The sequence below is a fragment of the Bacillus sp. FSL L8-0193 genome (assembly GCF_037976065.1).
In the GTDB taxonomy this organism is placed as follows: Bacteria; Bacillota; Bacilli; order Bacillales; family Bacillaceae; genus Bacillus; species Bacillus paralicheniformis.
Map to the genome: position 1 here is coordinate 1,105,344 of NZ_CP150261.1, position 56,634 is coordinate 1,161,977.

Below are 56,634 nucleotides of genomic sequence, written 5' to 3' on the forward strand. Positions count from 1 at the left end.
ACATCGAGTTCGATAAAATCAGCCCCGAGCTCCACCGCTTTTTCAAAAGCGGCAAACGTATTTTCAGGGGCGTAAGCCGAGGCTCCGCGATGTGCGATAATATGCAAGCATGTCAGCTCCTCTTGATAAAATCTTTCCATCACAAGGATACCCGATTTTGGCGATGCAAGTAAATCATTTGACTGAAGCGGACAAAAGGCAGGGAGAAGAGACAAGCGACAAATTTCGGCAAAATGGTACAAAAGAATCATTTACTAAAGATTCTGATATTTTATAATGGACAAAAGGAGGCGAGATGATGGGTAAAGGGAGAATTAAAGTGGAAGAACGGATTAAGATCGAAACCGATGCTGAAATGTTTAAAGCGACTCTCCTTGATCAAACACAGTCTCAGAAGAAGAAATAGCGGTGTTGGCCCGAATCACGTTGTCTCTGGAACAATAAAATATGATGATCATCAGGCTGCCGAAGTGTTCGGCAGCCTTTTATGCGTGTCGACGGGTATTTTTGGTGCACAATAAAGTGAGAAATTTTTTTCTCATTTTAGTATAATTAAAGCTTGATGAGTGAAATAAGGGAGAGAAAGCAATGTTCGAAAAGTATATGACAATGGATTTCGCTGTCGATATCGGAATCAGCATCGGTATCCTTCTTTTATTTTTCGCGTTTCGAAAAATATTTACGAAGTACTTGTTCAACTTAATACTGAAATTGACGAATAAGACGAAAACAGACTTTTTCAATCAGGTGGCGCTGGCGTTTGAAAAGCCGGCCCGGTGGTTTTTTGCGATACTCGGTATTTATCTGGCCATCATTTATTCCCCGTTTTTTGATGGGCATATGGCGATCGTTCATAAACTGTACAGAGTGTCCGTGATTTTGGTCATTGTAAGCGGCCTATACAACTTAACGGCGGCTTCGTCGGTTTTATTCGATAAAATCAATAAGCGGCTTGAGCTTGATATGGATGATATTCTTGCGCCGTTTTTGTCCAAGATTCTCCGCTTTATCATTGTAGCGCTCGGAATCAGCGTCATCGCCGGAGAGTTCAATTATGATGTCAACGGATTTGTTGCCGGACTCGGGCTCGGCGGCTTCGCTTTTGCTCTTGCGGCAAAAGACACTGTCGGCAACTTTTTCGGCGGAATTGTCATTATTATGGAGAAGCCCTTTACAATCGGCGATTGGATTGAAACAAATATCGTCACCGGATCTGTTGAAGATATATCGTTCAGAAGCACGAAAGTCCGCACAGCCGGAGAAGCTCTCGTGACCGTCCCCAACTCGGTGCTGGCTAACGAAGCGATCATGAACTGGACGAAAATGCGAAAGCGTCAGGTCACTTTTACGCTCGAAATCGATCCATCCACACCGCGCGAGAAAGTCGAACGATGTGTGGAGCGTTTCAAAGAAATGCTCAAGTCGCACGAAGGGGTCAACCCGGATGTCATTATGGTCAATTTCGACGTCCTGAAGGATACGCATTTAAGCATCTTCTTCAACTACTATACCAATACGACGGTCTGGGCCGAAAACTTGGACGTCAGACAGGATGTCAACTACCGCATTCTTGATATTATGAAAGAGGAGCAGGTTGATTTTGTTTCTCCGGGTCACAGCCTCTTTGAGTTGAAGAAAATGAAAGATCAGCAAGGAGATGCTTAGGTAACGCTTTTGGAAGGGAGACAAGCCAAATGGAGGAAAAAGCCCTGAGATTTGTGGAGATGATCGAAAATGCCGAGCGCATTACCGTTTTGACAGGCGCCGGTATGAGCACGGAATCAGGTATTCCCGATTTTCGTTCAGCCGGCGGCATATGGACGGAAGATCTGTCGAGAATGGAAGCGATGAGTCGTGATTATTACGAACGATATCCAAAATTGTTTTGGCCGAAGTTTAAAGAGCTTTTTCAAATGAAAATGACCGGAACTTATCAGCCGAATGACGGGCACCTTTATTTAGCCGATCTCGAGAAAAGCGGTAAGGATGTCAAGGTATTCACGCAAAATATCGACGGACTGCATCTCAAGGCGGGAAGCCGGCATGTATATGAACTGCACGGTTCGATCCAAACTGCCGCATGCCCAAAATGCGGGGTGCGCTATGGTCTTGACCACATTCTTCAAGAAGAAGTGCCAAGATGCCATCGCGTCAATGGCAAGGGGAGAGAATGCGGATTCATATTAAAAACGGATGTCGTGCTGTTCGGCGATGCCGTTCAGCATTTTGACACGCTTTTTGAAGTCCTCAACGAATCCGACCTGCTTTTGGTGATCGGCACTTCACTCGAAGTGGCGCCTGTCAGGTTTGTTCCTGAAGAAGCGCACTTGATCCCAGGCTTGAAGAAAGCGATGATCAATCTCGATAAGACACCTTACGATCATTTATTTGATATTGTCATCCATCAAAAAATCGCCGAGTTTGTTCGGAAGCTTAACTGTTAAAAAGGCGCTCCAGACCGGAGCGCCTTTTTCTGAGCTTCATCACAATTTTTTATAATAAAAAACGGATGTATCGAAGCTGCCGTCTGCAGATTCTGCGTATGCGGGAATGCGGCCGGCTTCGGCAAAGCCGAGCGAAGCGTAAAGAAGGTTGGACGGGTCTTTTTCCCTTGTATCCAGCACGAGAAGAGATCTGCCTTCCTGTTTCGCCCTGTCGATCGCTTTTTCCATTAATGATCTGGCGACGCCCTGCCGCCTGAAGGCGGGATCTGTCATTAACTTGCAGATTTCCGCTCTGTGGCGGCCGTTTTGTTTTGTGCATAAGTGCAATTGAACACTTCCTGCGATCCGGCCGTTTTGTTTGGCAATCCATAACACCGAATCCGGTGTGACGGCTGTTTTCCAATAAGCCTCCGCCAGCTGCTCATCAAGCGGGGGCAGAAAGCCGATCGATGCCCCGTCATCGACGACTCGGATGAGAAGCTCGGCCAATTGATTGGTATATTCGGCAGTCGAATGCAGCTCTTCAATTTTCATTTATTCACCCCATGATATAAAGATAACTGCATCATAATCAGAAAACGGTTTGTTTGGCAACAAGTGTGTCAGATAATCACACTTGCGGGAGGAAATAAAAAAATCCCCTTCAGCAGGGGATCAGGCATGGGGGGTTATTCATGAACGGGTGTCATCGATTCATCAAGCGTTGCAAATGAATACCCCATGTTTTTTAAATTTGTCAGCAATAACGGCAACGATTGAACCGTTGAAGGAATATCGTGCATCAGGATCACGATCGGCTGTTTTGTCTGCCGCTTTTCCAGCGTATTCAGCTGGTTCATGACTTCCGGAACGAATTTTTGGCTTCTGTATTTCCAGTCCATGCTGTCAATATTCCAGTCCCAATAAACAAATCCGTTCTTTTTCAGCACTTTTTTCTGCGCTTCGGTCAGCGAAGGTTTGCTCCCGTAAGGTGTTCTGATTAAATGGGTTTCAACCCCGGTGATAGACTTCAGCGTTTTTTGAGCCTGCTTCATTTCCAGCTGAGGAGAATTGGCGCCTTTATAAAATTGCTTTTGGTCATGGGTCACTCCGTGAAGTCCAAGTGCATGGCCCTGCTGCTTCATATTGAGAACGGCTTTTTTGTGAAGCTTCATGTTCGGTTCGAGCATGAAGAACGTCGCTTTAGCGTCATGTTCGGATAAAATTTGCAGCAGCCTTTGGCTTACGGCTGAAGGCCCATCGTCAAACGTCAAATAAACCGTTTTTTCCTTCAATTTTTCTTGCTTTTTTTCCGCGGCAGCTTTTTGCTTCTCTTTTTCCTGCTTGCGCTTTTCGATCTGCTGTTTTGTGCTCAAGTGATCGAGAAGTTCGCCTTGCGTTGCTTTTTTGAGCGGAACGCTGTCTCCTTCATGCCTCATTTGGCTGTTTTCCGACACCGTAAGCTCTTTTTTCTCAGCGGCGGCAGAGGACTGTGAAAGGTCCCACACGTACAGGAGAATCAGACACAAAACAAAAAAGCACGCTGCTTTCGTCAACAGATAAGCTACAGATGGGGCAGTTTTTTTTGATACTTGGCGCATGTCACTCTCTCCGTATCATTTTTCTCGTTCCAATGCCATTATAGAATGCTAGTCTCATAAAATAATGGATCACAATGTTTAAGTATACAGGATTGGAAAGAAGATGAATACAGGATGAAGGGAAAAAGATATCAAATTTTAATAGAAAATGCTGAACGATGGGGAATGCTGTTTTTTTGATCATGAAGGCGGAGAAAAGTTTTTGGAAATATTGCACTATTTTGAAGGGCAGGGTCGTGTTAGAATGGAATGGAGAAAATTCAGAAGTCAACAAAAAACAAGGGGATGGAGAAATGAAAGTTCTTTTTAACGGCCGGCTGATGGAACGGAGCGAGTGTGCGGTTGATATTGAAGACAGAGGCTACCAATTTGGAGACGGCGTCTATGAAGTCATCCGCATTTACAATGGAATCTTGTTCACGCTTGATGAACACATTGCCCGCTTATATAAAAGCGCAGCCGAAATCGGAATCGACTTGTCTTTTTCAGAAGCCGAGCTGAAAAGCCAGCTAAAAGAGCTCGTCGACATCAATCAAATGCGGGACGGCGGGCTGTATCTTCAAGTGACAAGGGGAAAAGCCCCGAGAAAGCACCAATACGGAGCAGGGCTTACGCCTCAGGTGACGGCTTATACATTTCCTATTCAAAAGCCTGAAAAAGAACAGCAAAACGGCGTTTCAGCTATTACTGCGGACGACATGCGCTGGCTGAGATGCGACATTAAGAGTTTAAATCTGTTGTACAATGTAATGATCAAGCAAAAAGCGCATGAAGCTTCTTCATTCGAAGCGATCTTAATTCGCGACGGGTTGGTGACGGAAGGGACGTCCTCAAATGTTTACGTCGTCAAGAAAAACGTTATCTACACCCATCCTGTGACAACGCTCATCTTAAACGGCATCACGCGGAAGAAAGTGCTTCAGCTGTGTGAGAAACACGGCTTGAACTATGAAGAAAAAGCGGTGACAAAGGATGAATTGCTGAATGCAGATGAGGTGTTCATCACGTCAACGACAGCCGAAGTCATTCCGGTCACATCGATTGATGGGCAAACTATCGGCTCCGGAGCGCCCGGACCGCTCACCAAAAATGTGCAGACCGCATTGCAAAACAGCATTTTGTCAGAGACAGCCAAACCGGTTTAACAAAAGAAAAACGCCGCTTCCAAGGGGAAACGGCGTTTTTTTTACTTGCGGAAACCGAACAAAATTGAAAAGAGCGGCGATAAATATAGGAAAAACACAAACGGCAAATATTCAATAACGGGAACGCCGAGCGCGCTGGACATGAACGCGCCGCTGACTCCCCAAGGAATCATCGGATTGATTAATGTCCCTCCGTCTTCAAGCGATCTCGACAAATGTTTTCGGTCGATTCCGAGCTTGTCATACAGCTTTTTAAAGGACTGTCCGGGAATCAAGATCGATAAATACTGTTCGCCTGTCGCCAGGTTCATGCCGATGCTTGATGAAACGGTTGAGAACACAAGCCGGCCTTTCGTATGAATGCCCTTGATCACACCTTCAAGCAGGCTTGTAATCAGGCCGATCTTTTCCATGAGACCGCCGAGCGCGAATGCGATGATAATCAGGGAAACAGAGCCCATCATCGATTGAAGGCCGCCGCGGTTTAAAATTTTCTCAACGGCTTCAGTGTCGGCTGAGAAAACAGGACCATTCTGCATCGCTGACAAAAACGATGAAATGCTGGCGTCAGGCTGTATCAACGCGGCAAGAATTCCGGCGGAAACGATCCCCGCTGCAAGCGATGGAATGACGGGCGTTCGTCTGACAGCAAGTACAATCACAAGAAGAGGCGACAGAAGCGCCCAGACGCTGATGTTGACTGTACTTTCTATTCCGTTTATGATCGCTTGAATGTTTTCGGTAGAAGCCGGTGCCGCCGTTAAAGAACGGCCCATGAAAAAGAAAAGCAAAATCGTGATCAAAAGAGCGGGGATCGTCGTTCCCGCCATATGTCTAATATGCTTGAAAATGGGAAGCTCTCCGACTCCTGCGGCAAAATTAGTCGTGTCAGACATCGGAGACATTTTGTCGCCGAAACAGGCGCCGCAAATCACAGCTCCCGCCGCCCATGTCAGTGGAACGCCGGCCGCTGCGGCCACGCCGATGAGGGCGACGCCGATCGTGCTGACCGTCGTAAAGCTGGAGCCGACCAATGAACTGATCACAAGACAGCTGAAAAGTGCGGTGAGCAGCAGGTGCTGCGGTTCAATCAGATTCAACGCGTAAACCGTTACCGTCGGAATCGCGCCGCTGTACTCCCAGACTCCGATTAAGATGCCGATTAAACAAAGGACGATAATCGGCTGAACGCCATTCCGGATGCCTGAGACAATGCCGCTTTCAAGGTCTTTCCAGGAATGGCCTTTCACCGCGCCGACCGCAGCTAAAAAACCAACGCAAATCAACAGCGGTATGTGCGCTTCTGCTTTAAATATGAATAAGCAGGTGAAAATAATGAACAATATGGCTAAAAACAATAGAGCCGATATGGAAAACGATAGACGTTTTTCGTTTGACAAGTCACACACCTCATTAGAAGAAATATCTCTCTTTAATACTTTGATGCTTTTGTGCATAAACGTATTATAACAGAAAAATAGATTATATACTTAAATTAAAATATTTCAAACATTTTTCAAAGGTTCGCCCATTCTCTTTTGAAAGCGCTGACTTTTTTAAGATATAATAGATTGGAGATAGGCATGTACTGATACACGTTTCACTGATCCTTTAGCCAAAATAGGGGGAAATGCGAATGTCTTACACTGTTCAGAAAAGCCGGTTTTTAGATGAGGAAGCGATCTGGTTGGAAAATGATGATTTAGAGGCTGTACTTGTGCCCGGGTGGGGAAGCAATTTAATTTCACTGAAGTGGAAGCCGAGCGGTTTGAAATTGTTGAAAACGCCTGAAACAAAGGAAGAATATAACGCGAATCCGTTTTTATTCGGAATTCCTGTTCTTTTTCCTCCCAACCGGATCGATCACGGAAGATTTACATATGCGGGAAGAACGTACGAGCTGCCGATCAATGAAAAGCCGCTCGAAAACCACCTGCACGGATTTCTTTACGATAAAAAATGGACGGTCGAAAAAGTGGAGGCAACAGAAGAGAGGATCATCGTGCAGACGAAGCTGGACTCTGATGATCATCCCGATATTAAAGCGATCTTTCCGCACTCGTTTTCCATCACCATCACTTACACGTTAGAAGGACAGCATCTGAAAATCGATGCATCGGCTGTCAATCGCGGTCAAGACCCGATGCCGATCGGATTGGGGTACCACACATCTTTCCGCTATCCTTTAAACGAAGCAGGAGATAAAGAAAGGTGTCTGTTTACTCTTCCTGCCTCAAAGCGATGGACGCTGACAGACCGCATGCTGCCGACAGGCGAGTATCGGGTGACAGAGGAGTTCAAAGCGGGAAAAATGGCAGCGGGAGAAAGGCTTGACGATATATTGGCAGCTGAACAAGACCAGGAAGGAAACAGCGCGGCCGTCATTGCGGACAGCCTCGCCGGCATTCGCGTCCGCTACCAATGCGACGGGCATTTTAAGCACTGGGTTGTGTTTAACGGTACATCTGATCAGGATGACCTGCTTTGTATAGAGCCATATACTTGGATGACGAATGCACCGAACCTCAACCTTCCGAAGGATGTGACCGGATTTCGGGATTTGGGGCCGCAGGAAGAGCTGACGATGCGAAGCAAAATTGAGGTGGGCGGAATATAATCGATATTCCGCCTTTTACCATGAGCTTTTATCAAGCGTAAATGCTGTATGGGACGCTTGTTTGCCCTCTCTCCAATCCAATTGAACCGTGATCTTGCGGCCGGCGAATTCGGCTTCTTCAAGCTCTTCCAAAAAAGAAACGGATTGTTCTTTTGACCCTCCGCCGGGGAATTCGCCTCCCGCGTAATCTTTCATCGGCGTCTCGACTTGGGAGTTCAAAACGATTTCATCACCAAACTTTACGACCAACTTTTCCAAATATATATCGTCCAGCTCCCCGCGGTCGCCTGTCCAATAGAGGTCTCCGCCAAATAGCGTGCGGCCTTCTATCTTTTTGATCACGGCCTCCCAATTTCCATCGGCGCTTTGTCCGTTCCATTTCGGGTATTCCGTCATATAGAAACCGATCAGTCTGCCGCCGAAATAAACGGTGCAAAAGGCCGTGAAAAGGGAAGCAATGAAAAGAAGCGGCCGCTTGTATTCCTGTTTCATATTATCCACCGCCTAAAAAGTTCTGCTTTATGATCATAAAGCAGAACAATCGGAAAAAAAAGCCGCTCTCTTAAATTTTAAGGGAACGGGTGCGGGTGCAGGTTCAGCTGTTCTGGTGTTAACGGCTCTTCTGCATAGCCGAGCTCCTTCGGCACCGTGAAAATTCTCTCAAGTCCTTCTAGGCGGATGAAGCGCTGTCCGAATGTCATCGGAATCAGGCCCGGGATAAGCACTTTCACACAGTAAAGTCCGTTCCGTTTGATAACAGGGGAAGTCTGGTCAACGACGATCACTTCAAGATTGAGACTCCGGAAAGCTTCAAGCAGGTCGCAGAGATCTTCGGTTAAATCAAGGTGTTTCTTTCTTTTTTTAAAGGCATCGTCGAATGTTTGCAGAGGCCGGCTTTGATTCAGCAAAAACCGGAGTCGCTCTTCAGCTTCAGGCAGTCCGTACATGAAGCTGTGATCCTCCATTTCCTGCACTAAAGCAGGATTGCGGAGCATCTGGTGATATTTGCTCCTTTCAGATTCAAATTTGCGGTCGTGCTTCAACATCATGCCTGCCAGCTCATGAAGGGCGCTTTTCACCGCTTTTACGGGATCGGGGTGGGCCCCTGCGGAACAAATCAGATTCAATCCTTCCCGTTTTCTGTTTTTGGCGATCGCCCAAACGCTTGGAATGCCGTATTCCATCGTTGAATTAAAGACATGCAGATCATATCCCGCCACACTTCGCACCCTCTCTGTCATGAGGCGTAATTCCGGATCTTCTGAAGAGCCGAGATCCAGCTGCCGAAGTGGGAGCCTGGCGTACCAGGCAAGCAAAAATGAATCGCGCTCAGCGGCTTCTAGTATGGCATGGAAAATCGCTTCCTCCAAACTCCCTCCAAGTGCACAGCCGTTCGATGTTTCATAGACGAAGCTGTCTTCGCGCCCCAGGCTGTAATAGGCGAGCGATTCAGGAATGAGAATCGGCCGTTTCTGCAAAAATGAATAGCCCCATACCCAGTGAAGAGGACGGGCCGGGTGAAATGGCTGAAAAGGAAAATCGGGATGCATGTATTGTTCCGCTTGATGGAGCCCGACTTTTGCCGGGTTGAGCGCACGATCCTTTACATTTTCGTAGGTGTCATGTACGACCGTCCGTTTGCCGCGCGGTTCAATTCCGGAATAACGTTCCAAACCCTCTAAAATGGCGGTCAATTCGCTGTCTTCATACGAATGGCTCCGCCCTCCGACACCTTCATTTCCCGTCCATAAAGGCATATTGACGATCATATCGGCGAACGGCAGAATCGCGTCATAAATTTTGGCGTTGAATATCCCTGTTCTATGATCCAGATAGTCTTTGGCGAGCGTTTGTTTTAAATCGTCCGTGTTTCGCACGCGAAAGCTGTCCGGGTTCGTTTTCAGACTGGGCCGAAGCGATATCCGTGCGGATTCCGCTCCGTCTTCAGGCAGACTGCCGCATATAGGGCATGTCGGTTCCGGGATGAAAGCGTGGAGCGAACTTTCTAACGTTTTCAAATTGACGATGTAAAGGTTTTTTTTCAACCGGCCGCACCCGCCGTTCATGATGTTGTCGACTTCTGTGCAGATCAGGCTGACCATTTGGCGGCAGCCGGTCTTTGAAATCCACGGATCGCGGCTTATGCCATTGCTTTTTTGTTCCAGTTCAAGGGTCTCTCTGCTGTCGGGGCCGGAGATATACCGCCTCATATCGGCGCATTGGGAACATCCTGACGCTGACGGAATAACGAGCGGTCCGATGACCCCTTCGCCAAAAGATGCAAACCCGCGAAGCCACGGAATCTCTGCTGCCCTTAGCACCTTTTCCGCCTCGCGGTATAATAAAGGCCGCCAAGCATCGTGCAGCACAAGAGCGAACGCAGTCTCCTCCGGTATGCTGTTCTCAAAATCAGACCTTCGGATAATGTTATATTCAGCAGATAATTGTTGTGATGCGTCTTCTGCCATCAATCCTTCGCCAATGACCAAAATGCAGCGGTTCATCAAGATTCCTCCTTTCGCAACTGCACGCAGTAAATGCCTGCCAGTTTTTCTTTGAAAAATGGTTCAGCAGGCAGCTCATAGACATAAAGCTGCAAGTCGCAGTTGTTTTTCAAGGCGGAAAGCAGTGTTTGCTGCAAATCAGCGGAAACGGGGGTAGCAAGCTTCAGGTCACTAGACTCCAGCAAAACATCCGCGCCTTTCACAGGGTCTTTGTCTGTCAGCGCCCGTTCGAGCGCTTTTCTGAGAGCGAATGTGATGTTGAGTCCAGAACTTCCGTACCAGCGGCCGCGAATTCCCGCCCATGCGACAGGGAAGCCTTGTATGTTTTTTCCTAAACCGATTTCCGGTTTGCCGTACAAGACTGTCAGCGTTTTTAAATAAAATGCGGTATGCCGGTCTTCCATTCCGCCTAGCTGAACGAGGGAAATCGTTTCTTTTCCGCTTTTGATCCGTTCTCGCAACCGGTGTTCCAAGCATTTCTCCAATCCCCTTAATACGCCTTCAGCCAGCGTTTCCCCGGCGGCGATCGCGAACAACTCCCCGTTATTCGGATAAGAACGGTTCAACCTTGATGCATACATTTCAATACCCGTCAGCCCGGCTTCCCGCCGCGCCTCTTGATGGGTCAAACCGACCGACACCGTCTTGGGCAAAAGCTCCGCAGGTCCGGAAGAGAGCGGGTCTGCTGTCTGAACAAAGCATTGTGCTAAAGGAAGCTGCCGTAAATGTTTCTCTTCCCACAGATGAAAAATGCCCGTTACAGGTGAGGTCAGTTCACTGAAACATTGAAATAACCTGCTTTCTGCTTCTCTTTCGGGGCGCTCCGAAAGTTTCGCTTCAAGGTCGCAGATGAGTTCAGGCGAATCCTTGCCGCAAGCGAAGTCCGGATGCGGAAGAAACATATGCCAGCCGCCTTCGAGCGTTGCCAAATCAATCAGATACACTTGATTCTTCTTAGATAATGGTGCAATCTCAGCAGTTGCTTTCATCAATTCGAACACAATAACGTTTGCCAGCATGTCTTTCCCTGCCGAAGGAAAAGTTCGAAGAGCCCGTTCTTCATGGAGCGCAGACCGATGGAGGCGCCTCCAGGCATCCTTCAGGCAGCCGTCTCCTTGTTGATGAAAGACAGGGCCTGCCAGTCCGACTTGTTTCAGGCAGATCCCGGGTATGAAGCCTTTGTTCTCTTCGAGGCAAAACGTTTGAAGATCGCGGAGCTCATCTGTGAAGCCGCGGTCAGAGACATACAGAACCCAATCGGCAGATCGCACCGCTTCCCGCCAGTGTTGCGTTTCGGCGCAGCCAATCTCCAGTCCGCTTTCGGTTTGCCCTGATATTTCTGCCAGTTCGTCTAAAGCGTGCCCGGATGCATCCGTCACGATCGCACGGATTCTTGAAAAACCGGAATCGATCAGCGACCGGACCAATTTTGTGAGAAAGGAGCCGGCCCCTATAGCCAATATTTTGGTTTGACGCGACAGCTGAAAGCGGTAAGCGCCGGAATCGGCAAAGCTCTCAATAAATTCGATTTGGGCTTCAAACGTTTGAAGCACTGAGCTTTCCAGTTTGTGCGGGTGATCCCGGCTTACGTCGCGAACGAACCCGTTTTTATAAAGCATTTCTCCGATTTCATATACTCTCTTTCGGTACGGAGCCTGCAGCCCTTTTGTCAAGTCTTCAAGCGAATGTTCCCCGTTGAACATCGGCAGAAGTTTTTCGATCCATTGAGCAATCGAAGATCCTTTTATGCGAAACGACCCGGAATTATTTCTAAAATATGCGCCGCCGTTCGGATCAGGAAGAAACCATGTATCCTGGTTTACTTTTAGGCGAGCGGAAGCAGTCAGGTGTGTCATGCTCTTCCTCCTTCTATGTTTTAAAAACAAGACATACCATTATATGTAATTTTGTTTGTCCTTTATGCAATAGAAGACCCCTGCGGCAAAAGAGGCAGGGGAAGTCTTCTTTTTTATAAAAAAACTACATGCCTCCGCGCCAACAGCTCCAACAGCAATGGCCCGCGCAGCTCCAACAACTGTGGCCCATGCAGCTCCAACAGCTGTGGCCCATACAGCTCCAGCAGCTGTGGCCCGCACAGCTCCAACAGCTGTGACCCGCGCAGCTCCAACAGCTGTGACCCATGCAGCTCCAACAGCTGGCACAGCTTCCGCAGCTCCAGCAGCTTGCGCAGTGTTTAACATTGGCGTGATGACGGTCCGCATCCCAATGCGTCATATCTTCTGCCTGGAATTGATCCATCTCCAACGACTGCAGTTCATCATGGAATGGTTGCATTTAATATCCCCCTCATCGATAAAATTTTTTGACCAAAACACAATAAAAAAAGAATGAAACATAAGCAAAGTCAGATTAAGTCAAATACCCCGGGTACTCACAAGATCAAATTATGAGGTCTGTTAGGTGGTTGTTACTAATTTGAACGCCTATTTTTCCTGTTATTGGATTTCGCTGGAGAGGGGCTTTTATTTTGCGGCAGTTTATTGATATAAAGATCGTTGGGACTGAAGAGAGGGGGGGACACTAAGTAAAACCAAGAATGCGGGGCAAGGCGGAGAAAGAAATCAATTGTAAGTCATGTGGAGTGAAAGTCAAATTTCAAGGGAAACGTCTAAAGTGAAGAAAGCCTAGAGGATAAAGGTAACCATTCGGCTTAGCAGGAAAAAATCAATTGGCGTTGTATATAGCAGTAGAGGATCATTCGCGGGAACAGTGCCCTTGCAGTTTTATACTGATGCAAATGCTTATGTATGACTGCAAAAACAGGTTCTTTCTACAAGTATGTTTTCATAGAGAAGGAGAGATTGCATTGATTCAATAATAAATGCGGTCATAGTATTAGGAGTCTTCCCTATCCATTGTGTGGGGCATGATCTATATTATGAACAGGAGAAGATCGTAACATGATGAGAGGCCGGACATTTGACCGGCCTCTTTTAAAATCGTTATTTTACAATTAGCACAGGGATCTCCGATTTTGTCGATATCTTGTCACTGACACTGCCAAACAGGAGCTTTTTCAGGCGGTTTTGGTCGCGCGTACCCGTGATGACAAGGTCAGCGCCGATATTTTCCGCATGTTGTAGAACTGCGTTGGCCGGGTCGCCTTCCAACACCTCTATTTCCGCGTCGTACTGGTTTTCGCTCAATATGATTTTCGCTGCCGCAATCGCTTCTTCCGCGCTGTCCTCATAGATCATGGGTTCACCGGCCAAGTCTGAATCGTGGGGGACCCGGGGCGCGGCCGGGAAGCCGCTGTAAAGGTATGGCGCGCCGGCAGCGGGTCTTTCAGTCGCAGCCTCTGTTCTCACTTGCCTCGGTTCATGGACATGGGCGACGGTCAATTGCGAGCCGAGCCTTTTCGAGAGGTCGATCGCTTTTTTCAGCGCTTTTTTGCTTTCCTCTTTTCCGTCAAACGCGACAATGATCCGGTCAGCTTTAAACAAATTGATCATTCCTTTCAGAATGGATTTACTTTTATATTACCCGTTTTCCCAACAAATCTAACGAAATATGAGAATATGAATCAAAAGCCCGCCATTCGCCAAAAAAACAAATTGACAAATAAAGGGCCGTACTATAAGATGGAAAATATTAATAAGATTGGAGGGTATCGTCATGTTTAGAAATATCAAAGCATCAGTTCAACAACAAAAGCACCTTAACGTGACATTTTTATACCTTCCTTACGATCAGGGCTCTGTTTCACTTTAACAATTTTCAAAAGGAAGGCGCATGTCGCGTGAACAAGCGTACATGCGCCTTTTTATATGAAAAAAGGCATGCTGGTACACAGTGTGCCTTTTTTTTCTGAGAAAAAACATTCTGTTCCCGATGCGGAGCAGCATGTTTTTCTAATAAATAAACCGCACATAAGGAGGAATTTTTTATGCCGAGTATCAGAAAAAACGAAATCAAAGATTGTAAGGAAAAACTTGAAGGCGGCTAAAAAAGGAGAGGATATTAGATGTTTTCTGTTTTATGGAAGCTGGGCTGGTTTTTTAAAGCCTCTTGGCGGCGCTACACGATAGCAGTCGTCCTATTGATTATTGTAAACGTATTGGAAATGTTTCCGCCGAAGCTGCTTGGCAACGCGATTGACGACATGCAGGCAGGCACTTTTTCAAAGGCCGGCATGTTCGGCTATATCGGTTTATTTCTCGCGCTTGGCGCAGTTGTTTATATCTTGTCCTATTATTGGATGTATCAGCTGTTTGGGGGAGCGAACCTGGTCGAAAAAATCCTCAGATCCAAGCTGATGGGCCATTTGCTGAAAATGACCCCGTCTTTTTACGAGAAAAACCGTACAGGGGATTTGATGGCGAGGGCGACAAATGATTTAAAAGCGATTTCCATGACGGCGGGCTTCGGCATTTTGACCTTGGTCGATTCGACGATGTATATGCTGACGATTCTTTTGACGATGGGTTTTTTGATCAGCTGGAAGCTGACGCTTGCTTCGATCATTCCCCTTCCGCTGATGGCGGCTGCCATCAGCATCTACGGGAAAAAAATTCATGAGCGTTTCACGGAAGCGCAGGATGCGTTTGGCGCTTTAAATGATCGAGTGCTTGAGTCCGTGTCAGGGGTAAGGGTGATCCGGGCCTATGTACAGGAGAAAAATGATGTCAGCCGGTTCAACAGCATGACGGCTGATGTGTACAAGAAAAATATGAAAGTCGCTTTGATCGATTCGCTGTTCGAACCGACGGTGAAGTTTTTGGTCGGGATCAGCTATTTAATCGGTCTTGGCTACGGCGCCTATCTTGTTTTCCGCAGCCAGCTGACATTGGGTGAACTCGTCTCTTTCAACGTGTACCTCGGCATGCTGATCTGGCCGATGTTTGCGATCGGAGAACTGATCAATGTCATGCAGAGGGGAAATGCTTCGCTTGACAGAGTAAATGAAACATTGGCATATGAGCCTGATGTGAGAGAGCCCGCCGAACCTGAAGCAGCGGAACCGGGCGATATTGTGTTTGACGGGGTCGCTTTTACGTACCCGAGCTCCGCGTCGGAAAACCTGGCCGATATTTCATTTACCGTATTAGAAGGACAGACGGTCGGAGTCGTCGGAAAGACGGGAAGCGGCAAAACGACGTTAGTCAAGCAGCTGCTGAGGCAGTACCCGAAAGGAAAAGGAACGATCACCATTTCGGGCGTGCCGATTGACCGCCTGCCGCTTGATCAGCTTCGCAGCTGGATCGGGTATGTGCCTCAGGACCACGTGTTGTTTTCAAAATCGGTGAAAGACAATATTTTGTTCGGCGGACGACTCGCCGAGGAACGCGATTTATACGATGTCATCTCTGCAGCACATCTGAAAAAGGATATTGAGATGCTTTCAGACGGTTTGGAGACAATGGTCGGAGAGAAGGGCGTCGCTTTATCCGGGGGGCAGAAACAAAGGATTTCAATTGCGAGAGCGATGATTGCGGAGCCCCATATTTTGATCTTGGATGATTCGCTGTCCGCCGTCGATGCGAAAACGGAAGCGGCGATTATTGAAAACATCCGCAGCAGGCGGAAAGGCAAAACGACCTTTATTACATCACATCGGATGTCGGCCGTCGAACACGCCGATTTCATTCTCGTCATGGAAAATGGAAGGATCGTTGAAAGAGGGACGCATCAGGAACTGATCAGCCGGAAAGGCTGGTATTTTGAACAATACGAAGCACAGCAGCTTCCTTCGGGAGAAGAAGGGGGGACTGTAGCATGACAACAGGAAAAAGGCTTTTCCAATATGCGCTTCTTTACAAAAAAATTCTCATCTGGGCGCTCGTCATGCTGACGATTGCCGTCACAGCCGAGCTGACGGGACCGATGATCGCCAAAAAGATGATCGACGATCATATTCTCGGAATTGAAAAAACGTGGTATGAAACAACAGAGGAGACGAAATATACCGTTTCCTATAAAGGAAAGGAATATATCAGGGAGGACAGGACAGACTCTTCAGCTGAAAAGCTGCAGGAAGTTCACATCTTTCAAGTCGGCATGAACTACTACTTTGTGGAGGAACCGGTTTCCTTTGACGGAGAGCGGACGGTATCCGGAGAAGAGCTGAGAATGACAAGCGGAGACCGGACGGAAACCTACAAGGCCGATCGCCTGTCTTTGTCAGAAGTGTATGCTTTTTACGAGCCTGAAATAGGAGGGCTGATTTCACTCGTTTCTATTTATTTCGGCCTTCTCGTCTTCTCGATCTTTTTCCATTACGGCCAATTCTACCTCTTGCAGATGAGCGCAAACCGCATCATTCAAAAGATGAGGCAGGATGTATTCGCCAACATTCAAAGGCTACCTATCCGCTATTTTGATAATTTGCCGGCAGGAAAAATCGTTGCAAGGGTGACGAATGATACCGAAGCGATCCGCGACCTGTATGTGACCGTTCTTTCGACGTTTGTCACAAATATCATTTATATGGCCGGAATATTCGCCGCGCTGTTTTTCCTTGATGTCAGGCTGGCCGGCGTCTGTCTGTTGATTTTGCCCCTGATTGTCATTTGGGCGGCCGTTTATCGAAAATTCGCTTCTGGCTACAATCATAAACTCAGGTCAATCAACAGCGAGATCAACGCCAAAATGAATGAATCGATTCAAGGCATGCCGATTATTCAGGCATTCCGTCGCGGACAGGACACAAAAGAAGAATTTGAACAGCTGAACGAGAGCCACTTTCATTACCAAAATAAAATGCTGAAATTGAATTCGCTTATGTCCCACAACTTGGTCAACATTCTCAGAAATGTGATGTTCACCGCTTTAATCTGGTATTTCGGGGGAGCTGCCCTGAACGCGGAAGGAATGATTTCAATCGGCGTCCTTTATGCATTCGTTGATTACTTGAATCGTTTATTTCAGCCGATTACGGGCATTGTCAACCAGTTTGCCAAGCTTGAATTGGCTCGCGTATCATCGGAGCGGGTTTTCCGCCTGCTGGATGAGCCAGGCGTCGACGTCAAAGAGCCGGGCAGCGAAAGAGCGCGGGGGCGAGTCGTATTTGAAGATGTATCTTTTCGCTATCATGACGGTGAAGATGTGCTGAAAAACATCTCATTTGAAGCGAAGCAAGGGGAGACCGTTGCATTGGTCGGCCATACAGGCTCAGGAAAAAGCTCCATTTTAAATGTACTTTTCCGCTTTTACGATATTGAAAAGGGCGATGTCAAAATCGACGGCAGAAGCATATACGATATGTCAAGGCAGGAAATCAGAAAGCAGATGGGCATCGTTCTCCAGGATCCTTACTTATTTTCCGGCACGATTGCTTCAAATGTCAGCCTTGACAATGCTGATTTGACCAGAGATCAAATAGAAGCCGCCTTGAAACAGGTTGGGGCACTTGAAATGCTCGCCCGCCTGCCGAAAGGTCTTGACGAGCCGGTCATCGAAAAAGGAAGCACCCTTTCGTCAGGGGAAAGACAGCTGATCTCGTTTGCGCGTGCGTTGGCATATGATCCGGCTATTCTTATTTTAGACGAGGCAACGGCCCATATCGATACGGAAACAGAAGCGGTCATTCAAAAAGCGCTTGATGTTGTTAAACAAGGGCGCACGACCTTTATCATCGCCCACAGGCTGTCAACGATCAAAAACGCCGACCAGATTCTCGTTCTTGAAAAAGGCCGGATTATCGAAAGGGGAAATCATGAAGAGCTGATGAAGCAAAAAGGACAATACTATCAAATGTATGAACTGCAAAAGGGAAAAGGAACCCTGACAGGGTAAGCCGGATCTTCACCCCGGCTTTAATAAGCAAGCCCCACCCTTGCCTTGACAAACTGGTCTGATTCAAGCTGTTTGAAAAGAAAATGGGCGGTGTCGCCGGTCGATATTTCTTTTCCGCCGTCCGGCAGAACATCCTGTTCAAAACGGTATGTCTTCAATGCCGGCCCGTCGGGGAGATATGTCGGGCAGACGATCGTCCAATCCAATTCAGACTCGCGGAGACGTTCGTACACACGGGCATGTTCTTGCGCTGCGCGCGCCGAGCGCCGTTTTGATTCGTTTGTTTCAAAGCGGTAAAGGTCCGGGTTCTGCCTCGCGTTTAAAATACCGGCCGTTCCGATTGTAATCAGCCGTTTAATCCGATGTGCGTTCATGGCATTTATCATATGTTCGATGGAGACGGTCAATGTATCGTCTCCATCTGTGTTTAAACAGCTGACAACGATATCCGAATCTTTTATTAAAGACTCGACGTCATGCTGGTTCCTGGCGTTCCCTGTAAGCGCTTGGCAGCATTTATCCGGAATGCGGGCGCCTTCCGTCCTCCTAACAAGTGCGTAAACGGAATAACGCCCATCCTCTTCAACAAAATTGAGAAAGGCCTGTCCGACACGGCCTGTACCTCCAAAAAGCGCAATTTTCAACATAATCACTCCCATCGGATCTATCATACGTCAGATCGTCCGGAAGAAAAAGCCCCGCGAAAGCAAAAAATTCCATGATAAGGGCGGACATTTGAGACATACTCATTCAATAGAGAAATCCCGACAAATTGAATCAATTCCCAATTGATGCTCAACATCAGCTGCATGCCGACTCCTCCTTTATATCAGCATATGAAAAAAGGAGAAGCGGGTGCGGGCTTTCATAAGATATGCCAGAGGTGCGGGCCGCCGCCCCGGCAATGAATGTGAAAGTTTGTCGACACGCTAAAGAAGGTGCAGGATATGCACCTTCTGTTATCCATGAATATGAAGTTGTTTAAAATTGTTGACCGCCGATAGATGCTTGAGCTTGGGAAACTAAACGTTTTGTAATTTCTCCGCCGACAGAACCGTTTGCACGGGAAGTCGTGTCAGCGCCGAGGTTTACGCCGAATTCAGAAGCAATTTCGAATTTCATTTGTTCGATCGCTTGAGCTGCTCCTGGGACAACCAGTTGATTTGAAGAATTTTGATTAGCCATTTGTATCAAACTCCTTTATAAAAATGGTATGGTTGGGCTGACTGGAGTTGCACCAGCTGCCGGCTTTCACCAAAAGAAAACCGCTGCCTTCTCGGCTAAAGCCCAATGTTGGTTTGTACTACGTATTATGGTGGATTCGATAAAATAAATGCGTGCTTCAATCTGGTAAATGTTGAAAGGCGAAAAGGCCGGGAATGGGGCAAGCTAAGGAAAAAAGCAGGAGATGAAGCAGATGATGTGTCCAGTGTGCAATGGGATTCTCGTCCAGACAAGGCATTGTCCGAAGTGCGGCGGGGAAATGGCGGACGCGGGGAGAGCAACCGATTTTTTCGGTCCGTACAGTCCGTATATGGAGTTCGATTCATTTAAACAAACGCAAACCGTATGCGTTCATTTATATACTTGCCAGGACTGTACTTATGAAGAAACCGTTGAAATTGAAACGACCGAAGCATAGCAGCACGGAGGGCCGCAGCATGCTTCGGTCATGGAGAGTGTTTAAATCCGCTATTCTTCAGAACGGATGCGAAGCTCCGTTTCTTTATCAAAGAAGTGGGCTTTATTCATGTCCAGCGCAAGAGGAAGCGTATCGCCGGCCTGGACGTCGGTTCTTGAGTCGACTCTGGCGATGAACGGCTGCGTGCCGGCTTGCGAATAAAGCATCGTTTCGGCGCCCATCAGCTCAGCTACCTCAATTTTCGCATCGATTTTTGAGTCTTTTGACGCTTCAATGAAAACAGGCTCGTCATGGATATCCTCAGGTCTGATTCCCATGATGATTTCCTTGCCGGCATAGCCCTGGCTGCGCAGAACTTTCATTTTTCCTTCCGGCACGCGAACCGAAACGCCGTCAAATGTAAACAAGTCTTCTTTTAGAGTGCCGGTGAAAAAGTTCATTGCGGGAGAACCGATAAAGCCGCCGACAAACACGTTTTCCGGATTTTCATAGACTTCCTTCGGCGCGCCGACCTGCTGGATGATTCCGTCTTTCATGACGACGAGCCGCGTAGCCATCGTCATCGCTTCAGTCTGGTCGTGGGTGACATAGATGGTCGTCGTCTGCAGGCGCTGATGAAGCTTTGTGATTTCGGCGCGCATTTGTACGCGCAATTTGGCATCAAGGTTTGATAACGGTTCATCCATCAGAAACACCTTTGCGTCCCGAACGATTGCCCGGCCTAAGGCAACGCGCTGGCGCTGTCCGCCGGAAAGCGCTTTTGGCTTTCTGTCCAAATATTGTTCAAGGCCCAGAATTTTGGCCGCTTCATGGACGCGCCGTTTGATTTCATCCTTCGGAAACTTCCTCAGCTTTAAGCCGAAAGCCATATTGTCATAGACGTTCATGTGCGGATAAAGGGCATAGTTTTGGAATACCATCGCAATGTCGCGGTCCTTGGGAGCGACATCATTCATCCGTTTCCCGTCGATTGTGAATTCGCCATCCGTAATTTCCTCAAGTCCTGCGATCATTCTGAGCGTTGTCGACTTGCCGCAGCCTGACGGTCCGACAAAGACGATAAATTCCTTATCATCGATATGAAGATTAAAATTATCCACAGCCGTGACTTTGTTGTCATACACTTTGTATATCCGATCGAGCACGAGTTCCGCCATTTTTTCTCCCCCTCTTTTATGTAAGCGCTTTATCTGGTCTTAGTTTATAAAAAACGGCAGGTCGGTGTAAATGGACATGGTGCACAATTTCTTTTCGTGCAAGTTGCTAAAGCCGCTAAAGGAGATACATCATCAAATAAACAGCGGCTGCTTCTTCAAACTGTCTGATGTCAATCCCGGTCCGTTCGATGAATTTATCAATTCTGTACTGCAGGCTGTTTCGGTGGATAAACAAACGTTTTGCTGTAAGAGAGGCATTCAGGTTGCATCTCATATACGTTTTGATGGTCAGGGATGTCTCGGGATCAGACAGCGCCTCTCTTACGGCGTCCGAAAACGAAGAAGCATGAACCCGCTCGGGTTTTGCCGTCAAAAAAGACGGGAGACACTGGCAAAACGTGGCGACGTTTCCGATGTCACCCGCTTCCAGCATATAATGAAACATTTGTTTTTCAAAGCGGATTTTGCCTTGAAGCGATCCGTTGACTGGATGAAGCTGGCCGCTGAAAAACACAGGGTTTGCCATGAAATCGCTTGTCAGTGCATGCGCAAGCTCGGACAGCTCTTTTTTGGCGAGAAACGGCGAAGGATTTTCGTGGACGATGACAGCTTCGTGCCGGTCGTACCATACCACAAGCGGGTCTTTAAAAAAGCCGCTGACCGCTTCTTTGATCGCCTGTCTTTCTTCAGGTACATGCTCCATTTTAAAAAAATGTCCTTGCATCAGCTGAATGTTCCCTGGGTTTGGAAGGGGGGCATTGCGAAAAAAATATTGATGCCATTCTTTCTCCCGCTTTGTCAGCTGCTGTTCGGGACGCGGTTCTGAGAAAGGCCGGAACAGGCAATTGAGCAGCTCTTTTTCCCGGTCGGTGACCGCGTTTTTCAAAACGCCGAAGGTCTCGCCTTCGTCCGTTTGAAACCATAATGCATCGTGTTTTGAAACAGCCTCAGATACAATCATCCGTTCACCGTAAAGCGTCTTTAATTTCTCCAGCATACGACAACGTCCTTTTCTTTATTCGTAAATATGGAAGAGCATTAATTCATGAATTTCGCTTTTCAGGGAAGGCTCGTCATCGTGCGGGGGATAGGTGCTGCCCCACTCGATTTCCCCTGATTTATGATAGATTCCTTCATAGTGAATCCCTTTATGATAAAACGATATTTTCCAGCCGGGAAGCCTTTCTTTTTTAAACAGCGGCTTCCATTGAAAATGAGAAATCATAAACGCCACGCTCCTTCATTGATTTCAGGTGGGTCAAATCCAGCGAGCTGTCTACACGTTGATTTGTTATCATTGTATCTCATTCACAGAAAAGATCATAGATTCTTTTCAAGTGGAGCTTTTTCAAAAAAATACCGTGAAGAAGCAGGTTCTTCACGGCTTGAGGTCATGCCACATGTCCTCCGGATTAAGGATGGACTGTTCAGTTAAATAGGAAGCATATTCGAAGCTTCTTTTCTTCGTTAAGCTGCTGACAGATGCCAGACGGGGATGGGAGAAGATCCCCCTGCCGGGCCGGGAATTGGCTTCAAACAGCCACACTTTTCCCGAACGGTCCAATCCGAGGTCAAAGCCGATTTCCCCGATAAAACCGTCAAGCTTTTCGTCAAGGACCCGGCTGAGGAGGAGCGCCGCTTTTGTCAGTTTTTGCAGAGTGTGAAGCCTTTCCTGAGGATCATCATATAGCTCTGCAAGCGTTTTGACGGCACCGCCGCTCGACATGTGGGTTGTAATTCCGTCTTTTCCAGCGATTTTGACCGCGATGGCTGTGACGGTCCATTGGCCTTTTCCGTTTTTGTTTGTATGAACCCTGAAGTCTGCCGGATGATGATCCACTTCGATCCGTTCGATGCCCTGCTGGGCGAGATAAGAAGTATGTTTGTGCAGTCTCTGCCATTCATCTAAACATTCAGCAGCGGACGAATAAGATGTGACGCCTTCGGCATGTCTGGCGAGAATTCCGTTTTCTTCCCGTTTTGAAAGCTGGAGTATGCCTTTGCCCAAACTGCCCCCGGCGGGCTTTACATAAATGAAGCCGTATTGACCGATCATGTCTTCGATTTTACCAGCATCGGGCTCCAATGCCGAAAATGGAAGCAATTCCGCTGTCCTCTCGTCTTGCTGCAGACATTTATAGATCTCCCATTTGTTAAAGAAGCCCGGGTTGAACCACGGAATCCGGTATTCATCCATAAGGCGGGTTTTTGTTTCCCGCAGAGCGGCGGATTCTTCCGCTTTGCGGTTCGGCAGTCTGTCGTAAACGACGTTGGGAAGGGGGACTGTGGCCTCCTCCCAGCCGTTTTCCCTGAAAATGAGAGCCTGCACTGTACCTTCTTCCCAATCTATCTGGTGCGCTCCGAACAGATAGCTGTAGCCTCCTGCCGGGAGATCCATCGTCAAAAGCTTCGAAAAAAATAAAGACCTCCCTCTGACAGGGTCCAGCTGCGATTTTGTAAAACCGGCCGTAAAAATCCCGATTAAAGGTCCGATATAGACGGTATTGTCGCGGAAAATCAGGGAGGCTTTGCCGCGGTACGGAATCTGCAGGTTTTTGTACAGATTTTCAGATAATAAAACGGTGCGCTTCAAATGGCTGTCAAATGAGACGTGGCAACGTTCAACACTTGTACCGAAAGCTGCGAATAACAAACCGTCCTGTTTAAAAGAAGCGGGCAGGAGCATCGTGTTTTCGCTCGTCTGGTGGATGCCGACGGTCAGCGGTTGACCGGTCATCTTTTCTCAGCCCCTTTCGCGCCGGCTGAAGCCGTTAAGAATGAGCAGTACTCCAAAGGACCTTTATACAAAAGCTCCCTTTTTTCAGGAGAGTGCTTAATAAAAGCGTGCTTTCCGGGCTTTGAATTGACATCCAGAAGCCAGACTTTTCCGTCTTTCGTCAGGCAGATATCAAGGCCGAGCTCGAATAATGGTCCGTGATTTGATTCAAGCACCAGGGGTACGGCCTGCGCCATTGTCTCTAAATCATCGAGAAGGACGGCCTGGCGTTTTTTCGGCACGGATAAAAGCCAGCTGTCAAAGCTCACCGCCTCTGAGCCCCCGGCCAGGTTTGCAAGCAGTCCGTGCTGATAGCTCCGCCTTACCGTTTTGCCGGCTGTTTCCCATTCTCCACTGCCGTTTTTCTGAAGCAGCAGCCTGATATCGCACGGAAAACCGTCTTTGTCTTGAATATCGAGGAACGATTGCAGCAAATAGCGGTGCTGAAGAACTTTCTGACACCACGTTTCAAATGAAGCCTGTTTCGAAAATGACTTCAGCTGTTTGTGTTTTCCGGTTTGGTAGGCGGCCTTGACCGTTTTTCCCGTAAGCTCGAGGTGAATGATGCCGCGGCCTCCTGATCCGGATGCAGGCTTCAAGATGCACGCTTTTTCTTTTGCAAGCTTGCGCAGGATATCCTGGGCGTTTTCTGCAATCGATGTGGCAGGAAGGTAGGACTTGATGACGGGATCGGCATTCAATGCTTTGAAAACCGTCCATTTGTCAGGAAGTCCGAGTCCTAAAAATGTTGTTTTAGGATACTTTTTGAGCCATTCGACAATCGGTTTTGCTTTTTTCGATTGCTGATCTCTGCCGTAAAAGCAGCGGTCATAGATCAATTCCGGGATTTCTCTTTCAATTTCATTCCACTGTCCTGACTTCGGGTGAAAGGAGAGCCCTTTCACAAGCAGGGAACCGGGGGAAATATCCAGGGGCGTGAAACGGATAAACCGGATTCCATAGTCCGAAGCCATTTTGGCCAGTTCTTCGGCATAGGCTTTTTCATGTTCGTGTGACAGCGACATAAATCCAAGCGTCATCATGATTATACCTCCTTCATGAAAAACAAGGCTTAACAGGCTGAGACTGTCAAACTTCGGGCAAACTTTAATATATAGACTTCTGTTTCATGATACGCTTGAGATTGCAGAAATAGGCTTTTGTAAATTGGAAATGATTAAAAATTTTAGAGCGCCCTTCATACAATTGCCATCTGACCCATTGTATTTTGAAGCGGCTTGCTCCATTCCGTTATTTGCCCGTCTTTTATTCAGCTACTATAATAACGTTAGGCAAGACGGTGAGGATCGACCATAAGGCCCACGCTGTGCAGCTAAGATGTCAGGTAAAAAGGAAGGCAGTTGAAAAGAACATGTATGTATTTGGGGTTTTTGCCGTTATGATTGCAGTCGGTGCACTTATCGGCGCTGTAACGAACCATTTTGCGATTAAAATGCTTTTTCGCCCATATAAAGCCGTCTACATATTTGGAAAGCGGGTTCCTTTTACACCCGGATTAATTCCGAAAAGGCGCGATGAATTGGCGAGACAGATGGGACAGATGGTCACAGGCCATCTGCTGACAACAGAAGGGATCAAAAAAAGGCTTGCATCCGATGCGGTTAAAAGCCAGGCGGTGCAGGTTGGGGAGCGGATCTTGGCGCACCTCTCGCAATCAACGGCCACCGTTGAAGAAGCATTGGAAAGCATCGGAATTTCAAATCCCGCCCAAAAAGCGGATCGGGCGGTATCCAGATGGACGGATGAGAAGCTGTCCGCATTGTTAGAGGCACATGAAAATGAACCGCTCAAAGAGCTTATCCCTCTTGAGGCCCAGAAAAAGCTGAAAGAGAAAATTCCGATGGTGTCCGGCTATATTTTAAGCCGGGCTGTCACCTACTTTGAAAGCGGCGAAGGAAAGGAACGCCTCGGACATATGATTGACGATTTTTTGAAGGAACGGGGCATGCTCGGCAGCATGGTGCAGATGTTTTTAGGCAACAGCAGTCTGGTTGACCGCGTTCAGCCGGAGATTGTGAAGTTTTTAAAGAACGGCGAGACCGCGCGTCTTTTAACGGATCTGCTTGAAAACGAATGGGACAAGCTGAAAGAATATACGTTCAAGGAAGCGGATGACAAATGGAATCTCAAATCTCTCATTTTCGATTTGAAGGAAAAGCTTTTGAAACGATTCTCGCTTCAGCCGTTTTTCGAAAAAACGATCGGCTCCTCTATTGCCAGTGTTGAGCGGAAGATCGCTTTGCGCCTGCCGCAGATTGCCGACCGGCTTCTCGAAGAGGCGGGCCGCCGCCTGGATCAAGTGCTCAAGCAGCTGGAGCTCGAGCAAATCGTCAAGGAACAGGTGGACAACTTCCCTGTTGAACGTCTTGAAGAAATGGTGCTGTCCATTTCCAGGCGGGAGTTCAAAATGATCACGTATTTAGGCGGTCTGCTTGGCGGAATTATCGGAGCCGTGCAAGCCATCTTTGTAATTTTGATCTGAGGCTGAAGACGGCCTGTTCAAACGGAATTATCGTATAACTGTGAAAAACGCTCCATAGTTTGTTATAGTGGAGTGGTGCCGATTCCATAAGAAGAATACAGGCAGGAAAGGAGCGGATCAGGATGACGGTCAATTTACATGACTCGGCTTATGACTTGGGGCAAGCCTTGCGACAAAGCGATGAATATTCCCGATTGAAAAATCTTTATGATGAGGTGAATGGCGACCCATCTGCTAAAAAGATGTTTGATAACTTTCGCGATATTCAAATGAACCTTCAGCAAAAACAGATGAACGGCGAAGACATCACACAGGAAGAAGTCGAACAAGCGCAAAAATCCGTGGCGCTCGTCCAGCAGCATGATAAAATCTCGCAGCTGATGGAAGCGGAACAGCGGATGAGCATGCTGATTGCTGAATTAAACAAAATCATCATGAAGCCTTTGGAAGAGCTTTACGGAAACCCAGAGAGCTGATAAAAAATCCCCCCTTGTCAAGGCAAGAGGGGATTTTTTCACTAAGTGAACAAATAACGTTCATAAAGATTTAAAAAAAGACTTGTCAATTCATGAAATAGTTGCGATAATATTAAATGTAAGTGCTTTCATTTTTTGCCGGGATACGATCATGAAAAACGGACTGGCGGCAAAATGATAAGGGGTATAGAGGAAATTAACAGACTGAAAGCACGTCTGCTGGTCAAATAAAGGGGTTATCAATATACGGTGAATTGAACGAAAGGGGCGTTGAATTCACTGTTTTGAATATGAGGGAGAATCATGATCGTATCCACAAGATGCGAAGTAAAAAGTCTGTGAAAACAGGCTTTTTTAGTATGTGCATCAAGAGGGCTGTTCTAAAAAAAAGGATCGGGACATATCCTCTATAACAGATTCAGTCATCAAAGAAGGGGGACCTCCTGGTGTCAAAACAAATGCTTGCGCTGAATATAGACGGAACGCTGCTTCGGACAAACGGACGGCTTCATCCCGCAACGAAGGAAGCGATCGAATATGCAAAGAAGAAAGGTGTATATGTTACGCTTGTGACGAATAGACATTTTCGCTCAGCTCAAAAAATCGCCAAATCTTTAAAGCTGGATACGAAGCTGATTACGCACAGCGGAGCCATCATAGCGGACAAAATCGACGATCCTTTATTAGAAAAAAGGATTTCCGAAGAACAGACATTTAACCTTGTTCAAATACTGGAAAGCTATGATTGCAATATCAGAATCCTCCATGAAAAATATTCGATTGGAAACCGGAAAAAAACGAATTCAAACCTGCTGGGGAAAACGATGATTCACCCGTCTGACCCGATTTTTTATCCCGTCCAGTTTGTCGATTCGCTGAGCGACATGCTGATGGATGAACCGGTCAGCGCACCGGTGATCGAGGTTTATTGCTCAACAGGACAGTCCGAAGAAATCAGGCAGACGATCACAAATGCATTTCCTCTCGTCGACATCGTTGGAGCGGGGGAAAAAATGCTGATTGTCCATAAAGGGGTTTCCAAAGAAGCAGGCTTGACGATGCTCGCCGCCGACCTCGGTCTAAAAATGGAAGATGTCGTTGCGATCGGCCATGAAATCGACGACCTCCCGATGATCGAGCTTGCCGGACTCGGAGTCGCAATGGGCAATGCTCCTCAGAAAGTCAAACAAAAAGCGGATTGGGTGACGCGCTCCAATGATGAACAGGGCGTCGCTTATATGATTAAAGAATACTTCAGAATGCAGCAAAGTAAAGGGTTTCTTAAAAAATTCCATATTAAAAAAGTCTGATTCTGATAGAATCCCCGCTTTCAACTCGAATGCGGGGATTATTCATTCATCGCTGCCACGTAGGAATGTTTGTTTCCCGGATTGATTTTGGCCATTTATTTTTGTACACTAAAGAAAGTTTTGAAACGAAAAAGGTGATGACATTGCGCATTTATATAGAAGGGCTCCAAGATGAAAGGTTCCAGAGACCGCTTGAGCATATAGCCAACTTATTCTTTGAAGAAAGCGAAGTCGCTTTTGGCGAAGAAGCGCCGGCAGACCTTGCGATCGTTCTCGGCTACGACCGGGAAGAGAACGGCGTCAAGGCTTCGGGTATGATAAAAGATACGGACATTAGAGCGGAATATGCCAAAAACATTGACCCCAAACTGACGGAAAAGGAAGCGTTTAAGCAGGTGAAAAATACCGTTTCCTACGTTTTTTTGAGCATGCTTCAGGAGCATACCGGAATCATTCAGAAATGGGGGATTCTCACCGGTGTTCGTCCGACAAAGCTGCTTCATAAAAAGCTGGAGAGCGGCATGCCAAAGGAAGAGGCACATGCCGAGCTGAAACGGGATTATTTAATTCACGACGAAAAAATCGAACTGATGCAAAACATCATTGACCGTCAGCTGAAAGCGGTACCCGATTTGTATGAGCTGAGTCAAGAAGTCAGCATTTACATCGGCATCCCGTTTTGTCCGACGAAGTGCGCCTACTGTACGTTTCCGGCGTATGCGATCAGAGGACAAGCCGGACGGGTCGGCTCATTTTTGTGGGGGCTTCACTATGAGATGCAAAAAATCGGCGAATGGCTCAAGGAGAACGATGTCAGAATAACGACCGTGTATTTCGGCGGCGGAACGCCGACAAGCATTACCGCTGAAGAAATGGATCTATTGTATGAAGAAATGTACCGTTCATTTCCCGATGTAAAAAACATCCGCGAGGTCACAGTTGAGGCTGGACGGCCCGATACGATCACAGAGGAAAAGCTCGCAGTCTTAAAAAAATGGAATATCGACCGAATTAGCATTAATCCGCAGTCTTACGAGAATGAAACGCTGAAAGCGATCGGACGCCACCATACGGTCGAAGAAACGATCGAAAAGTATCATCTGTCGCGAAATGCCGGCATGTCGAACATCAATATGGATTTGATCATCGGCCTTCCGGGCGAAGGGGTAAAAGAATTCAGAAACTCTCTTTCCGAAACCGAAAAATTAATGCCCGAATCATTGACCGTCCATACGCTGTCATTTAAGCGCGCGTCTGAAATGACGAAAAACAAGCATAAGTATAAGGTGGCTGACCGCGAGGAGATTGTCGCGATGATGGATGACGCTGTCTCGTGGACGAAACAGCACGGCTACCATCCCTACTATTTGTACAGGCAGAAAAACATTCTCGGCAACCTGGAGAATATAGGCTATTCCCTTCCCGGCCAGGAAAGCATCTATAACATCATGATCATGGAGGAAAAACAGACGATTATCGGGATCGGCTGCGGAGCTGCGAGCAAATTCGTCGATCCGGAAACGGGAAAGATCACACACTTCTCCAACCCGAAAGACCCGAAAACGTACAATGACAGATTTGAACACTATACAGAAGAAAAGCTTCGCTACCTGTCCGGGCTTTTTGACAAGAATGCCAAAGGCAGTTAAAAGGTTCGGTTTAAAACGGGACAGTCCCTGGGCAAAACGAAAGGAGACTTCGCCAATCCTGGCGAAGTCTCCTTTTCTGTCATCCACTTTGTTTTGTTTTGAATTTTTTCCACTTAAATATTTTGTTCAGCATTTGAAAAATCCGTTTTGATTCTTTTGTCAAAAGCGGCCCCAAAATTGCCAGGATCAGTACGTACAAAGCGGCAAACGGCTTTAATGTAACCGAAAGTCCGCCGGCGATTCCGAGGTTGGCGACAATGATCGAAAACTCGCCTCGTGAGACAATCGTTAAGCCTATATTGGATGAAGCTTTATGAGAAAGTCCGGCCCTTCTGCCTGCGATCATGCCGGCGATAAAGTTCCCGGCCAAGGTAAGGATGACAGCGCCGATTGAAAGCCATACCGCATCTCCCAGTGTAAACGGGTCGATGCTCAATCCGAAGCTGAAGAAAAACATTGCACCGAAGAAATCGCGAAACGGCACAACCAAATGCTCGATCCGGCTTGCATGTTCTGTCTCGGAAAACACGAGTCCGAGAAGCAGGGCGCCGATTGCTTCGGCAACGTGAATCGTTTCCGAAAAGCCGGCGACAAAGAACAGCAGCGCAAAGATCACGATAATAAAGACTTCGTTTGAACGGATATCAAACAGCCGATTTAACAATTTTGGCAGCTTCCTGGCAACGATAAAGAACAATATCATGTAGCCAAAAGCGATCAAAATCGAAAGCAGCGCCGATCCGACTGAAGTTGAGTCACCTAGGACGAGCCCCGAGACGACGGATAAATAAACGGCGAGAAAAATATCTTCGAACATAATGATTCCGAGAATCAGTTCGGTTTCCGGATTCGCTGTTCTCTTTAGGTCGACAAGTACTTTGGCGACAATCGCACTCGAAGAAATCGTAATAACCCCGGCGATGATCAGTACTTCGAGAAACTCGAAGCCCGCGATGAACCCGAACATGAGGCCTAAACTGAAGTTGATCAGAATATAAATGCTTCCTCCGACGGCGATGGACCGTCCTGATTTAATAAGCTTTCCGATCGAAAATTCTAGTCCGAGATAAAACAGTAAAAACAAGACGCCCATTCTGCCGAAAAAGGCGATGATCTCCGAGCTCTCGATAAACTTCAAGTTGATGATACCGATCGTCGGAGCGTGCGGGCCTACGATCATCCCCAGAACAATTAAAAAGGGAATGATCGAGAATTTAATCCGATTCGCAATTAAGGCAGCAATCGCGACAAGCAAGAGTGCGGTGCCGATTTCAAATACTAGATGATCCAAAGAGCATCACCCTTCCTTTCGGGAAAGAAAAGCCTGCTTCATTTCCTTGAGGTTTTTTCTTTCACCGGACAGGACGAGTGTATCATTTTCATCAAGAACGGAATCCGCACCGGGATTCAAGAATTTTTCCTGATTCTTTTTAATGATCGCGATGACAGTGACGCCGTAGTTTTGCCTGACGTCGATTTCACCGAGAGTTTTGCCGACGGCATTTGCTCCTTTTTCGACTTTGAACCACTCGATGATCAGGTCGTTAAACGCCATTTCAATCGATTCAAGCGCCTGCGGCTTATAGACCATTCCGCCGAGGATGGCGGCGATCTGCCTTGCTTCGCCGTCATCAAGCGAGATGTTGGTCACGATTTCATCGGGATCTTCGTCGTCAAAACGATAGATTTCTCTTCTTCCGTCATCATGAACGACAATCGTCATTTTTTCATGGTTTCTCGTTTCTATTTCAAATTTTTTGCCGATACCCGGCAGATCATTTTCTTTAATATTCAATCATATCCCTCCAAAATAAATTTCCCCATTCGGCTGAAAAGTTATGCAGGTAAAAAAGGAAAATCAGGAGAGGTAATTAGATTGGTATTTCACAGGAATAGCGCAAGTTTTTTTAAGAATTAATTCATTTGATTGAACCTCGAATCGAGGAATGAAATGAGTGTAGAAACGTGCGTCAAAGACAGAAATATTTGCGGCTTTTCCTGGATGGTTAAGAAAGCTTTTTGTAAAAGGGGAGGGGTTCACTGCATGTGTCTCAAACTTTGAGGTGTTTAGAGACATATGATATTCCGCTTCGGGATCACAAACAGGGTTTTGCTCCTGATCGGCGAATGGTACTGTTAACATGCATAAACTAAGCATCAACGTCAAAAATGATTTAATTACGCTCATCCCCCTTTCCTCACATGCTTTCTATAAATAACTATATATAAACAAAGAAAATCATTCAACTAAAAAGGCTTATTTCAGTATCAATTGATCTTGAAATTGAAAATCATTCAGCTGATTTTCACATGAAAAAAGGTATTGAAAATAAAAGGTGGAATTAATTAAGCTAATATCTTACAAAATCGTATTCACGGAGGTGCAAGATGGAGTATATCAAATGGAAAGACGAAGACGGGATTTTTGAAATTGTGCTGAATCGCTCTGAGGCGTACAATGCCTTGAATGAAAAAATGCTTGAAGAACTGAATGAAGCTTTGCGTATTGCAGAGGAAAGCGAATCGCTGCTTCTCCTTGTGAGAGGCAGCGGCAAAGGATTTTCGGCAGGCGGAGACATTAAGATGATGCTGTCTTCCGGAGATCAAGACAGCTCTGCCCGCGTCATTGACACAATTTCTGAAATTGCGGTGAAGCTTTACAGCATGCCGAAGATGACGACAGCGGCTGTCCACGGGGCGGCCGCAGGTCTGGGATTGAGCCTCGCGCTCAGCTGCGACCATGTGCTGGTCGAAAAAGAGGCGAAGCTGGCGATGAATTTTATCGGCATCGGGCTTGTTCCCGACGGAGGCGGACACTTCTTTTTAGAGCGGAGAATCGGTGAAGCTGCGGCCAAAGAATTGATTTGGAGCGGGAAACAATTGACGGGGGCCGAAGCGCACGAACTTCGGATCGCAGACGCTGTATTCAGCGGGGACTCCGGCCGTTTTGCGCGCATCTATCTTGAAAAGCTTCTGCACGCTCCGCTGGCAGCGATGATTGAGACAAAAAAGATCTATCAGGCGCTGAATGGCGGTAGGCTGCAGAAAACGCTTGAACTCGAGAAAGCGGCCCAAATGAAAATGAGGCTGACAAGCGACCATCAGGAAGGAATCCGCGCATTTTTAGAAAAGCGCCAGCCGCAATTTAACCGTCAGCAAGTATAACAAGAGGGCCCGACAGGAAATTGACCTTGGGAAATGATGTGCAGAAGCAATTGTAAAAAAATTTAAGTTTCTATAAAATGATTCATAAGGACACAGGTCTGTACGAAGTCTTGGGAGGCGGGGAAATTGAAACAGAAGATTCCATCTGAATACGTTGCTAGTAAGCTGAATGATTGGTACAACGCCATTCGGAAAAATCAGATCGCCGCCAGTGAATCATTGAAAGCGGAAATTTTAAATGATTTTCAAGACATGGAAGAAAATCAGGACGTCCTGCTCTACTATTCGCTGCTCGAATTCAGGCATAAGCTGATGCTCAGCTATTTGAAACCACAAAAGACTGAAAATATTGAAAAAAACCTCCGCGACTTAGAAGAGAAAAAGGACCAAATGACAGGTTTACTAAACTATTATTACTGGTTTTTTAAAGGGATGTATGAGTTCAAACAAAAGCGGTTTGTCAAAGCAATCGGCTGCTATAAAACGGCTGAACAAAAAGTCAGCGCCTTGGAAGACGAGGTTGAAAAAGCGGAATTTTATTATAAGCTGGCGGAAATCTACTATTATATCAGCCAGAGATATTTATCGATCAACTATGCGACGCTCGCTTCCGACATTTTTAACCGGTATGAGACGCTAAAAGAAAAAAAGATTTTCTGCGATTTTATCATTGCCGGCAATTGGGTTGAATCGATGACATACGGACCAGCGCTGAAAAGCCTGGCCAACGCGCTTGAAGACGCCGCGAAAATCAAAAACAGCCATTTGACGGCAGCCGCTCATTTTAATTTGGGAAATTGCTATTTCCATCAAGAATTGTACCGGGAAGCCTCAGATCATATGGAGAGCGCCCTTTCCATTTTTGAACAGGAAAGTTCATCATATATTCCAAAAGTGCTGTACAACTTAATGTACGTCCGTCTAAAACAGGGAAATCATGTCGGAGCGGCCGACTGTTATGAAAAAGGCATCCGAAGTGCGGCATCGCTCGGAGATGAAGAACACGCGGCCAAGCTTAACATTCTATCCGGGCTGTATTTGGACGGCGGGGATCGGAAAGCCGTGGAAATCGGATTTGATTATTTGGAGTCAAACCATTTATATGCCGCTGTTGAAGAGCTGGCTTTAGACGCAGCCCAGTACTATAATCAAATGGAGCGGCTTGAAGATGCCATTTTTTACTATGAGAAGTGCGCTCAGGCAAGACGAAAAATCAAAAGGGGAGATGCGTTGTATGAAAGCTAAACTGTTGTTCGTCGCGGTGTCGCTGGCTGTTGTGTTAACGTCTTCAGGCTTTTTGGCAGATGTGGGAAAAGCTCCTTCCTTGTACGCGGACAAAATGATCACGACTGACAAGGAGGCCCGAGTTTAAGAACATGATTTCATCTGAGAATGAGCGGGCTGACGCAGCGAAAGAATGGACGATGTATATTACAGTTTCTTGCCTTTTCATCCTGATCGTCTCTGTGATTTGTTTTTTCGCTCCGGCCTACAGCTTGCAGGATCTGCTGTTTCGACTGTTTGATGCCGTCATCATCTGTGTGCTGGCGGTCAATGGCCTTTATTTTCTGCGAAAAAATAAAGGCGTCGCTTGCTTATCGTTTTTACTCTGTTTCATCAACATGGGACTGCTCATTGTTATGATGATCCACTAGTGTTTGGCGGATTAAAGGGCAGGCGGCAGCGGGAGACCTTCCCCAAAAGAGCCGCCTTGCCCCGTATTTTAGTCAGCTCCGGAAAACAATGATTTTACCGGACGAATGTACTACCCGGTGTGTATGCTCCAAAAATTGCTTTTCCTTCAGCATTCCTCTTCCTTTCTCTTTCGCTTCTTCATCATCGGCCGCTTCAAATCGCTCATTCAAAAGCGTTTCTCCACCAGTATCGAAAACGGTTACATAATAACTTTCCATTTCTCTTCCCCTTTCTCAAAATATGATCTATTTGTTTAAAATTATATAAAAATCAAAAAAATCCTTTTTAAAATGGTATGACTAACGTATGATTGTAAATTGGAAGGAGGAGTTATTATGCTCAAAATCGATCACGTCACGAAAAAGTTCGGTTCATTTACAGCTGTAAACGATCTGACGCTGGAGATTCCAGACAAGCAAATGTTCGGTCTGCTCGGCGCCAACGGAGCAGGGAAAACGACGACATTCCGAATGATATTAGGCCTTTTGAATGCGACAGAGGGTACTGTCACATGGAAAGGACAGCCGATTAACTACGGTATCACAAACAGCATCGGCTACTTGCCCGAAGAGCGCGGACTGTATCCGAAGCTGAAGGTGAAAGATCAGCTCGTATACCTTGGCCGCCTGAAAGGCATGACAAAGCAAAATGCGCTCAAGGAAATGGAGAAGTGGCTCGAACGGTTCCATATTACGGAATACGCCGACAAAAAGGTTGAGGAGCTCTCCAAAGGGAACCAGCAAAAAATTCAATTCATCACGGCCGTGCTGCACAAGCCGGAGCTTTTGATTCTCGACGAGCCGTTCAGCGGTCTCGATCCGGTGAATGTCGAGCTATTAAAAGACGCGGTCATTTCTTTGAAAGACGACGGCACTTCGATTGTATTTTCAAGCCACAGAATGGAGCATGTCGAAGAGCTGTGCGAACACGTCTGCATTTTGCAGCGCGGGACGCCTGTCGTTCAAGGGAAATTAAAAGAAATCAAACGTTCTTTTGGCAGAAAGAATGTCACGATTCACGCAGACGGCGACTTGAGCTTCTTGAAAGAGGCGGACGGTATCGTCAAATGGCGGGATCATTCCGAAGGAGTCCGCCTGCAGGTCGAAAATGAAGAAGTCTCTCAAGAGCTGTTTACAATGCTTCAAGGACGCGGGTTTATCAGAAAATTTGAACTTGAAGAGCCTTCTTTACATGATATTTTCGTCGAAAAGGTAGGTGCCCGTTATGAATAAGTTTTGGATTGTTCTTTTTCATACATATCTCAGCAAGCTGAAAACAAAGTCGTTCATCATTTCAACGGTGATCACGCTTGCGCTTGTCGTGCTCGTCACAAATCTGGGATCGATTATTTCCATGTTTGATGACGGCGGAGAGGGTGATAAAATCGCCGTCATTGACCGTTCAAATCAGCTGTACGACACGTTTGCCCAGCAAGTGAAAGCACTCGACACTGATGAAGCGCTGGAAGTCGAAAAAGCGGATAAACCGGAAAAAGAGCTTGAAAAAGACGTCAGAGACGAAAAGCTTGAAGGCATTTTAATCCTGGACAGAGATAAAAAAGGCGTGCTGAAGGGAACGTATAAAGCGCTCGAAATCGCTGATTCCACAGCTGTCTCCACGATTGAACAGGCGCTCTCACAAGCAAAGGTTGCCGTTGGAACGGCTGAATTGAACGTACCACAGGAAAAGCTGAGTGAACTGTTTACACCGGTAAAAGTCAACAGTGTCGCCTTGAAAGAAGGAGCGAAAACCGAGGAAGAGCTTCAAAAGGCGACAGGACTTGTATATGTTGTGCTGTTTGTCATCTATTTTTCGGTTTTGACGTACGCGTCAATGATCGCGACAGAAGTTGCGACGGAAAAGTCTTCCCGCGTGATGGAAATTTTAATTTCCAGCGTGCCGCCTGTCCAGCAAATGTTCGCCAAACTGTTCGGCGTCGCTCTGTTGGGATTGACACAGATTGCCGCACTGTTTCTTGTCGGCTATCTTTCGCTCCAGTCCAGCCAGGAAAAGGGAGGGGATGCAGCCGATATGATTAAAGGATTTCTTGACATTTCCGGCGTACCTACTGCAACGCTTGTGTACGCGGCCATTTTCTTGATGCTCGGCTACTTCCTCTACGCAACTCTTGCGGCATTTCTCGGAAGCGTCGTCAGCCGGATTGAAGATGTTCAGCAGATGATTTCGCCGATGATTCTGCTGGTCGTCGCAGGATTCGTAATTGCCATGGTCGGGCTAAGCACACCGGATTCAACGTTCATTACCGTTACTTCATTCATTCCGTTCTTTGCGCCGATGATCATGTTCCTCAGAGTCGGCGTGCTTGATATTCCGTTTTGGGAAGCGGCACTCGGCATCGGCATTACCGCACTCACCATTGTGATTCTCGCCGTCATCGGGGCGAGGGTGTATAAAGGCGGCGTGCTCATGTACACGAGCGGCGGCGGATTGAAAAATATCAAACAGGCGCTTCGTCTGTCGAAAGATCGATAATGAAAGAGAAAAGCAGCTTGAAAGAAAAGCTGCTTTTTTCGTGCAAAGAGTAGAACGTGCATTCGCTTTCAACCCGTGATAAAATGGGAGCAGAATATTTTATGAAAAGGAGCAGAAGATTGACAAACATCACTTTCATTCATGCGGCCGATCTGCACCTGGACAGTCCGTTTCACGGCATCAGCCGGCTACCTGAAGAGGTTTACCGGCGGATCAAAAACAGCACATTTAAAAGCGCTGAAAATGTGTTTAAGCTTGCGATTGATGAAGAGGCCGACTTCATTTTGCTTGCCGGCGATCTTTTCGACGAAGCAAACCGCAGTTTAAAAGCACAGATGTTTTTGAGAAAGCAATTTTTAAAGTTGAAAGAGAACAACATCCAAGTCTATGTGATTTTTGGCAATCACGATCATCTGGGCGGCGATTGGACGCCGATTGATTGGCCGGACAACGTCCACATTTTCTCGTCGGAAGACATTGAAGAAAAATCGTTTTACAAAGACGGCCGGCTCGCCGCAAGCATCTACGGCTACAGCTATCCCGAGCGCTCTGTTTTTGCCAATAAGGCTGCTGAAATCAAAAAAACGACCGACGCGCCCTTGCATATCGGCATGATTCATGGGACGCTTTCCGGGGAGAGCGGCCATGATCCGTACTGTCCTTTTTCCCTTCAAGATTTAAAAAACGGCCGGATGGATTACTGGGCGCTTGGCCATATACATAAAAGACAGGTCATTTCAGCCTCCGAACCGGCGGTGATTTATCCGGGAAACACGCAATCGCGGCACATGAAGGAAACGGGAGAGAAAGGCTGCTATCTCGTCAATGTTTGCGGCGGAGAACTGTCCTTCGAATTTAAAGCCTTATCGGATGTTCTGTGGGAAACGGCCAGCATCGATATCTCAGAGACAAAGCAGATGACAGAGCTGATCAGCCTGATGCAGGATGCCCTTCAATCTTTCAGAAACAGAGGCAAGCCGGCATGCGTCAAGGTGGTATTGACAGGAGAAACACCCTCTTATTTGGCGGAAGGACAGGCCGGCATCGTGGACGAGATCCTTGACATCTTCCATGAAGAAGAGCGGGAGGAAGACGCGTTCATCTGGCTTACCGCGATCGAAGATCAAACAGATGCCGCCTTGTCTGGAATTGAACGGGACGCTTTTTTTCAGGAGCTATTGCAAGAAATGCAGGAATTTCAGGATTTCAGCCTGATTTTTGACGATTTGGAGCGGCATCCGGTCTTTAGAAGGCACGGAGAGCGGTTTCATGAAGAAGACTTCCGGGACATTCGCGCGCAGGCGGAAAAACTGCTGCTTCATGAACTGAAGACATTGAAAAGATAAGGGAGGGTGCAGGGTGAATATACATGCGATACATATATACGGATACGGTAAATTTGCCAATCAGACATTTCGCCTGTCTCCTTCAAATCTGCATTTGGTCTACGGGCTCAATGAAGCCGGGAAAACGACGCTCATGTCGTTTATTGAAAGCGTGCTGTTCGGTTTTCCGAAGACGAAACGGTATGAGCCGAAAACGGGCGTTATTTACGGGGGGATGCTTGAGGTCGGGCACCCTGATTTGGGGCAGATCCGGATCGAACGAACGGCCGGAAAGCCTGAGCGGGTCACCGTTTATCTGGAAGACGGCAGCACGAAGCCGGAAGGTTTTTTAAATGAGCTGCTGTCAGGCGTCGACAGACAGCTGTATAAAGCGATCTATTCATTTGACGTGTTCGGCCTTCAGGAAATTCATAAATTCAACCGCGACAAAATCGGCCGTTTTCTGCTGTTTTCGAGTCTGTTCGGCTCTGAAGCGATTTCAAAGATGGATGCCGGCCTCGTGAAAAAGCAGGAAGAGCTGTTTAAACCGAACGGCCGGAAACCTGAACTGAATCAGGAGCTCGACCGGTTAAAAAAGCTTTCCGAAGATTTGAAAAAAGCGAAAGCGCGGGAAGGCGACTACCACCGCCTGTTAAACGAAAAAAAAGGCGCTGAGGCCTCAATAAAGGACAGCGGACAACTGCTAAAAGATCTTGAGCATCTCGTCTCACAAATCGAGCAGGCGATTGAGATTCTGCCGGCAGCCGCGGAAAAACGCCAGCTGGAAGAGCAGCTCGCATCTTTCGGCGGCTCAGGGGAAAGCCGTTTCCCCGAAGGCGGACTTTTTGAGCTTGAAAAGCTCGAATCCCACCTGCATCCAAAAGCGGCTCAGCTGAAGGCGCTGGAAGAGAAAAAGCGCCGTTTGGAACAGCGGGCCGCCGCTTTTGCACCGGCTGAAGACTTTCTCGAGCACGAAGCGGAAGAGCTTTTAAAAGCATATCCGTTTTACCAGTCGTATTCCGAAAAAATCGCGTCTTTGACTGATCAGCTTCACCAGATTAACGGACGGGTTCAAGCGGGGCTTGGGCGCCTGAAAATCGAGGAATGCGATATCCTCAATGCGGACACCGCGTATGAATATGAGTGGAAGCTGCAGGAAACCGCTCAGGCATACATCGAGCTGCGTGAACTGAAACGGTCGCTTGACGAACGCTTTGAGCAGGCGAGAGCTGATCTGGAGGAAGCTGAACAGGCCCACGCCGCTCTCAGCAATGAAGTGATGCCGGAAGATGTCCGCAAGCAAAAGGAGGAAACCCTCAGCCGGCTTGCGTCCGCCGGCGGCCATGCCGGAAGGCGGGAAGAGCTGCTCCTTCAGCTGTCCTATCTGAAGCAAGAACAAAAGGTTCGGATGAAAAGAAGAAAGACCGCTTTTGCAGTAGCGCTTTGTGCTGCTTTTGCGGCAGCTTGTGCGGCGCTCTTTTTCAAGGAGTGGTTCCCGGGCGCTTTACTCGTGCCGATCTTGCTCATATTTGCCGCTGTTGTTCTAAAAAAGCCCGAGCCTTCCGTGGCAGCGGCTTTTATTCAAAAACAGCTGGACGACATTGATCGCAGCGGTACAAAAAGCGGAGTGAGTGACAACGCTTTGAGGGAAGAGCTGTGGAAGGACGACCAAACCCGGCAGCTCCTTATCGCAAAACAAGCAGAGCTCAGACAGAGAGAAGCGGAATATGAAAGAGCGATTAAGAAGTTCGAAGCGTGGGAAAAGGATATCCGTCCGTATCAGGAGAAGACCGAACGCTATTTGAGAGAGCTGAACCTGTCAATCGACCCGTCATTTTTAGCCGATGCGTACGCTTTGATCAAGGAACTCCGAGAGGAAATGTTGAAAAAGCGGGATATCGAGCAAGAGCTGAGCCGCCTTCAGGCTAAAAAAGCATCCTTTGAATCGGAATTGAGAAAGCTTGTCTCATCTCTCGGCCGCGCTGGCGAAAGCGTCCAAGAGCAGGTGTTTCAGCTGAAAAGCGCGCTTGATTCCCAAAAAGAAAAACTTCGGCAAAAACAGGAAGCGGACGTGTCTTTAAAGCATACCGCCGAACAAATCAAAGAGCTGACAAAAGAGACGGAATACTTCCAATCCCAAATTGGCGAACTCTTTCAAAAAGCAGGGGCGGACGGCCGTGAGATGTTCATCGGTCTGGCGAAGCGCGACCAAGCCAAAAAAGAATTAACGGCAAGGCTCGGGCAGCTCAAAAGAGAGCTCGGCAGGCAGGACGAGAAGGCCGTCATGCTTGCATCAGAACACTCTCTTGCAGAACTGAAAGGAAAGCTGGCCGAGGCGCAGGAAAAAAGAGCCCGTATAGAAAATAAGCTTGCAGAAGAAAGACAAAAGGCGGCGAATGTCCATGCGGAACTGGTCAGACTTGAGGAATCGGGAGCGGTATCCGAGCTCGCCTATCAGACCGGAATGCAAAAAGAGCGGGTCGCCGAACTGGCCAAAAAGTGGGCAGCCGTCAAGCTGATCCGGCAGGCGGTCAAAAACAAGATCGATGAACATAAGAAGGTTCGGCTTCCGAAGCTGTTACAGACGGCTGAAACATTACTGAACCCATTGACTGCCGGGCAATACGAAAAAATTTATTTTTCTGAAACAGATGAATCCATGATGGTCATGCGGAAAGACGGGGCTATTTTTTACGCCCACGAACTGTCCCAGGCAACTTGTGAACAGCTCTATTTAGCGATCCGATTCGCTCTGGCCCTCTCCCATCAAAAGGAAGTCAAATTGCCGTTCCAGCTGGATGACAGCTTTGTCCACTTTGACGAGGAGAGGTTTAAACAAGTGCTGAACATCTTAAAAAAGCTTTCAGGCGAAGAACAGCAAATCTTGTATTTTACGTGTCATGAACATGTAAGAGAAGCTTTTCACGACGAAGATGTGATCCTGCTGCCTCCCGTCATGAAAAACGTGGAAGTAAAGGGTATAACTAACAAATAAAAGTGTGTGCTATAATGATTTTATGTAGGAAAACGGAGGGAGCTTTATCATGGCAAAAGGTATCATGCTGCACGAAGTTGGCGAGCAGGTTGATTTGTATTTGCTCATTAAATCGTCAACGAAAGGAATCGCGAGCAATGGGAAACCGTTTTTAACGCTGATGCTCCAGGATCAGTCCGGAGATATAGAAGCGAAGCTTTGGGACGCCAAACAGCAGGACGAAGTGACCTACGGCCCGCAGACGATCGTGAAAGTGGTCGGCGACATTCATCATTACCGCGGGCGGAATCAGCTGAAGCTGAGAAACATCAGACCTGCGGGCGACAATGACAATGTCAAAATCGATGACTTTCTTGAGACTGCACCGATTCCCAAAAACGAAATGATGGATGCGGTCACTCAATATATTTTTGAAATGAAAAACCCTAGTATTCAGCGAATCACGAGGCACCTCGTCAAAAAATACGGCAAGGAATTCATTGATTATCCAGCTGCGACGAAAAATCACCACGAGTTCGTATCAGGTCTCGCATACCATGTTGTCTCCATGCTGAACCTGGCCAAATCGGTCGCAGACCTGTATCCGTCGCTCGATCGCGACCTATTGTACGCAGGTGTTATTTTGCATGACCTTGGAAAAGTAAAAGAACTATCCGGACCGGTGTCCACGACCTATACTGTCGAAGGGAATCTGCTGGGGCACATTTCGATTATGGTGACAGAAATTGCAAAAGCAGCCGAAGAGCTTCAAATTGATTCAGAAGAAGTGCTGATTCTCCAGCATTTGATTTTAAGCCATCACGGCAAACCCGAATGGGGCAGTCCAAAGCCGCCGATGGTCAAGGAAGCGGAAATTCTTCACTATATCGACAACCTTGACGCGAAGATCAATATGATGGACAGAGCGCTCGAACGGGTCAAGCCGGGAGAGTATACCGAACGCGTCTTTGCATTGGATAATCGTTCCTTTTACAAGCCTGTTTTTCACAAATAAGCGTCATAACTTGTCTCCCTTTTGCATAATGTCTGATATACAGTTTATTCAAAAAAGGGGGAAAAGCCGTGCTGCTGTTTCCGTGGTGGGTGTACCTTTGCATTGTCGGCATTATTTTCAGCGCCTATAAGCTGATGACGACGGCAAAGGAAGAGGAAAAGATCGATCAGGCTTTTATCGAAAAAGAAGGCCGCATTTATATCGAACGGATGGAAAAAGAAAAAGCACAGCGCATGAAGCGTTCATTGGATGAAGATCAAGAACAGCATGAAAAATCGGCTGACAGTCATTCCATCGCATAAAAAAAGCTGTCCGGCCCCGCGAGGGGAGGACAGCTTTTTTGGCGTCAGCTGCTGCTGCTTGTCTGAGCTTGGCGCTGGTCGACTTGTTTTTTCAACTCTTTGTCTTTTACTTTTAGATCAGCATCTTTGACAAGTTTGTCGATAACAGATTGCAGTTCAGTTTGATCGTTTTGCTTTTGTTCTTGGACCTCTTTTTTGAGATCTTTTTTCATGTCTTCATATTTGCCGCGCTCTTCGTCTTTCTTAATGATGTGATAGCCGAATTGCGATTTCACAGGGCCGCTGATTTCGCCGGTTTTCAAAGCAAACGCAGCTTTGACGAAATCCTTGTCCATGTTATCTTCCTTGCCGACCCATCCGAGGTCGCCGCCTTTTTCGGCTGTTCCGTCAGTTGAATACTCTTTTGCAAGGTCTTCGAATTTTTCGCCTTTTTTCAGCTTTTTCTCAACTTCTTCAGCCGTTTTCTTTTCCTTCACAAGAATGTGGCTCAAGTGGATTTTGCCTTTTAGGCCGTCATAATATTCTTTTACGTCATCATCGGTTACTTTTATGTTATCCTTTGCGGCTTTTTTCATGAGAAGTTCGTATTTGATCTGTTCTTTGACGAAGTCTTCGCCTTTCTGCTCAATGAGCTGGTTGAGCTGGTCACCCATCGACTTTTTGTACTCGTTCAGCTTTTTGTCGATTTCTTTGTCGGAGACATTGTATTTATCATCGAGTACTTTTTGCTGAACGAGCATGTTCAGTGCGTCCGCTCCGGCATTGTCTTTTAATGTTTGATAAAGGTCTTCTTTTGTAATATTTCCAGCTTTTGTTTCTGCAACAACCTCAGAGTCTCCTCCGCTGCATGCGCTGAGAGCCAGCACACTTGTCGCTGTAATCGCCGCAATTGCAATCTTCTTCATAAATGCAAACACTCCTAATCATAACAGTTTAAACTTTCCTTTGAATTGTATCATATCATATTCTGACATGCTGTAAAAAGATTTTCAACAGAGGGGCATCCGTCTAGTCAAATTTTCTTTCCGCTCATACAAATATATTGATCAAGAAAAGGAGGTCAATAACATGAGCGGAGGATACTCAAGCGGTTTTGCTTTATTGGTCGTGTTGTTCATTTTATTAATCATCGTTGGTGCAGCTTATCTGTACTAAAACCTTAGAAAATGAGAAAAGAACCGTCATTTTTTCAGGCGGTTCTTTTCTTTTGGACGATAGCCTAATCGTTTCATGACATTCGTGCATACACTAATGTAACGACTGGGGCAGAGGAGGTGTCAATATGGGCGACGGTTATACAGGAGGTTTCGCTGGCGGCTTTGCGCTGCTTGTGGTACTGTTCATCTTATTAATTATTATTGGTGCTTCTTGGATATGCTAATCAACAAAAGGATAGCTGCCGGATCAATACGATCGGCAGCTATCCTTTTTTTCTTTACACCGTAAAGGAAATCTCAATGAATGATGAGATCAATAAAATTAAGATCAGCACATTAATCATTCTAAACACCTTATCCTGCCGTTCTTCAGGAATCTCTCTGACAAGGCATAAAGAGTTTGTAAGCTTGTTTATGTTGAAGACAGTAAAAACCGCAAACAAGATGAAATAAAAAAGGATGATAGGAGATCCCCCTCTCTGTTTCTGCTCCATACTACATTACCAAATATTTATTAAAAAAGATAGAAAATAGACTGAAAAAAAGGATTTTCCAAGTGCCGAGCGGCTGGATTATTTTTGTATTAAAATATCAAAATCGTCGGCTTCCTGATCGACATAGCAGTTTTTAGGCGCTTTGATCAGTTTCCAGGCAAACAGAAAATCAGGCAGACAATAGCCGAAATGAATGCTTGAAATGATGCAGAAATAATGAGCAAAGCTCGGCATCACAGCCCCCGCGTAAAATAAAGCAGGCGTGATGACGAAAAAAGGGCAGAGAAGAGAGACAAGCATCGTGTTTTTTGGAACTTCTCTCCATGTTCTCATTTTCAACCAATAAATCTTTTTTTCTAATTTTTTCTTGCTGATCAACGGCAAGATATGAAGAATTTTATGGGCAATTATAGCCGCAACCAATAGTCCTGCAAACAAAAGGGCGTGATCGCCTCTCTGAACAGTTTGCGGATGAATCAGTTGCATCGCTAAATATTCGGGAATAAAAAATAAAATCATTAAACTGACGGCAGTAAGCACGATGCGCATGCCTCCATAATCTTTAACGAGATTGATGGTTTTCCAGCAACTCATAAATGACATCCTTCCGTTTCAACAAACTGTTATATGAAATCCTCAGAATAATTTACTCCTCTGGATGAGAAAAATCAATCCCTTTTTCGAAAAAAATTTCGTCATTTTCCAAAGAATTTAGAAGGGTGTAAAAGGAACAGAAATCTCCCGTGTTGAACTTTCATCAGAAGGGAATATCGGCTAAAATAAGAGAAAGGGAGAGAAGGGACAAATATGAACTCTATGGAGCAACGCCTTGAGCGGCTGGAATATTACATCAAACTGTTATTGAATAATGCGGATATGGAAGAGTATCCGTATTATAAAATGTTGATCGAAAAGGGCTTATCAGAGGAAGAAGCAAAGGAAACGGAAAAGCTGTGCGAAGAGCTCTCAAAGGAGCTTGAAGCACAAAAAGCGCAAGGATATGTGATGTTCGATCATCTCCTCACGCTTTTTGCGGGACAGTTAAATGAAAAACTTGAAGTGCACGAAACGATTTTCGCCCTTCACAGACAGGGTCTGTACAAACCGCTGATGAGCGAATTCATCAGCATTATCAGGCAATACGATCTGGCTTAGCTTTTAAGAGGCTCAAGCGGTTTGTCCATCTCTATCGATTCCCCGGCTTCTTTTGCTTCTTGTTTTTTCTTCATTTTGCCCTCTTCGCTCGTAAATTCACTTTCGATGTTTGAAAACGATTTTTCGAAAATTTCCATGAAGTCATCGCCGTAAATATGGCGGATGATCGACATCATCTCGACGATTTCTGGAAACTTCCCGTACAGCTGATGAAGGGGCTGAGCGCCTTTTAAGACGGCATTCCGGGTCGGATCGTAAGACTCGAGGATTTTAAGGAAAACGTCTTCACCTTTCGGAGTCAGCTGAATGTAAGTGTTTCGTTTGTCATTCAACTTTTTGGAAAACTCCAGGTAACCTCTTTCCTCAAGTTTTTTTGAAAAATTAAACGCTGTGGATACGTGCATGACGCCGAACTTGGCGATTTCCGAAATGGATGCACCGTTCAGCTGGTAGGCGATCCACAAAATATGATGCTCGTTAATGTTCAGATCATAAGGTTTAATCCACTGCTGCCAATCCTTTTCTATTGACTTCCAAAGCGCCTTGCTAAGCTGTGCCATTCTTTGACTGAATAAAAGGGCTTCTTTCACCGTATAGGGCTCTTCCGCTCGATTCATTCACTTCACCTGCTTCTCTTTATCTTATAATTTCTATTATGCCAATAAAATAAAGATTAATAAAGATGTAAATTTACGAAATTTTTAAAAAATCCAGCTTTACGGTGTGAAATCAGGATTTTACCCAAAAAAAGAGCGTGAAAATTTTCCATTCACACCCCTTTTTTAAGGTTCATTTTTTTCGCTGAGTATATTAGTTTTGTAAGGTTTTCTCCAGCTGTTTTATCTTTTCTTCAATCTCAGCGATTTCCTTTTTTAAGTCCTGCTGGTGAGGTTTGATTTCATCGCGCCATTCCTGGATGGACGTTTGCAGTTCGCTGCCGACGTCTTTGATGATTTCCGCGCCTTCTATGGCGGTTTTGACGAATTGCTCTTTTAATGCGATTCCGTCGTTTTTCAGCCTTTTGACGGTGTCTTCCCATTTACCGCAGTTGGCTTTTAGCTGTCCTCTCAAGTTTTTTCCTGAAGTCGGCGCGGTCAGCAATGCTGCAACACCGCCAATAACACCGCCTACAATCAGTCCAGCTGCTAAAGATCGGCCTTTTGACATGTACATCACCCCGGTTATATTTTTAAAGATCAGGCTTGGCAGGCGCCCGTCTTCTCATGATTAGATACTGGCGTTCGAGCCGGGCAATCCGTTTCTCTTCTTAGAAACTTCTGCATAGCTTGCTTTATTTTAGCATACTTTTAAAAAAAGGAGGGAGAGGGTTGTCTGTCATTATCATTGTTTTGACAATTTTAAGCGCTGTGTTTACCGCCGGCTCCTTTTATTATTTAAGGCTTCTCAGATATTCTGCATCTTACCCGCCGAAACGCATTCTTAAACAAAAAGCGCTTTTTTGCACGGGAAGCGCAGGATTGGCGCTCCTGCTCCTTTTTTTTATTCAGCTTCTTATATAAAATATCGGGCGGATTCCCCTTTTTTTGACCATCAAAATGAAAAAAACCTCTTCAAAAAAAGGATAACCCTTTTCAAGAAGAGGTTCTGATTTTATTTGACTTGTTCAATCAGCCTTGAGCGCTTCATGATCGACTGCACGATCGGGAAGATGACCGCCATGGCGATCGTGTTGATCAAGGCAGCAGGTAAAACGACAACAGAAAACAGGGTAATGAACCCCTGGTTTCCAGGCAGGCCGACGATGAACAGCGCAGCCGTAAGGAAAATGGTTCCGGAAAGAACCGTTCCTGCAGCAGTTAATCCGGCGGCGGCAAGCGTTTTGCTGTTCAGCTTTTTCACAAGCAGAAATACGCCGAAGAACATCAAGGCTGTTAGCGGTTTGTCGATGATGTTGGGCAGCTGTCCTCCCGGAAAAGCCGTCGTCAACGCGGAAATGACGCCTGTCACGATTCCGATGACAAGAACATTTTGCAATCTAGGGAACAAAAGGATTCCCATAAACATCATGATCAGCATCATATCCGGCTTCATTCCGTAGAAAAAAGGCGGAATCACAGCGTGAAGCGCCGCTCCAATGGCGACAAACAGGGCCATAGCCACTAATTCTTTTGTTTTCATGTCTATTCTCTCCTCATCTAGGCTCTTTTTACGCTTTCCAATAATATGCTCGTCATTTATTGCGAAAGCTTTCTAGTAGTATATCAAACTTTCGAAGGAATGGGGAAGCCTTTTTCGCCATCTTCCATCATCAGGATAAACCATCAGTTTTCTTCGCGGAATTTCTTCATAAAGGCTGCCAGCTTTTCGCAGTCTTCAACAGATACGGCATTGTAAATCGAAGCGCGGCAGCCTCCGACCGAACGGTGTCCGCCAAGCCCTGACATTTTTTCTTCCTTTGCCTTTGCGATGAATGATGCTGTCAGCTCATCATTTTTGAGCGTAAAGGTGACGTTCATGTTTGAGCGGCTGTCTTCTCTCGCATGGCCGCGGTAGAATCCGCCGCTTTCGTCGATCGCGTTGTATAAAATACCGGCCTTTTCTCGATTGCGTTTCTCAATGGCATCGAGGCCGCCTTTTTCCTTGAGCCACTCCAGCACGAGAGACAGCATATAAATCGCAAAAGTCGGAGGGGTATTGTAGAGAGAATCCGCTTTGGCATGTGTTGAGTACTTCAGGATTTTGGCAACTTGCTCGTTTTCTTTGCCGAGCCAGTCTTTTTTCATGATGACAACGGTCACCCCTGACGGTCCGAGGTTTTTCTGAGCGCCAGCATAGATGATGTCAAATTGGGAAACATCGATTTTTCTGCTTAAAATATCGCTGGACATATCAGCGACAACCGGAATCGGAGCGTCAGGGAACTTTTGCCACTGCGTTCCGAAGATCGTGTTGTTGGAAGTCAGGTGGAGGTAAGCACCGTCTGCCGGAATCTCCGGTACTTCGGGAATATAGCTGTACGTATCTTCTTTACTGGACGCGATGATCGATGTGTTTCCGAAGAGCTTCGCTTCGGCGAGCGCTTTTTCAGACCAGGCGCCTGTCATTATGTAGTGCGCCGTTTTGTCTTTGGAGAGGAAGTTCATCGGAATCATTGAGAACTGAAGGCTTGCTCCGCCTTGCAGAAACATGACTTCATAATCATCAGGTATGTCCATCAGTTCCTTTAACAGAGTTTTCGCTTTTTGATGAACGGCGTCATACTCTTTGCTGCGGTGGGACAGCTCCATCACGGACATCCCCGCACCGTTGAAATCAAGAAATTCGTCTTTCGCCTTTTGCAGTACTTCTAAAGGCAGTGCTGCCGGTCCTGCGTTAAAGTTCGTTGTACGTATCATCACAATCGCTCCCTGTTCATGTATAAAAATATAAAACCATCCTAACATAAAAGGTTCCGGTTATACATAAAAAATTTGAATTGTGTGAAATATAGAACAAAGTCTATTTAGTCGTGCCGGGCGATCTGATAAATGTGGAGTTTTTTTGAACGAAAAAAAGACGCCGGCAGCTGCCGGCGCCCTTGGACAATGTCTCGATTACAGGTGCTTGTTGATGGAAGCTGCAATGTTCTGCAAGTCTTCCGGTGAATAGTCGTCCGCATGTGTTTTCCAGACGGCTCCGAATCCGTCTCCTTTGCCGTAGCGGGGGATGATGTGCATGTGATAGTGGAAGACGGACTGCCCCGCTTTTTCGCCATTGTTATTCAGAAGGTTTAAGCCGATCGGCTCGTATTCGTCTTTGATAGCTTGGGCGATTTTCGGAACCGCTTCAAAAAATTCCCTTGAAACATCAGGTGTCATTTCGTAAATATTGGTTTTATGAACTTTTGGAATCACAAGCGTATGCCCTTTTGTGACTTGGCTGATGTCGAGAAAAGCCAGTACATGTTCATTTTCAAATACCTTTGCACAAGGGATTTCTCCGTTTATGATTTTGCAGAAAATACAGTCGCTCATACTTTTCCTCCTTTTTCCATCAGGGAAAGGTTATGTATAAGCAACATATTACCACAATTTGCGCGAAAACACGAAAAACAGGATGAACGGCTCCAACGTTCACCCTGCCTGAAGAAGGTACGCTTTAACGAAGAAACGTTAACTGCCTTTTGCAAGCACCCCATTTTCGTCAAAATGAAAGCTTGTAACGCCTATACATTTCCTGCGACAAACACCTCATTTGATCGTCACACCTTTTTTATATGACGGAGATGTCAAATAAAGCAGGTGCTTTCTCAATTCAGTGGATGAAAGAAATTTCTAAGCTTGACATGTTTCATACTCAGGAACTCTTGCCGATTTTGTCTTTGACAAACACCTCATTCGCCAGAGTTGATAAGCTTTCCCTTCTTCAAGAATTAGAATGTCCTGATGCGCATTCGATTATTCGTTTTATTTTAAGGCCGAAAAGCGGGAGGGAAAACGTTTCAAATACATTCTTGTTTTTGGTACTATTAAGAAAAATGCAGGAAAGGAACGAACGTATGTCACTACTGACTGTTAATGAGTTAACTGGAGGGTATACAAGAAACCCGGTGCTGCGCGATGTTTCATTTGCGATTGAACGGGAGCAGATCGTCGGGCTGATCGGTTTGAACGGAGCGGGGAAAAGCACGACGATCCGGCATATCATCGGCTTAATGGAACCGCACAAAGGATCGGTTGAATTGAACGGCAAAACGTTCATGGACGATCCGGAAAGCTATCGTTCCCAATTTACGTTTATTCCGGAAACGCCGATTTTATATGAAGAGCTGACATTGAAGGAGCATTTGGAGCTGACGGCGATGGCGTATGGCCTTTCGAAGGAAACGTTCGAGAAAAGGCTTCCGCCGCTTTTGAAAGAATTCAGAATGGAGAAGCGCCTGAAATGGTTCCCTGCCCATTTTTCAAAAGGTATGAAGCAGAAGGTTATGATCATGTGCGCTTTCCTTGTCGAACCCGACCTGTACATTATAGACGAACCGTTTCTCGGTCTTGATCCGCTGGCGATCAATGCCCTTCTCGAGCGGATGAACGAAGCGAAGAAAAACGGCGCGGCCGTTTTGATGTCGACGCATATTTTGGCAACGGCAGAGCGGTATTGCGACTCCTTCATTATTCTTCATAACGGCGAAGTGCGGGCGAAAGGAACGCTTGATGAGCTCAGAGAGCAGTTTTCGATGGAAGAAGCGAGCCTCGACGACCTGTATCTTGAACTGACGAAGGAAGAGAGCTATGAATAGCATTCTGGGGATTTGGAAGACAAGAATTGAGGAGTATGTCAAAGAAACAAGATCATATTTGAAATACATGCTGAATGACCACCTTGTCATCGTCATGATTTTTTTCCTTGCAGGAGCTGCGAGCTGGTACAGCAAATGGCTGAAAGAGATGCCCGAAGGTTTTCCCGCCTATTGGGTGATGGCCGTCATCTTTTCGTTCATTTTGACAGGCTCATACGTCCGCACGCTAATTAAAGAAGCGGATCTCGTCTTTTTGCTGCCGCTCGAAGCAAAGATGGAGCCGTATTTTCAGCAGGCTTTCCGATTCAGTTTGTTGACGCAGCTTTTTCCGCTGGCCGCCGCGGCCCTCGCTTTGGCACCGCTCTATTTTGAAGCGAGCGGCCAGGCATTTTCCGCGTACTTCATCTTGCTGATTCAGCTGCTCGTCTTAAAAGGATGGAACACAGCGATGCAATGGCGGATGACGTTTTTCGGCGAAAAAAACATGAGGGTCACCGACTGGATTGTCAGACTGCTTCTCAACACGATCGCGATCTATTTCGCTTTAGCGTCTTCATACGGATTTGCAGCAGCTGTCTACCTGATCATGGCCGCTCTGTATGTGTATTTTAAAATGATCGATAAGAAAAAATCGTTTAAATGGGAGCTGCATATTGAAGACGAAATCAGAAGAAAGCAGCGGTTCTACAGAATTGCGAACCTATTCACAGACGTTCCCCATCTTAGAAAGCAGGCGAAAAGAAGAGCATATCTCGATTGGATGCTCCGGTTTATTCCGTATGAACAGCGCCGGACATTTACATATATGTACGGAAGGGCCTTTATCAGATCAAACGACTATTTCGGTATCGTCGTCAGGCTGACCGCAATTTTTGGTATCATCATCGCTTATTTTTCGACATATGAGTGGGTTTCTGCGGCGCTCATCGTCTTTACCGTATTCATTACAGGAATTCAGCTGACGCCGCTGTTTGATCATTTTTCACACTTGTCCTTGCAGGAGCTTTATCCCGTCAAAGCTGCAGAAAAGCGGAAGAGCTTTTTCGGTCTGCTTCACATTGTTCTGAGCGTCCAGGCGCTTGTTTTATCTGCCGTTGCCGGAGCCATGATGCAGTGGACCGGGATGCTTGCCGGACTGGCCGGCTCCGCATTGCTTATATTTGTAATTTTGAAGCCTTATTTCAACAGCAGATTGAAGAAAAATGCCAAGAGATCATGAATCCTTTTCTTTTTAAGCAAGTATGATGAAAGAAGAGGTGAGAGGCGCATGAATGAAAACCAGCTTTATTTGGAGGAAGCGATCCGCTGGAAAATGAAGTTTCTCAGAAAGCCGTCGATGGCTGAGCGGATGTCGAAAGGCGTGCAGTCGAAAATCAACGCCCGCATTCCCGCCAAAGTTCATAAAGCGATAACAGAAAGCATTAAAAAGATGGTCGAGGCCACTTTGCTCGGCTCGAATTTGACGACTTTTGACAAGAAAACAGGCGCGCTTTCGCTAAGGGAAAAAGATGAGCTGGCTCAGAAGACGATTGCCCAGTATCAAAAGGCGGCTGCCGTTGAAGGGATCGGAACAGGTGCAGGCGGGATTTTTCTCGGACTGGCGGACTTTCCGCTTTTGCTCGGCATCAAAATGAAATGCCTGTTCGAATTGGCGTCGATTTACGGATACGATATCAAGGAAAAAGAAGAGCGGATGTTTCTTCTGTATATTTTTCAGCTCGCCTTCTCAGGGGAAGCTCACCGAAAAGAAATTTTCCGTATGATTGAACATTGGGAAACCGAAAAGCGCGAAATCGATTGGCTGGCATTTCAGCAGGAATACCGGGACTATCTCGATCTTGTAAAGCTGTTTCAGCTTGTGCCGGGCTTCGGCGCGGTCATAGGCGGAACGGCTAACTATAAGCTGCTTGGGCATCTTGGGGAAACAGCGAGACACGTTTTCCATATGAGGTTGATACATGAGACAGCCGGATATTAATGATCCGGCTGTTTTTTGCTTTTTCGGTTGTTACATTGCAGGCGTTTCGCGGAGCGCCTGCTCTTTCTCCTGATAGGAGACAGCGGCATTTGCCAGCACCTTGGCTGCGATCAGCAGCGCTTTTTCATCAAGGTCGAATTTCGGATGGTGATGAGGAAACACCGCGTCCGGATTTTCAGGACGGGCGCCTGTAAAGAAAAATGTCCCTTTGACGCGCTCTAGGTAGTAAGCGAAATCTTCCCCGCCCATTTGCATGCCGCTTTCCTCAACGTTTTCGACGCCTTCTGTCTGTTTAGCAATTTTTGCGAGAAAAGCCGTTTCTTCCGGATGATTGCAGACAGGCGGATAGCCCCTTTCAAAGGAATAGTCACAGTCAGCACCATGCATGCCGCATATACCTTTTGCAATCTGTTCAATTTCGTTTTCAATCAAGGTGCGGATTTCATCATTGAAGGAACGCGCCGTCCCGATTAAAACGGCTTTATCAGCGATTACATTAAAGGAGTTTTCGGCAACAAATGAACCTATCGAAACGACTGCCGGCTGAGTCGGATCGAGTCTGCGGCTGACAATCTGCTGGAGTGAAGCGACGATCTGCGATCCGATCAACACGGCGTCTTTTGTTTTATGAGGCTGTGCGCCATGCCCGCCTTTGCCTTTAATCGTAATCGTAAAACGGTCCGCAGCGGCCATGATCGGTCCTGTTCGATATTGAACGGTTCCCGTCGGCTCAGTAGCCCACAAATGGGTTCCGAAAATCACGTCAACACCGTCAAGACAGCCGTCTTCAATCATCGGCCTGGCTCCACCCGGGGAATATTCCTCGGCGTGCTGATGGATGAGGACGATCTTTCCTTTTAAACGGTCGGCATGTTCGTTCAAAATTTTCGCGAGGACGAGCAGGGTGGCCGTGTGCCCGTCGTGTCCGCAGGCATGCATCACTCCCGGCACCGTCGACCGGTAAGGCACATCTTTTTCATCATGAATGGGCAGCGCGTCAAAATCGGCTCGAAGCGCAATGACGGGGCCGGGCGATCCGCCTTCGATGTGCGCGAGAACTCCGCCCCCGCCGACATTGGTGCGGATAGGAATACCGAGCGCTTCATAGTAAGAAGCGATAAATGCGGCTGTTTTCTTTTCTTGAAAAGAAAGCTCCGGGTGCTGATGAAAATGACGCCTCAATTTGACCATTTCATCGTAGTGTGCATCAAGCTGCTCATTAATTTGTCGGATGAATGCGGATGCGCTCAAAAAAATTCCTCCTTTTAGGAATGACAAGTTTTTATAATTTTATGACAACTGAAGCCGCTGTTCAACCTTGCTGTCACGTTTTATAGAAGAAAAATGGCGGCAATCGTTGTGACAGTTAATCCGGCTGCTACAGGAATAAAGTTTTTTCTGGCAAGATCGAACGGGTCCACTTTACAAATCGCTGCTACCGGAATGAGCGCCCATGGCACAAGCGTACCGCCGCCGACCCAAATGGCTGAGATTTGGCCGAGTGCGGTCAGAACGGCCGGGTTGCCGTCAACAGCCGCAGCAAACATCGAAGCAGCTGATCCGGCTAGAGATATTCCTGAAAAACCGGAGCCGTCAAGACCGGTCACCGCTCCCGTGACAGTGAGCGCCACTGCGGCGAGTTCTGGAGAGAGCGGGACGCTGTGGGCAAAAGCTGAACCGAGGTCCTGCACGATCCTATTAGAAAAACCGGGTATCTCGGCTGTCAGTACTTTTTCGAAACCCGCGTCGCCCAAGTAAAAAAAGGCGGCGATCGGAATGACGGGGGCAAACACTTTAAAGCCGAACTGAAATCCGCGAATGAAATAACCGGTGATTTTCTCAAGACGACGGTGTTTGTGGACGATAAAATGAATGAGAATCATGACGAAGACAGCTGTTCCTCCGACAAGCGCCGTCGCTTCGTCTCCTTGCAATTCCAGGATCAGCATCGCGGCGATATCCCCTAAAAAAATGACCGGAATCATCAGTGCGAGCCATTTTCTTGGGGCTGGGGGAAGAAGCCATTCAGGCTCGCTTTGCCGCCGCTCACTGTTTGCGGCTGCTTGATTGTCTTTCTCTTTCCTGAGCATAAAAAAGGCTGCCGCCGTTGTCGAAAAGCCCATGATCAGGACGAGCGGAACGCTTGCAGACATCACTTCTGCAACGGACAGTCCGGCTGCATCTCCGGTCAATTTAGGCGCCGCCTGGATGATGTAATCGCCTGATAGAGCGAAACCGTGGCCGAACAAATTCATGGCGCACGCTACCGCTATCGGGGAGAGGCCGGCTTTCAGCGCGGCAGGCAGGAGGACGGCGCCGATCAATGCGACAGCCGGGGAGGGCCAAAAAAATGAAGAAATGATAAACATTAAAGCTCCGGTGATCCAGTAGGCCAAGGCAGGACCTTTCATCCATTTGGCGATCGGAGTGACCATTGCTTCATTAACGCCGGTCTTTGCCAGCAGTTCGCTCATCGAAACGGTAAAGCAGATGATGAAAATGGTCGGGAGAAGTTCTCCGGCGGCGTAGATTAAGCTGTTGAACAGGCCCATCACAGAGGCAATGGCAGAATGGGTCGCCGCTAATGAAATGAAAAAAACCCCGGCAAGCGATATAAAGGTGGTATCAAGACGAAGAAGCATAAATGCGAGAATTGCAGCGATAAAGCCCAAATATATAAAGTGAACGGACGTTAATTCAATTTCCATTTCCCGATCCCCCCGTTAACATAACCTCATACAGCTTATTCCTGGGCTGTCAGAGTGTGAAGGAAGGGCTCATTTCCTCGGAAATAAAAAACTGCCTTAAAAGGCAGTTATTCGACAGAATGATACGAAGAAATATAGGATGGGCGGGAAAAAATCGTTCCGCCTTGGTTGATTCCAGCTGAAGATTCCTTCTTTTGATGGGCTTCGCCGAACGATTTGGAGCTTTTCCAGTCCTGAAACGACTGTTCTGTGTCCCACAGCGTCAGTACGATATACGTATCGCTGTCTTTCGGCCTCAGCACCCTGAGGGCTTTAAAGCCAGACTGATTTTCGATTTTTCCGGCTCTGTTTTTAAAACGGGTTTCGAAAAGCGGTCTTCCTTCCGGTGTGACAGGGATGTTGTTGAGGACGGCGAATCCGGAATGTTCCAAAGTTCCCGACTGATCGATGATTTCGTAGCGGTGAGGAGAATGAAAGACGCTTTCTCCGTCGGTTTCGTGAAAGAGAATGGCGGAATCGTGGCTTTTCATAAATAACATGTTTTCAAGACCGTGCTGTTTGGCGAGCTTTTTTAAAAACTCGACAGTTCCGTATGTAATGTAAAAATTCAATTTTATCACCCCTTTTTTGATAGTATAACAAAAGGACGATTTAAAATTCTATCTATACCCGCTATAAATGCTGCAACATAATTTGAAGAAAAAATTCCCATACTAGCTATAGAAAGGAATGAGGTGACCATATGAGAAAGAGATTTTTCATTCCAATCATCATTACAGCGGCGATATTCCTTTTATCGTTAATCGGATATATTACGATTTTGTTTCTGGGGGATTATGTGATTGATGAAAAGAAACTGATTTTCCATGCTTCTTCTAAAATCGTCGACCAAAATGGAGAAGAAGTCACAAGCCTCTATACTGAAAACAGAAGACCTATTTCAATTGCCGAGGTGCCGGACGGCGTAAAAAATGCCTTTATCGCGGTTGAAGACAAGCGCTTTTATGAGCACCACGGCATCGATTTTAAATCCGTGAGCCGTGCGGTCTATAAAGATATATTAGCGGGAGGAAAAGTGGAAGGTGGAAGTACGATCACCCAGCAGCTCGCAAAAAACACTTTTTTGACACACGACAAAACGTTTTTAAGAAAAACGAAAGAAGTCATAATCGCGATCAACTTGGAGCGGGACTACAGCAAAGACAAGCTTTTGGAAATGTATTTGAACCAGCTTTATTTCGGGCACGGCGTCTATGGAATCCAGGCGGCTGCAAACTACTTTTTTAGCAAAGATGTGAAAGACTTGACGGTCAGTGAGGGAGCGGTGCTGGCTTCCATTCCTAAAGCGCCGTCCACGTATTCGCCCATTCTCAATC

61 protein-coding genes (2 of these 61 running past the window's edge) are annotated in these 56,634 nt (G+C 46.7%); 30 read left to right on the forward strand and 31 right to left on the reverse strand.

The annotated features are described in order from the left end of the window. Positions 1–107, reverse strand: partial view of a glycerophosphodiester phosphodiesterase family protein gene (locus MHH76_RS05495; RefSeq protein ID WP_025811795.1) — the start only. Its footprint begins 598 nt before the window's first position; 107 of the gene's 705 nt are visible here — the first part of the coding sequence; the start codon lies at positions 105–107; its stop codon lies beyond the left edge, outside the window. 191 nt (positions 108–298) lie between these two features. Here MHH76_RS05495 and MHH76_RS05500 point away from each other — a divergent pair, with 191 nt between their 5' ends. The 3 genes from MHH76_RS05500 to MHH76_RS05510 all read left to right on the forward strand — a co-directional run bounded on the left by MHH76_RS05500 (position 299) and on the right by MHH76_RS05510 (position 2,444). Then, entirely contained in the window at positions 299–406 is a 108-nt protein-coding gene (locus MHH76_RS05500) for a YhdX family protein (RefSeq protein ID WP_003180159.1), read from the forward strand. Between the two features lie 182 nt (positions 407–588). Next, the gene (locus MHH76_RS05505) at positions 589–1,665 is read left to right on the forward strand and encodes a mechanosensitive ion channel family protein (RefSeq protein ID WP_039072568.1); all 1,077 of its coding nucleotides are present in this window, start codon (positions 589–591) and stop codon (positions 1,663–1,665) included. Between the two features lie 29 nt (positions 1,666–1,694). Further along, entirely contained in the window at positions 1,695–2,444 is a 750-nt protein-coding gene (locus MHH76_RS05510; protein ID WP_043054254.1) for an NAD-dependent protein deacylase, read from the forward strand. A 39-nt stretch (positions 2,445–2,483) separates the two neighbouring features. On the opposite strand, the gene MHH76_RS05515 is transcribed toward MHH76_RS05510, so the two are convergent. Next, positions 2,484–2,978, reverse strand: coding sequence for a GNAT family N-acetyltransferase (locus MHH76_RS05515; RefSeq protein ID WP_025811792.1), 495 nt, complete (start codon positions 2,976–2,978; stop codon positions 2,484–2,486). A gap of 134 nt (positions 2,979–3,112) precedes the next feature. Further along, the gene (locus MHH76_RS05520; RefSeq protein WP_023856532.1) at positions 3,113–4,024 is read right to left on the reverse strand and encodes a polysaccharide deacetylase family protein; all 912 of its coding nucleotides are present in this window, start codon (positions 4,022–4,024) and stop codon (positions 3,113–3,115) included. A 293-nt stretch (positions 4,025–4,317) separates the two neighbouring features. Between MHH76_RS05520 and dat the strand changes: the two genes are divergently transcribed. Beyond that, a complete protein-coding gene (gene dat / locus MHH76_RS05525; RefSeq protein ID WP_023856533.1) occupies positions 4,318–5,169 on the forward strand; it encodes a D-amino-acid transaminase in 852 nt (283 codons plus the stop codon). 41 nt (positions 5,170–5,210) lie between these two features. Here the strand turns inward: dat and nhaC are convergent, their stop codons facing one another. Then, a complete protein-coding gene (gene nhaC, locus MHH76_RS05530; RefSeq protein WP_023856534.1) occupies positions 5,211–6,569 on the reverse strand; it encodes a Na+/H+ antiporter NhaC in 1,359 nt (452 codons plus the stop codon). 236 nt (positions 6,570–6,805) lie between these two features. On the opposite strand from nhaC, the gene MHH76_RS05535 reads away from it, so the two are divergent. Then, entirely contained in the window at positions 6,806–7,786 is a 981-nt protein-coding gene (locus tag MHH76_RS05535) for an aldose 1-epimerase (protein ID WP_043054255.1), read from the forward strand. Positions 7,787–7,801: 15 nt separating this feature from the next. Here the strand turns inward: MHH76_RS05535 and MHH76_RS05540 are convergent, their stop codons facing one another. The 4 genes from MHH76_RS05540 to MHH76_RS05555 form a co-directional block, all read right to left on the reverse strand. Then, positions 7,802–8,278 carry a DUF4944 domain-containing protein gene (locus MHH76_RS05540; protein ID WP_023856536.1) on the reverse strand — a complete coding sequence of 159 codons (477 nt, stop codon included), beginning with the start codon at positions 8,276–8,278 and terminating at the stop codon, positions 7,802–7,804. Positions 8,279–8,355: 77 nt separating this feature from the next. Then, positions 8,356–10,290 (reverse strand): TOMM precursor leader peptide-binding protein, encoded by a 1,935-nt coding sequence (locus MHH76_RS05545; protein ID WP_043054256.1) that lies wholly within the window; start codon positions 10,288–10,290, stop codon positions 8,356–8,358. Continuing rightward, positions 10,290–12,146: a putative thiazole-containing bacteriocin maturation protein gene (locus tag MHH76_RS05550; RefSeq protein ID WP_023856538.1), complete on the reverse strand. Its 1,857-nt coding sequence runs from the start codon at positions 12,144–12,146 to the stop codon at positions 10,290–10,292. The genes MHH76_RS05545 and MHH76_RS05550 overlap by 1 nt, the downstream gene beginning before the upstream one ends. 1,107 nt (positions 12,147–13,253) lie before the next feature. Further along, positions 13,254–13,754 (reverse strand): universal stress protein, encoded by a 501-nt coding sequence (locus tag MHH76_RS05555; protein WP_023856540.1) that lies wholly within the window; start codon positions 13,752–13,754, stop codon positions 13,254–13,256. 521 nt (positions 13,755–14,275) lie between these two features. Between MHH76_RS05555 and MHH76_RS05560 the strand changes: the two genes are divergently transcribed. Together MHH76_RS05560 and MHH76_RS05565 are read left to right on the forward strand one after the other, a co-directional pair. Further along, complete coding sequence (locus MHH76_RS05560) at positions 14,276–16,030, forward strand: ABC transporter ATP-binding protein (RefSeq protein ID WP_023856542.1); 1,755 nt, start codon at positions 14,276–14,278, stop codon at positions 16,028–16,030. Beyond that, complete coding sequence (locus MHH76_RS05565; protein ID WP_023856543.1) at positions 16,027–18,045, forward strand: ABC transporter ATP-binding protein; 2,019 nt, start codon at positions 16,027–16,029, stop codon at positions 18,043–18,045. The genes MHH76_RS05560 and MHH76_RS05565 overlap by 4 nt, the downstream gene beginning before the upstream one ends. A gap of 20 nt (positions 18,046–18,065) precedes the next feature. Here the strand turns inward: MHH76_RS05565 and MHH76_RS05570 are convergent, their stop codons facing one another. The 3 genes from MHH76_RS05570 to MHH76_RS05580 form a co-directional block, all read right to left on the reverse strand. Further along, entirely contained in the window at positions 18,066–18,689 is a 624-nt protein-coding gene (locus MHH76_RS05570; RefSeq protein ID WP_025811778.1) for an NAD(P)H-binding protein, read from the reverse strand. 23 nt (positions 18,690–18,712) lie between these two features. After that, positions 18,713–18,856, reverse strand: coding sequence for a hypothetical protein (locus MHH76_RS05575; RefSeq protein ID WP_165688282.1), 144 nt, complete (start codon positions 18,854–18,856; stop codon positions 18,713–18,715). Positions 18,857–19,026: 170 nt separating this feature from the next. Continuing rightward, entirely contained in the window at positions 19,027–19,230 is a 204-nt protein-coding gene (locus tag MHH76_RS05580) for an alpha/beta-type small acid-soluble spore protein (RefSeq protein ID WP_026579969.1), read from the reverse strand. Positions 19,231–19,462: 232 nt separating this feature from the next. Here MHH76_RS05580 and MHH76_RS05585 point away from each other — a divergent pair, with 232 nt between their 5' ends. Next, entirely contained in the window at positions 19,463–19,687 is a 225-nt protein-coding gene (locus tag MHH76_RS05585) for a hypothetical protein (protein ID WP_020450771.1), read from the forward strand. A 50-nt stretch (positions 19,688–19,737) separates the two neighbouring features. Here MHH76_RS05585 and ugpC read toward each other — a convergent pair whose 3' ends face one another. The 5 genes from ugpC to MHH76_RS05610 form a co-directional block, all read right to left on the reverse strand. Next, positions 19,738–20,844: a sn-glycerol-3-phosphate ABC transporter ATP-binding protein UgpC gene (ugpC, locus tag MHH76_RS05590; protein ID WP_023856547.1), complete on the reverse strand. Its 1,107-nt coding sequence runs from the start codon at positions 20,842–20,844 to the stop codon at positions 19,738–19,740. A 115-nt stretch (positions 20,845–20,959) separates the two neighbouring features. Further along, positions 20,960–21,841 carry a helix-turn-helix domain-containing protein gene (locus MHH76_RS05595; protein WP_043054257.1) on the reverse strand — a complete coding sequence of 294 codons (882 nt, stop codon included), beginning with the start codon at positions 21,839–21,841 and terminating at the stop codon, positions 20,960–20,962. A gap of 18 nt (positions 21,842–21,859) precedes the next feature. Then, a complete protein-coding gene (locus MHH76_RS05600; protein WP_171866274.1) occupies positions 21,860–22,078 on the reverse strand; it encodes a YheE family protein in 219 nt (72 codons plus the stop codon). Positions 22,079–22,222: 144 nt separating this feature from the next. Beyond that, entirely contained in the window at positions 22,223–23,581 is a 1,359-nt protein-coding gene (locus tag MHH76_RS05605; RefSeq protein WP_043054258.1) for a YheC/YheD family protein, read from the reverse strand. Beyond that, positions 23,578–24,663 carry a YheC/YheD family protein gene (locus MHH76_RS05610; RefSeq protein WP_020450775.1) on the reverse strand — a complete coding sequence of 362 codons (1,086 nt, stop codon included), beginning with the start codon at positions 24,661–24,663 and terminating at the stop codon, positions 23,578–23,580. The genes MHH76_RS05605 and MHH76_RS05610 overlap by 4 nt, the downstream gene beginning before the upstream one ends. A 329-nt stretch (positions 24,664–24,992) precedes the next feature. Between MHH76_RS05610 and MHH76_RS05615 the strand changes: the two genes are divergently transcribed. From MHH76_RS05615 to MHH76_RS05630, 4 genes are all read left to right on the forward strand, one after another. Then, positions 24,993–26,123, forward strand: a complete 1,131-nt coding sequence (locus MHH76_RS05615; RefSeq protein ID WP_043054259.1) for a DUF445 family protein — start codon at positions 24,993–24,995, stop codon at positions 26,121–26,123. Between the two features lie 122 nt (positions 26,124–26,245). Beyond that, entirely contained in the window at positions 26,246–26,599 is a 354-nt protein-coding gene (locus MHH76_RS05620) for a YlbF family regulator (RefSeq protein ID WP_016886435.1), read from the forward strand. Between the two features lie 446 nt (positions 26,600–27,045). Beyond that, complete coding sequence (locus MHH76_RS05625; protein ID WP_043054260.1) at positions 27,046–27,909, forward strand: Cof-type HAD-IIB family hydrolase; 864 nt, start codon at positions 27,046–27,048, stop codon at positions 27,907–27,909. A 143-nt stretch (positions 27,910–28,052) separates the two neighbouring features. Further along, positions 28,053–29,558 carry a coproporphyrinogen III oxidase gene (locus tag MHH76_RS05630; RefSeq protein ID WP_020450779.1) on the forward strand — a complete coding sequence of 502 codons (1,506 nt, stop codon included), beginning with the start codon at positions 28,053–28,055 and terminating at the stop codon, positions 29,556–29,558. Between the two features lie 79 nt (positions 29,559–29,637). Here the strand turns inward: MHH76_RS05630 and MHH76_RS05635 are convergent, their stop codons facing one another. The 3 genes from MHH76_RS05635 to MHH76_RS05645 all read right to left on the reverse strand — a co-directional run bounded on the left by MHH76_RS05635 (position 29,638) and on the right by MHH76_RS05645 (position 31,746). Next, positions 29,638–30,849: a cation:proton antiporter gene (locus tag MHH76_RS05635; protein WP_043054261.1), complete on the reverse strand. Its 1,212-nt coding sequence runs from the start codon at positions 30,847–30,849 to the stop codon at positions 29,638–29,640. A 6-nt stretch (positions 30,850–30,855) separates the two neighbouring features. Continuing rightward, positions 30,856–31,353 (reverse strand): cation:proton antiporter regulatory subunit, encoded by a 498-nt coding sequence (locus MHH76_RS05640; protein ID WP_023856548.1) that lies wholly within the window; start codon positions 31,351–31,353, stop codon positions 30,856–30,858. A 63-nt stretch (positions 31,354–31,416) separates the two neighbouring features. Next, positions 31,417–31,746, reverse strand: a complete 330-nt coding sequence (locus tag MHH76_RS05645) for a hypothetical protein (protein WP_020450782.1) — start codon at positions 31,744–31,746, stop codon at positions 31,417–31,419. A gap of 200 nt (positions 31,747–31,946) precedes the next feature. Between MHH76_RS05645 and MHH76_RS05650 the strand changes: the two genes are divergently transcribed. The 4 genes from MHH76_RS05650 (at position 31,947) to MHH76_RS05665 (ending at position 34,378) form a co-directional block, all read left to right on the forward strand. Continuing rightward, the gene (locus MHH76_RS05650; protein WP_020450783.1) at positions 31,947–32,723 is read left to right on the forward strand and encodes an enoyl-CoA hydratase; all 777 of its coding nucleotides are present in this window, start codon (positions 31,947–31,949) and stop codon (positions 32,721–32,723) included. Positions 32,724–32,849: 126 nt separating this feature from the next. Continuing rightward, the gene (locus tag MHH76_RS05655; protein WP_020450784.1) at positions 32,850–33,968 is read left to right on the forward strand and encodes a Rap family tetratricopeptide repeat protein; all 1,119 of its coding nucleotides are present in this window, start codon (positions 32,850–32,852) and stop codon (positions 33,966–33,968) included. After that, positions 33,958–34,095 carry a hypothetical protein gene (locus MHH76_RS05660; RefSeq protein WP_023856549.1) on the forward strand — a complete coding sequence of 46 codons (138 nt, stop codon included), beginning with the start codon at positions 33,958–33,960 and terminating at the stop codon, positions 34,093–34,095. Before MHH76_RS05655 ends, MHH76_RS05660 begins: the two co-directional genes overlap by 11 nt. 4 nt (positions 34,096–34,099) lie before the next feature. Next, complete coding sequence (locus MHH76_RS05665) at positions 34,100–34,378, forward strand: hypothetical protein (protein ID WP_020450785.1); 279 nt, start codon at positions 34,100–34,102, stop codon at positions 34,376–34,378. A gap of 72 nt (positions 34,379–34,450) precedes the next feature. On the opposite strand, the gene MHH76_RS05670 is transcribed toward MHH76_RS05665, so the two are convergent. Then, a complete protein-coding gene (locus MHH76_RS05670) occupies positions 34,451–34,636 on the reverse strand; it encodes a YhzD family protein (RefSeq protein WP_020450786.1) in 186 nt (61 codons plus the stop codon). A gap of 117 nt (positions 34,637–34,753) precedes the next feature. Between MHH76_RS05670 and MHH76_RS05675 the strand changes: the two genes are divergently transcribed. The 6 genes from MHH76_RS05675 to MHH76_RS05700 all read left to right on the forward strand — a co-directional run bounded on the left by MHH76_RS05675 (position 34,754) and on the right by MHH76_RS05700 (position 42,527). Then, entirely contained in the window at positions 34,754–35,650 is an 897-nt protein-coding gene (locus tag MHH76_RS05675) for an ABC transporter ATP-binding protein (RefSeq protein ID WP_020450787.1), read from the forward strand. Further along, positions 35,643–36,911, forward strand: a complete 1,269-nt coding sequence (locus tag MHH76_RS05680) for an ABC transporter permease (protein WP_020450788.1) — start codon at positions 35,643–35,645, stop codon at positions 36,909–36,911. The genes MHH76_RS05675 and MHH76_RS05680 overlap by 8 nt, the downstream gene beginning before the upstream one ends. 119 nt (positions 36,912–37,030) lie before the next feature. Beyond that, positions 37,031–38,257: an exonuclease SbcCD subunit D gene (locus MHH76_RS05685; protein WP_023856551.1), complete on the forward strand. Its 1,227-nt coding sequence runs from the start codon at positions 37,031–37,033 to the stop codon at positions 38,255–38,257. A gap of 13 nt (positions 38,258–38,270) precedes the next feature. Further along, on the forward strand, positions 38,271–41,231 hold the full coding sequence (locus tag MHH76_RS05690; RefSeq protein ID WP_020450790.1) for an AAA family ATPase: 2,961 nt from the start codon (positions 38,271–38,273) through the stop codon (positions 41,229–41,231). Between the two features lie 49 nt (positions 41,232–41,280). Further along, a complete protein-coding gene (gene yhaM, locus MHH76_RS05695) occupies positions 41,281–42,225 on the forward strand; it encodes a 3'-5' exoribonuclease YhaM (protein ID WP_020450791.1) in 945 nt (314 codons plus the stop codon). A 68-nt stretch (positions 42,226–42,293) separates the two neighbouring features. After that, entirely contained in the window at positions 42,294–42,527 is a 234-nt protein-coding gene (locus tag MHH76_RS05700) for a sporulation YhaL family protein (protein WP_020450792.1), read from the forward strand. Positions 42,528–42,571: 44 nt separating this feature from the next. Here MHH76_RS05700 and MHH76_RS05705 read toward each other — a convergent pair whose 3' ends face one another. Beyond that, entirely contained in the window at positions 42,572–43,432 is an 861-nt protein-coding gene (locus MHH76_RS05705; RefSeq protein ID WP_020450793.1) for a peptidylprolyl isomerase, read from the reverse strand. A gap of 163 nt (positions 43,433–43,595) precedes the next feature. On the opposite strand from MHH76_RS05705, the gene MHH76_RS05710 reads away from it, so the two are divergent. After that, positions 43,596–43,682, forward strand: a complete 87-nt coding sequence (locus tag MHH76_RS05710) for a YjcZ family sporulation protein (protein WP_003180245.1) — start codon at positions 43,596–43,598, stop codon at positions 43,680–43,682. Between the two features lie 127 nt (positions 43,683–43,809). After that, positions 43,810–43,908, forward strand: coding sequence for a YjcZ family sporulation protein (locus MHH76_RS05715; protein WP_020450794.1), 99 nt, complete (start codon positions 43,810–43,812; stop codon positions 43,906–43,908). A gap of 54 nt (positions 43,909–43,962) precedes the next feature. Here MHH76_RS05715 and MHH76_RS05720 read toward each other — a convergent pair whose 3' ends face one another. Continuing rightward, positions 43,963–44,178, reverse strand: coding sequence for a hypothetical protein (locus MHH76_RS05720; protein WP_003180249.1), 216 nt, complete (start codon positions 44,176–44,178; stop codon positions 43,963–43,965). A gap of 78 nt (positions 44,179–44,256) precedes the next feature. Next, complete coding sequence (locus MHH76_RS05725; protein WP_023856554.1) at positions 44,257–44,772, reverse strand: DUF3267 domain-containing protein; 516 nt, start codon at positions 44,770–44,772, stop codon at positions 44,257–44,259. Between the two features lie 213 nt (positions 44,773–44,985). Between MHH76_RS05725 and MHH76_RS05730 the strand changes: the two genes are divergently transcribed. Continuing rightward, on the forward strand, positions 44,986–45,333 hold the full coding sequence (locus MHH76_RS05730) for a YhaI family protein (protein ID WP_023856555.1): 348 nt from the start codon (positions 44,986–44,988) through the stop codon (positions 45,331–45,333). On the opposite strand, the gene MHH76_RS05735 is transcribed toward MHH76_RS05730, so the two are convergent. Further along, on the reverse strand, positions 45,330–45,950 hold the full coding sequence (locus MHH76_RS05735) for an HTH-type transcriptional regulator Hpr (protein ID WP_268441367.1): 621 nt from the start codon (positions 45,948–45,950) through the stop codon (positions 45,330–45,332). The two genes, MHH76_RS05730 and MHH76_RS05735, sit on opposite strands and share 4 nt — an antisense overlap. Before the next feature lie 193 nt (positions 45,951–46,143). Further along, positions 46,144–46,500, reverse strand: coding sequence for a YtxH domain-containing protein (locus MHH76_RS05740; RefSeq protein ID WP_039072586.1), 357 nt, complete (start codon positions 46,498–46,500; stop codon positions 46,144–46,146). 161 nt (positions 46,501–46,661) lie between these two features. Between MHH76_RS05740 and MHH76_RS05745 the strand changes: the two genes are divergently transcribed. Beyond that, the gene (locus tag MHH76_RS05745) at positions 46,662–46,853 is read left to right on the forward strand and encodes a hypothetical protein (protein ID WP_039072587.1); all 192 of its coding nucleotides are present in this window, start codon (positions 46,662–46,664) and stop codon (positions 46,851–46,853) included. Between the two features lie 91 nt (positions 46,854–46,944). Here the strand turns inward: MHH76_RS05745 and MHH76_RS05750 are convergent, their stop codons facing one another. From MHH76_RS05750 to MHH76_RS05760, 3 genes are all read right to left on the reverse strand, one after another. Further along, positions 46,945–47,472: a tryptophan transporter gene (locus MHH76_RS05750; RefSeq protein WP_020450799.1), complete on the reverse strand. Its 528-nt coding sequence runs from the start codon at positions 47,470–47,472 to the stop codon at positions 46,945–46,947. A gap of 143 nt (positions 47,473–47,615) precedes the next feature. After that, complete coding sequence (gene serC, locus MHH76_RS05755; RefSeq protein ID WP_039072588.1) at positions 47,616–48,689, reverse strand: 3-phosphoserine/phosphohydroxythreonine transaminase; 1,074 nt, start codon at positions 48,687–48,689, stop codon at positions 47,616–47,618. 198 nt (positions 48,690–48,887) lie between these two features. Further along, positions 48,888–49,307: an HIT family protein gene (locus MHH76_RS05760; RefSeq protein ID WP_020450801.1), complete on the reverse strand. Its 420-nt coding sequence runs from the start codon at positions 49,305–49,307 to the stop codon at positions 48,888–48,890. Between the two features lie 524 nt (positions 49,308–49,831). Here MHH76_RS05760 and MHH76_RS05765 point away from each other — a divergent pair. Genes MHH76_RS05765 through MHH76_RS05775 form a run of 3 tightly spaced genes read left to right on the forward strand, consistent with a single transcriptional unit; the run spans position 49,832 to position 52,550 of the window. After that, a complete protein-coding gene (locus MHH76_RS05765; RefSeq protein WP_020450802.1) occupies positions 49,832–50,572 on the forward strand; it encodes an ABC transporter ATP-binding protein in 741 nt (246 codons plus the stop codon). Continuing rightward, positions 50,565–51,791, forward strand: coding sequence for an ABC transporter permease (locus MHH76_RS05770; protein ID WP_020450803.1), 1,227 nt, complete (start codon positions 50,565–50,567; stop codon positions 51,789–51,791). The genes MHH76_RS05765 and MHH76_RS05770 overlap by 8 nt, the downstream gene beginning before the upstream one ends. A gap of 48 nt (positions 51,792–51,839) precedes the next feature. Next, a complete protein-coding gene (locus tag MHH76_RS05775; protein WP_003180270.1) occupies positions 51,840–52,550 on the forward strand; it encodes an EcsC family protein in 711 nt (236 codons plus the stop codon). A gap of 30 nt (positions 52,551–52,580) precedes the next feature. Here MHH76_RS05775 and MHH76_RS05780 read toward each other — a convergent pair whose 3' ends face one another. From MHH76_RS05780 to MHH76_RS05790, 3 genes are all read right to left on the reverse strand, one after another. Next, entirely contained in the window at positions 52,581–53,741 is a 1,161-nt protein-coding gene (locus MHH76_RS05780) for a M20 family metallopeptidase (protein WP_165688285.1), read from the reverse strand. A 140-nt stretch (positions 53,742–53,881) separates the two neighbouring features. After that, complete coding sequence (locus tag MHH76_RS05785; RefSeq protein ID WP_023856561.1) at positions 53,882–55,258, reverse strand: membrane protein; 1,377 nt, start codon at positions 55,256–55,258, stop codon at positions 53,882–53,884. A gap of 107 nt (positions 55,259–55,365) precedes the next feature. Next, the gene (locus tag MHH76_RS05790) at positions 55,366–55,869 is read right to left on the reverse strand and encodes an antibiotic biosynthesis monooxygenase (RefSeq protein WP_039072631.1); all 504 of its coding nucleotides are present in this window, start codon (positions 55,867–55,869) and stop codon (positions 55,366–55,368) included. A 131-nt stretch (positions 55,870–56,000) separates the two neighbouring features. On the opposite strand from MHH76_RS05790, the gene MHH76_RS05795 reads away from it, so the two are divergent. Then, positions 56,001–56,634, forward strand: the 5' end (the start) of a protein-coding gene (locus tag MHH76_RS05795; RefSeq protein WP_023856563.1) for a transglycosylase domain-containing protein. It continues 1,505 nt past the right edge of the window; only the first 634 of its 2,139 coding nucleotides appear in the window; it begins with the start codon at positions 56,001–56,003; its stop codon lies off the right edge, out of view.

Bases quoted from the DNA above. Each gene is read 5' to 3' on its own strand.
- MHH76_RS05500 (WP_003180159.1), top strand. From the start codon at position 299: ATGGGTAAAGGGAGAATTAAAGTGGAAGAACGGATTAAGATCGAAACC.
- MHH76_RS05505 (WP_039072568.1), top strand. From the start codon at position 589: ATGTTCGAAAAGTATATGACAATGGATTTCGCTGTCGATATCGGAATC.
- MHH76_RS05510 (WP_043054254.1), top strand. From the start codon at position 1,695: ATGGAGGAAAAAGCCCTGAGATTTGTGGAGATGATCGAAAATGCCGAG.
- MHH76_RS05515 (WP_025811792.1), bottom strand. From the start codon at position 2,978: ATGAAAATTGAAGAGCTGCATTCGACTGCCGAATATACCAATCAATTG.
- MHH76_RS05520 (WP_023856532.1), bottom strand. From the start codon at position 4,024: ATGCGCCAAGTATCAAAAAAAACTGCCCCATCTGTAGCTTATCTGTTG.
- dat (WP_023856533.1), top strand. From the start codon at position 4,318: ATGAAAGTTCTTTTTAACGGCCGGCTGATGGAACGGAGCGAGTGTGCG.
- MHH76_RS05535 (WP_043054255.1), top strand. From the start codon at position 6,806: ATGTCTTACACTGTTCAGAAAAGCCGGTTTTTAGATGAGGAAGCGATC.
- MHH76_RS05540 (WP_023856536.1), bottom strand. From the start codon at position 8,278: ATGAAACAGGAATACAAGCGGCCGCTTCTTTTCATTGCTTCCCTTTTC.
- MHH76_RS05545 (WP_043054256.1), bottom strand. From the start codon at position 10,290: ATGAACCGCTGCATTTTGGTCATTGGCGAAGGATTGATGGCAGAAGAC.
- MHH76_RS05550 (WP_023856538.1), bottom strand. From the start codon at position 12,146: ATGACACACCTGACTGCTTCCGCTCGCCTAAAAGTAAACCAGGATACA.
- MHH76_RS05560 (WP_023856542.1), top strand. From the start codon at position 14,276: ATGTTTTCTGTTTTATGGAAGCTGGGCTGGTTTTTTAAAGCCTCTTGG.
- MHH76_RS05565 (WP_023856543.1), top strand. From the start codon at position 16,027: ATGACAACAGGAAAAAGGCTTTTCCAATATGCGCTTCTTTACAAAAAA.
- MHH76_RS05575 (WP_165688282.1), bottom strand. From the start codon at position 18,856: ATGCAGCTGATGTTGAGCATCAATTGGGAATTGATTCAATTTGTCGGG.
- MHH76_RS05580 (WP_026579969.1), bottom strand. From the start codon at position 19,230: ATGGCTAATCAAAATTCTTCAAATCAACTGGTTGTCCCAGGAGCAGCT.
- MHH76_RS05585 (WP_020450771.1), top strand. From the start codon at position 19,463: ATGATGTGTCCAGTGTGCAATGGGATTCTCGTCCAGACAAGGCATTGT.
- ugpC (WP_023856547.1), bottom strand. From the start codon at position 20,844: ATGGCGGAACTCGTGCTCGATCGGATATACAAAGTGTATGACAACAAA.
- MHH76_RS05595 (WP_043054257.1), bottom strand. From the start codon at position 21,841: ATGCTGGAGAAATTAAAGACGCTTTACGGTGAACGGATGATTGTATCT.
- MHH76_RS05605 (WP_043054258.1), bottom strand. From the start codon at position 23,581: ATGACCGGTCAACCGCTGACCGTCGGCATCCACCAGACGAGCGAAAAC.
- MHH76_RS05610 (WP_020450775.1), bottom strand. From the start codon at position 24,663: ATGATGACGCTTGGATTTATGTCGCTGTCACACGAACATGAAAAAGCC.
- MHH76_RS05615 (WP_043054259.1), top strand. From the start codon at position 24,993: ATGTATGTATTTGGGGTTTTTGCCGTTATGATTGCAGTCGGTGCACTT.
- MHH76_RS05620 (WP_016886435.1), top strand. From the start codon at position 26,246: ATGACGGTCAATTTACATGACTCGGCTTATGACTTGGGGCAAGCCTTG.
- MHH76_RS05645 (WP_020450782.1), bottom strand. From the start codon at position 31,746: ATGAGCGTAATTAAATCATTTTTGACGTTGATGCTTAGTTTATGCATG.
- MHH76_RS05650 (WP_020450783.1), top strand. From the start codon at position 31,947: ATGGAGTATATCAAATGGAAAGACGAAGACGGGATTTTTGAAATTGTG.
- MHH76_RS05660 (WP_023856549.1), top strand. From the start codon at position 33,958: ATGAAAGCTAAACTGTTGTTCGTCGCGGTGTCGCTGGCTGTTGTGTTA.
- MHH76_RS05665 (WP_020450785.1), top strand. From the start codon at position 34,100: ATGATTTCATCTGAGAATGAGCGGGCTGACGCAGCGAAAGAATGGACG.
- MHH76_RS05670 (WP_020450786.1), bottom strand. From the start codon at position 34,636: ATGGAAAGTTATTATGTAACCGTTTTCGATACTGGTGGAGAAACGCTT.
- MHH76_RS05675 (WP_020450787.1), top strand. From the start codon at position 34,754: ATGCTCAAAATCGATCACGTCACGAAAAAGTTCGGTTCATTTACAGCT.
- MHH76_RS05680 (WP_020450788.1), top strand. From the start codon at position 35,643: ATGAATAAGTTTTGGATTGTTCTTTTTCATACATATCTCAGCAAGCTG.
- yhaM (WP_020450791.1), top strand. From the start codon at position 41,281: ATGGCAAAAGGTATCATGCTGCACGAAGTTGGCGAGCAGGTTGATTTG.
- MHH76_RS05705 (WP_020450793.1), bottom strand. From the start codon at position 43,432: ATGAAGAAGATTGCAATTGCGGCGATTACAGCGACAAGTGTGCTGGCT.
- MHH76_RS05710 (WP_003180245.1), top strand. From the start codon at position 43,596: ATGAGCGGAGGATACTCAAGCGGTTTTGCTTTATTGGTCGTGTTGTTC.
- MHH76_RS05715 (WP_020450794.1), top strand. From the start codon at position 43,810: ATGGGCGACGGTTATACAGGAGGTTTCGCTGGCGGCTTTGCGCTGCTT.
- MHH76_RS05720 (WP_003180249.1), bottom strand. From the start codon at position 44,178: ATGGAGCAGAAACAGAGAGGGGGATCTCCTATCATCCTTTTTTATTTC.
- MHH76_RS05725 (WP_023856554.1), bottom strand. From the start codon at position 44,772: ATGAGTTGCTGGAAAACCATCAATCTCGTTAAAGATTATGGAGGCATG.
- MHH76_RS05730 (WP_023856555.1), top strand. From the start codon at position 44,986: ATGAACTCTATGGAGCAACGCCTTGAGCGGCTGGAATATTACATCAAA.
- MHH76_RS05735 (WP_268441367.1), bottom strand. From the start codon at position 45,950: ATGAATCGAGCGGAAGAGCCCTATACGGTGAAAGAAGCCCTTTTATTC.
- MHH76_RS05740 (WP_039072586.1), bottom strand. From the start codon at position 46,500: ATGTCAAAAGGCCGATCTTTAGCAGCTGGACTGATTGTAGGCGGTGTT.
- MHH76_RS05750 (WP_020450799.1), bottom strand. From the start codon at position 47,472: ATGAAAACAAAAGAATTAGTGGCTATGGCCCTGTTTGTCGCCATTGGA.
- serC (WP_039072588.1), bottom strand. From the start codon at position 48,689: ATGATACGTACAACGAACTTTAACGCAGGACCGGCAGCACTGCCTTTA.
- MHH76_RS05760 (WP_020450801.1), bottom strand. From the start codon at position 49,307: ATGAGCGACTGTATTTTCTGCAAAATCATAAACGGAGAAATCCCTTGT.
- MHH76_RS05765 (WP_020450802.1), top strand. From the start codon at position 49,832: ATGTCACTACTGACTGTTAATGAGTTAACTGGAGGGTATACAAGAAAC.
- MHH76_RS05770 (WP_020450803.1), top strand. From the start codon at position 50,565: ATGAATAGCATTCTGGGGATTTGGAAGACAAGAATTGAGGAGTATGTC.
- MHH76_RS05775 (WP_003180270.1), top strand. From the start codon at position 51,840: ATGAATGAAAACCAGCTTTATTTGGAGGAAGCGATCCGCTGGAAAATG.
- MHH76_RS05780 (WP_165688285.1), bottom strand. From the start codon at position 53,741: ATGGTCAAATTGAGGCGTCATTTTCATCAGCACCCGGAGCTTTCTTTT.
- MHH76_RS05785 (WP_023856561.1), bottom strand. From the start codon at position 55,258: ATGGAAATTGAATTAACGTCCGTTCACTTTATATATTTGGGCTTTATC.